The sequence below is a fragment of the Raoultella sp. T31 genome, from assembly GCF_002806725.1.
Classification (GTDB): Bacteria; Pseudomonadota; Gammaproteobacteria; order Enterobacterales; family Enterobacteriaceae; genus Klebsiella; species Klebsiella electrica.
Map to the genome: position 1 here is coordinate 1 of NZ_PIBO01000007.1, position 56894 is coordinate 56894.

At 57.1% G+C, this 56894-nt stretch carries 55 protein-coding genes, 1 other RNA gene and 1 pseudogene (1 of these 57 running past the window's edge); 21 read left to right on the forward strand and 36 right to left on the reverse strand.

Going from position 1 to position 56894, the window contains the following annotated elements; genetic code table 11:
• From CWM52_RS06675 to CWM52_RS06710, 8 genes and pseudogenes are all read right to left on the reverse strand, one after another.
• Positions 1 to 173, reverse strand: a pseudogene (locus tag CWM52_RS06675) (NAD(P)-dependent oxidoreductase); the annotation flags it as partial.
• An 83-nt stretch (positions 174 to 256) separates the two neighbouring features.
• Positions 257 to 3130, reverse strand: coding sequence for an aminomethyl-transferring glycine dehydrogenase (gene gcvP / locus CWM52_RS06680; RefSeq protein ID WP_100683390.1), 2874 nt, complete (start codon positions 3128 to 3130; stop codon positions 257 to 259).
• Positions 3131 to 3244: 114 nt separating this feature from the next.
• On the reverse strand, positions 3245 to 3634 hold the full coding sequence (gcvH, locus tag CWM52_RS06685; RefSeq protein ID WP_100683391.1) for a glycine cleavage system protein GcvH: 390 nt from the start codon (positions 3632 to 3634) through the stop codon (positions 3245 to 3247).
• A 25-nt stretch (positions 3635 to 3659) separates the two neighbouring features.
• Positions 3660 to 4754: a glycine cleavage system aminomethyltransferase GcvT gene (gcvT, locus tag CWM52_RS06690; protein WP_100683392.1), complete on the reverse strand. Its 1095-nt coding sequence runs from the start codon at positions 4752 to 4754 to the stop codon at positions 3660 to 3662.
• Positions 4755 to 5188: 434 nt separating this feature from the next.
• Positions 5189 to 6391 carry an FAD-dependent 2-octaprenylphenol hydroxylase gene (gene ubiI / locus CWM52_RS06695; RefSeq protein ID WP_100683393.1) on the reverse strand — a complete coding sequence of 401 codons (1203 nt, stop codon included), beginning with the start codon at positions 6389 to 6391 and terminating at the stop codon, positions 5189 to 5191.
• A 10-nt stretch (positions 6392 to 6401) separates the two neighbouring features.
• Complete coding sequence (ubiH, locus tag CWM52_RS06700) at positions 6402 to 7580, reverse strand: 2-octaprenyl-6-methoxyphenyl hydroxylase (RefSeq protein ID WP_100683394.1); 1179 nt, start codon at positions 7578 to 7580, stop codon at positions 6402 to 6404.
• The gene (gene pepP / locus CWM52_RS06705; protein WP_100683395.1) at positions 7577 to 8893 is read right to left on the reverse strand and encodes a Xaa-Pro aminopeptidase; all 1317 of its coding nucleotides are present in this window, start codon (positions 8891 to 8893) and stop codon (positions 7577 to 7579) included. Before pepP ends, ubiH begins: the two co-directional genes overlap by 4 nt.
• 23 nt (positions 8894 to 8916) lie before the next feature.
• The gene (locus tag CWM52_RS06710) at positions 8917 to 9495 is read right to left on the reverse strand and encodes a YecA family protein (protein WP_133121729.1); all 579 of its coding nucleotides are present in this window, start codon (positions 9493 to 9495) and stop codon (positions 8917 to 8919) included.
• Between the two features lie 166 nt (positions 9496 to 9661).
• Between CWM52_RS06710 and zapA the strand changes: the two genes are divergently transcribed.
• From zapA to CWM52_RS06730, 3 genes are all read left to right on the forward strand, one after another.
• Positions 9662 to 9991 (forward strand): cell division protein ZapA, encoded by a 330-nt coding sequence (gene zapA / locus CWM52_RS06720; RefSeq protein ID WP_100683397.1) that lies wholly within the window; start codon positions 9662 to 9664, stop codon positions 9989 to 9991.
• A gap of 41 nt (positions 9992 to 10032) precedes the next feature.
• Positions 10033 to 10216: non-coding RNA, 6S RNA (gene ssrS, locus CWM52_RS06725), on the forward strand.
• 101 nt (positions 10217 to 10317) lie between these two features.
• Positions 10318 to 10914 (forward strand): 5-formyltetrahydrofolate cyclo-ligase, encoded by a 597-nt coding sequence (locus tag CWM52_RS06730; protein WP_100683398.1) that lies wholly within the window; start codon positions 10318 to 10320, stop codon positions 10912 to 10914.
• A gap of 378 nt (positions 10915 to 11292) precedes the next feature.
• On the opposite strand, the gene serA is transcribed toward CWM52_RS06730, so the two are convergent.
• On the reverse strand, positions 11293 to 12525 hold the full coding sequence (serA, locus tag CWM52_RS06735) for a phosphoglycerate dehydrogenase (RefSeq protein ID WP_100683399.1): 1233 nt from the start codon (positions 12523 to 12525) through the stop codon (positions 11293 to 11295).
• Positions 12526 to 12792: 267 nt separating this feature from the next.
• Positions 12793 to 13452, reverse strand: coding sequence for a ribose-5-phosphate isomerase RpiA (rpiA, locus tag CWM52_RS06740; protein WP_004867416.1), 660 nt, complete (start codon positions 13450 to 13452; stop codon positions 12793 to 12795).
• 167 nt (positions 13453 to 13619) lie between these two features.
• On the opposite strand from rpiA, the gene argP reads away from it, so the two are divergent.
• Positions 13620 to 14513, forward strand: a complete 894-nt coding sequence (argP, locus tag CWM52_RS06745) for a DNA-binding transcriptional regulator ArgP (RefSeq protein ID WP_004867418.1) — start codon at positions 13620 to 13622, stop codon at positions 14511 to 14513.
• A 53-nt stretch (positions 14514 to 14566) separates the two neighbouring features.
• Here argP and CWM52_RS06750 read toward each other — a convergent pair whose 3' ends face one another.
• From CWM52_RS06750 to tkt, 7 genes are all read right to left on the reverse strand, one after another.
• Positions 14567 to 15328: an oxidative stress defense protein gene (locus CWM52_RS06750; protein ID WP_100683400.1), complete on the reverse strand. Its 762-nt coding sequence runs from the start codon at positions 15326 to 15328 to the stop codon at positions 14567 to 14569.
• Between the two features lie 85 nt (positions 15329 to 15413).
• Positions 15414 to 16055: an arginine exporter ArgO gene (gene argO, locus CWM52_RS06755; RefSeq protein ID WP_100683401.1), complete on the reverse strand. Its 642-nt coding sequence runs from the start codon at positions 16053 to 16055 to the stop codon at positions 15414 to 15416.
• Between the two features lie 131 nt (positions 16056 to 16186).
• Positions 16187 to 17044 (reverse strand): small-conductance mechanosensitive channel MscS, encoded by an 858-nt coding sequence (mscS, locus tag CWM52_RS06760; protein WP_100683402.1) that lies wholly within the window; start codon positions 17042 to 17044, stop codon positions 16187 to 16189.
• Between the two features lie 187 nt (positions 17045 to 17231).
• The gene (fbaA, locus tag CWM52_RS06765) at positions 17232 to 18311 is read right to left on the reverse strand and encodes a class II fructose-bisphosphate aldolase (protein WP_100683403.1); all 1080 of its coding nucleotides are present in this window, start codon (positions 18309 to 18311) and stop codon (positions 17232 to 17234) included.
• Positions 18312 to 18408: 97 nt separating this feature from the next.
• Positions 18409 to 19572, reverse strand: a complete 1164-nt coding sequence (pgk, locus tag CWM52_RS06770) for a phosphoglycerate kinase (protein WP_100683404.1) — start codon at positions 19570 to 19572, stop codon at positions 18409 to 18411.
• Between the two features lie 77 nt (positions 19573 to 19649).
• A complete protein-coding gene (epd, locus tag CWM52_RS06775; protein WP_100683405.1) occupies positions 19650 to 20669 on the reverse strand; it encodes an erythrose-4-phosphate dehydrogenase in 1020 nt (339 codons plus the stop codon).
• A 331-nt stretch (positions 20670 to 21000) separates the two neighbouring features.
• Complete coding sequence (tkt, locus tag CWM52_RS06780) at positions 21001 to 22992, reverse strand: transketolase (RefSeq protein ID WP_100683406.1); 1992 nt, start codon at positions 22990 to 22992, stop codon at positions 21001 to 21003.
• Positions 22993 to 23269: 277 nt separating this feature from the next.
• On the opposite strand from tkt, the gene CWM52_RS06785 reads away from it, so the two are divergent.
• Positions 23270 to 24028 (forward strand): M48 family metallopeptidase, encoded by a 759-nt coding sequence (locus CWM52_RS06785; protein WP_100683407.1) that lies wholly within the window; start codon positions 23270 to 23272, stop codon positions 24026 to 24028.
• Between the two features lie 42 nt (positions 24029 to 24070).
• On the opposite strand, the gene CWM52_RS06790 is transcribed toward CWM52_RS06785, so the two are convergent.
• The 14 genes from CWM52_RS06790 to CWM52_RS06855 all read right to left on the reverse strand — a co-directional run bounded on the left by CWM52_RS06790 (position 24071) and on the right by CWM52_RS06855 (position 36788).
• Positions 24071 to 25711 carry a thiamine pyrophosphate-binding protein gene (locus CWM52_RS06790; RefSeq protein ID WP_100683408.1) on the reverse strand — a complete coding sequence of 547 codons (1641 nt, stop codon included), beginning with the start codon at positions 25709 to 25711 and terminating at the stop codon, positions 24071 to 24073.
• A gap of 14 nt (positions 25712 to 25725) precedes the next feature.
• Entirely contained in the window at positions 25726 to 27195 is a 1470-nt protein-coding gene (locus CWM52_RS06795) for an aldehyde dehydrogenase (RefSeq protein WP_100683409.1), read from the reverse strand.
• Between the two features lie 9 nt (positions 27196 to 27204).
• Positions 27205 to 27975 (reverse strand): aspartate dehydrogenase, encoded by a 771-nt coding sequence (locus CWM52_RS06800; protein ID WP_100683410.1) that lies wholly within the window; start codon positions 27973 to 27975, stop codon positions 27205 to 27207.
• A gap of 9 nt (positions 27976 to 27984) precedes the next feature.
• Complete coding sequence (locus CWM52_RS06805; protein WP_100683411.1) at positions 27985 to 28779, reverse strand: SDR family oxidoreductase; 795 nt, start codon at positions 28777 to 28779, stop codon at positions 27985 to 27987.
• Entirely contained in the window at positions 28763 to 29533 is a 771-nt protein-coding gene (locus tag CWM52_RS06810; protein ID WP_100683412.1) for an alpha/beta fold hydrolase, read from the reverse strand. Before CWM52_RS06810 ends, CWM52_RS06805 begins: the two co-directional genes overlap by 17 nt.
• A gap of 9 nt (positions 29534 to 29542) precedes the next feature.
• Positions 29543 to 30073 (reverse strand): cupin domain-containing protein, encoded by a 531-nt coding sequence (locus CWM52_RS06815; RefSeq protein WP_100683413.1) that lies wholly within the window; start codon positions 30071 to 30073, stop codon positions 29543 to 29545.
• 10 nt (positions 30074 to 30083) lie between these two features.
• Entirely contained in the window at positions 30084 to 31340 is a 1257-nt protein-coding gene (locus CWM52_RS06820) for an MFS transporter (protein ID WP_100683414.1), read from the reverse strand.
• Between the two features lie 26 nt (positions 31341 to 31366).
• Entirely contained in the window at positions 31367 to 32563 is a 1197-nt protein-coding gene (locus CWM52_RS06825) for an NAD(P)/FAD-dependent oxidoreductase (protein ID WP_100683415.1), read from the reverse strand.
• Positions 32560 to 33486 carry a VOC family protein gene (locus tag CWM52_RS06830; protein WP_100683416.1) on the reverse strand — a complete coding sequence of 309 codons (927 nt, stop codon included), beginning with the start codon at positions 33484 to 33486 and terminating at the stop codon, positions 32560 to 32562. Before CWM52_RS06830 ends, CWM52_RS06825 begins: the two co-directional genes overlap by 4 nt.
• 88 nt (positions 33487 to 33574) lie before the next feature.
• Complete coding sequence (locus CWM52_RS06835; RefSeq protein WP_100683417.1) at positions 33575 to 34363, reverse strand: IclR family transcriptional regulator; 789 nt, start codon at positions 34361 to 34363, stop codon at positions 33575 to 33577.
• Between the two features lie 14 nt (positions 34364 to 34377).
• Complete coding sequence (locus CWM52_RS06840; protein WP_100683418.1) at positions 34378 to 35127, reverse strand: SDR family oxidoreductase; 750 nt, start codon at positions 35125 to 35127, stop codon at positions 34378 to 34380.
• The gene (locus CWM52_RS06845) at positions 35127 to 36149 is read right to left on the reverse strand and encodes an aromatic ring-hydroxylating oxygenase subunit alpha (RefSeq protein WP_100683419.1); all 1023 of its coding nucleotides are present in this window, start codon (positions 36147 to 36149) and stop codon (positions 35127 to 35129) included. Before CWM52_RS06845 ends, CWM52_RS06840 begins: the two co-directional genes overlap by 1 nt.
• Before the next feature lie 10 nt (positions 36150 to 36159).
• Positions 36160 to 36468 carry a recombinase-like helix-turn-helix domain-containing protein gene (locus tag CWM52_RS06850; protein ID WP_004867467.1) on the reverse strand — a complete coding sequence of 103 codons (309 nt, stop codon included), beginning with the start codon at positions 36466 to 36468 and terminating at the stop codon, positions 36160 to 36162.
• A complete protein-coding gene (locus CWM52_RS06855; protein WP_100683420.1) occupies positions 36465 to 36788 on the reverse strand; it encodes a Rieske (2Fe-2S) protein in 324 nt (107 codons plus the stop codon). Before CWM52_RS06855 ends, CWM52_RS06850 begins: the two co-directional genes overlap by 4 nt.
• Positions 36789 to 37217: 429 nt before the next feature.
• On the opposite strand from CWM52_RS06855, the gene CWM52_RS06860 reads away from it, so the two are divergent.
• Positions 37218 to 38429, forward strand: coding sequence for an MFS transporter (locus CWM52_RS06860; RefSeq protein ID WP_100683421.1), 1212 nt, complete (start codon positions 37218 to 37220; stop codon positions 38427 to 38429).
• Positions 38430 to 38432: 3 nt separating this feature from the next.
• Here CWM52_RS06860 and speB read toward each other — a convergent pair whose 3' ends face one another.
• From speB to yqgB, 3 genes are all read right to left on the reverse strand, one after another.
• Positions 38433 to 39353, reverse strand: a complete 921-nt coding sequence (speB, locus tag CWM52_RS06865) for an agmatinase (protein ID WP_100683422.1) — start codon at positions 39351 to 39353, stop codon at positions 38433 to 38435.
• Positions 39354 to 39583: 230 nt separating this feature from the next.
• On the reverse strand, positions 39584 to 41560 hold the full coding sequence (speA, locus tag CWM52_RS06870) for a biosynthetic arginine decarboxylase (RefSeq protein WP_100683423.1): 1977 nt from the start codon (positions 41558 to 41560) through the stop codon (positions 39584 to 39586).
• 8 nt (positions 41561 to 41568) lie between these two features.
• Positions 41569 to 41685, reverse strand: coding sequence for an acid stress response protein YqgB (yqgB, locus tag CWM52_RS26005; RefSeq protein ID WP_117433773.1), 117 nt, complete (start codon positions 41683 to 41685; stop codon positions 41569 to 41571).
• A gap of 702 nt (positions 41686 to 42387) precedes the next feature.
• On the opposite strand from yqgB, the gene metK reads away from it, so the two are divergent.
• From metK to ruvX, 8 genes are all read left to right on the forward strand, one after another.
• Positions 42388 to 43542: a methionine adenosyltransferase gene (metK, locus tag CWM52_RS06880; RefSeq protein WP_100683424.1), complete on the forward strand. Its 1155-nt coding sequence runs from the start codon at positions 42388 to 42390 to the stop codon at positions 43540 to 43542.
• Positions 43543 to 43939: 397 nt separating this feature from the next.
• On the forward strand, positions 43940 to 45334 hold the full coding sequence (locus CWM52_RS06885; protein WP_100683425.1) for a sugar porter family MFS transporter: 1395 nt from the start codon (positions 43940 to 43942) through the stop codon (positions 45332 to 45334).
• A gap of 79 nt (positions 45335 to 45413) precedes the next feature.
• Complete coding sequence (locus CWM52_RS06890) at positions 45414 to 45914, forward strand: SprT family zinc-dependent metalloprotease (RefSeq protein ID WP_100683426.1); 501 nt, start codon at positions 45414 to 45416, stop codon at positions 45912 to 45914.
• Between the two features lie 94 nt (positions 45915 to 46008).
• On the forward strand, positions 46009 to 46716 hold the full coding sequence (endA, locus tag CWM52_RS06895; RefSeq protein WP_100683427.1) for a deoxyribonuclease I: 708 nt from the start codon (positions 46009 to 46011) through the stop codon (positions 46714 to 46716).
• 88 nt (positions 46717 to 46804) lie between these two features.
• Positions 46805 to 47536 carry a 16S rRNA (uracil(1498)-N(3))-methyltransferase gene (gene rsmE / locus CWM52_RS06900; RefSeq protein WP_100683428.1) on the forward strand — a complete coding sequence of 244 codons (732 nt, stop codon included), beginning with the start codon at positions 46805 to 46807 and terminating at the stop codon, positions 47534 to 47536.
• A 20-nt stretch (positions 47537 to 47556) separates the two neighbouring features.
• Positions 47557 to 48504: a glutathione synthase gene (gshB, locus tag CWM52_RS06905; protein WP_100683429.1), complete on the forward strand. Its 948-nt coding sequence runs from the start codon at positions 47557 to 47559 to the stop codon at positions 48502 to 48504.
• A 299-nt stretch (positions 48505 to 48803) separates the two neighbouring features.
• The gene (locus CWM52_RS06910) at positions 48804 to 49367 is read left to right on the forward strand and encodes a YqgE/AlgH family protein (RefSeq protein WP_100683430.1); all 564 of its coding nucleotides are present in this window, start codon (positions 48804 to 48806) and stop codon (positions 49365 to 49367) included.
• Positions 49367 to 49783, forward strand: coding sequence for a Holliday junction resolvase RuvX (gene ruvX, locus CWM52_RS06915; RefSeq protein WP_004867490.1), 417 nt, complete (start codon positions 49367 to 49369; stop codon positions 49781 to 49783). Before CWM52_RS06910 ends, ruvX begins: the two co-directional genes overlap by 1 nt.
• Before the next feature lie 70 nt (positions 49784 to 49853).
• Here ruvX and CWM52_RS06920 read toward each other — a convergent pair whose 3' ends face one another.
• On the reverse strand, positions 49854 to 50507 hold the full coding sequence (locus tag CWM52_RS06920; RefSeq protein ID WP_100683431.1) for a LuxR C-terminal-related transcriptional regulator: 654 nt from the start codon (positions 50505 to 50507) through the stop codon (positions 49854 to 49856).
• A 335-nt stretch (positions 50508 to 50842) separates the two neighbouring features.
• Positions 50843 to 51823, reverse strand: a complete 981-nt coding sequence (locus CWM52_RS06925) for a type IV pilus twitching motility protein PilT (protein WP_100683432.1) — start codon at positions 51821 to 51823, stop codon at positions 50843 to 50845.
• A 16-nt stretch (positions 51824 to 51839) separates the two neighbouring features.
• Here CWM52_RS06925 and CWM52_RS06930 point away from each other — a divergent pair, with 16 nt between their 5' ends.
• The 7 genes from CWM52_RS06930 to CWM52_RS06960 form a co-directional block, all read left to right on the forward strand.
• Positions 51840 to 52544 carry a YggS family pyridoxal phosphate-dependent enzyme gene (locus tag CWM52_RS06930; RefSeq protein ID WP_100683433.1) on the forward strand — a complete coding sequence of 235 codons (705 nt, stop codon included), beginning with the start codon at positions 51840 to 51842 and terminating at the stop codon, positions 52542 to 52544.
• Positions 52545 to 52561: 17 nt separating this feature from the next.
• Entirely contained in the window at positions 52562 to 53128 is a 567-nt protein-coding gene (locus CWM52_RS06935) for a YggT family protein (protein WP_100683434.1), read from the forward strand.
• Positions 53125 to 53415, forward strand: coding sequence for a DUF167 family protein YggU (gene yggU / locus CWM52_RS06940; protein WP_100683435.1), 291 nt, complete (start codon positions 53125 to 53127; stop codon positions 53413 to 53415). Before CWM52_RS06935 ends, yggU begins: the two co-directional genes overlap by 4 nt.
• A 12-nt stretch (positions 53416 to 53427) precedes the next feature.
• Complete coding sequence (locus CWM52_RS06945; RefSeq protein WP_100683436.1) at positions 53428 to 54021, forward strand: XTP/dITP diphosphatase; 594 nt, start codon at positions 53428 to 53430, stop codon at positions 54019 to 54021.
• The gene (gene hemW / locus CWM52_RS06950) at positions 54014 to 55153 is read left to right on the forward strand and encodes a radical SAM family heme chaperone HemW (protein ID WP_100683437.1); all 1140 of its coding nucleotides are present in this window, start codon (positions 54014 to 54016) and stop codon (positions 55151 to 55153) included. Before CWM52_RS06945 ends, hemW begins: the two co-directional genes overlap by 8 nt.
• Before the next feature lie 312 nt (positions 55154 to 55465).
• On the forward strand, positions 55466 to 56512 hold the full coding sequence (locus tag CWM52_RS06955; RefSeq protein WP_100683438.1) for a sugar ABC transporter substrate-binding protein: 1047 nt from the start codon (positions 55466 to 55468) through the stop codon (positions 56510 to 56512).
• 61 nt (positions 56513 to 56573) lie between these two features.
• Positions 56574 to 56894, forward strand: partial view of an ATP-binding cassette domain-containing protein gene (locus CWM52_RS06960; protein WP_100683439.1) — the beginning only. The gene runs 492 nt beyond the window's last position; 321 of the gene's 813 nt are visible here — the first part of the coding sequence; its start codon is at positions 56574 to 56576; the stop codon falls past the right edge of the window.

Sequence of the window (56894 nt, forward strand, 5' to 3'; positions counted from 1 at the left end):
AGAGGCTTTGTCGCTCAGCAGCCAGGCGATGGCCTGTGCGACCTCCTCCGGCTGCCCGCCGCGAGCATCCCGCTATAGATAAAGCCGGGACGCACGCCGTTGACGCGAATCCCCTGCGCCGCCACTTCCAGCGCCAGCAGCAGCGCCGTCGCCTGACCTATTCCGCGGCTGGCGCCGGTAATCAGTGCTATAGCCATCCTCTCCCCCAAAAAATAAAGGCGCCGAAGCGCCTTTAAAAGATAGTCCAGTCAGTGGATTACTGGTATTCGCTCATCGGTACACAGGAGCAGAACAGGTTACGGTCGCCGTAGACATCGTCCAGACGCTTCACCGTCGGCCAGTATTTATTCGCCAGACCAGCCGGGAATACCGCCAGCTCGCGGGTATACGGATGATGCCATTCCGCCACCAGCTCACCCTGGGTATGCGGGGCGTTCACCAGCGGGTTATCTTCCAGCGGCCACTCGCCCGCTTTCACGCGATCGATTTCACTACGAATCGCCAGCATCGCCTCTATGAAGCGGTCCAGCTCAACTTTGCTTTCTGATTCCGTCGGCTCAACCATCAGCGTACCGGCAACCGGGAAGGACATCGTCGGCGCGTGGAAACCGAAGTCGATCAGACGCTTAGCAATATCCAGCTCGCTGATACCGGTCTCTTCTTTCAGAGGACGAATATCCAGAATACATTCGTGCGCCACGCGACCGTCGCGACCGGTATAAAGCACCGGGAACGCCTCTTTCAGGCGGGTCGCGATGTAGTTAGCATTGAGGATTGCCATCTGGCTCGCCTGCTTCAACCCTTCGGCGCCCATCATACGGATATACATCCAGCTGATTGGCAGAATGGAAGCGCTGCCGAACGGTGCAGCGGAAACCGCGCCCTGACGGGTCAGCATCCCTTCTATCTGTACCACGCTGTGGCCCGGAACAAACGGCGCCAGATGCGCTTTGACGCCAATCGGTCCCATACCCGGACCGCCGCCGCCGTGCGGAATGCAGAAGGTTTTGTGCAGGTTAAGGTGCGAGACGTCCGCGCCGATAAAGCCCGGAGAGGTAATGCCGACCTGGGCGTTCATGTTGGCGCCGTCGAGGTAAACCTGCCCGCCGGACTGATGCACTATCTCGCACACTTCGCGGATCGTCTCTTCGTAAACGCCGTGCGTTGACGGGTAGGTCACCATGATGCAGGAGAGATTTTCACCCGCCTGCTCCGCCTTGAGGCGCAGATCCGCAAGATCGATGTTGCCGTTTTTATCACAGGCGACAACCACAACCTGCATACCGGCCATCTGTGCCGATGCCGGGTTGGTGCCGTGCGCAGAACTTGGGATCAGGCAGATGTCGCGATGGCCTTCGTGGCGGCTTTCGTGATAGTGGCGAATAGCCAGCAGGCCCGCATACTCGCCCTGCGCGCCGGAGTTTGGCTGCATGCAGACGGCATCGTAGCCGGTCAGTTTTACCAGCCAGTCGGAGAGTTGGGCTATCATCTGGTGGTAGCCTTCCGCCTGCTCCGCCGGGCAGAACGGGTGCAGCTCGGCAAATTCAGGCCAGGTGATCGGGATCATTTCCGCCGCGGCGTTGAGCTTCATGGTGCAGGAGCCCAGCGGGATCATCGCCTGGTTCAGCGCCAGATCTTTACGCTCCAGCGAATGCATGTAGCGCATCATCTCGGTTTCGCTGTGGTAGCGATTGAACACCGGGTGCGTCAGGATCGCGTCGTTACGCAGCATGCTTTCCGGGATCGAGCAGCTGTCGAGCGCCACGTCTTTATCCAGCGTCTCAATATCCAGACCACGATCGTCGCCAATAATGGCGCGGAACAGGTTCAGCACATCTTCGCGGGTTGTCGCTTCATCAAGGGTGATGCCAACGGCATTATGGATGTCGCTGCGCAGGTTAATTTCCAGCGCTTCGGCGCGTGCCAGCACCGCCGCTTTGTCAACCACTTCCACGCACAGGGTGTCGAAGTAGTGGGCGTGGCGCAGCCTGAGCCCTTTTTTCTGCAGCCCGTCGGCCAGAATATCGGTCAGGCGATGGATACGGCTGGCGATGCGCTTGAGGCCCTCTGGCCCGTGGAACACCGCGTACAGGCTGGCGATATTTGCCAGCAGTACCTGGGAAGTACAAATATTGGAGTTCGCTTTCTCGCGACGGATATGCTGTTCGCGGGTCTGCATCGCCATACGCAGCGCGGTATTACCGGCGGCATCTTTTGATACGCCGATAATACGGCCCGGCATCGAGCGTTTAAATTCATCTTTTGCGGCAAAGAAAGCCGCGTGCGGGCCGCCGTAGCCCATCGGCACGCCAAAACGCTGGGCGGAGCCAAAGACGATGTCGGCCCCCTGTTTGCCCGGCGCGGTCAACAGAACCAGCGCCATGAAGTCGGCGGCGACGCTGACCACGACTTTGCGTGCTTTCAGTTCGGCGATCAGCGTGCTGTAGTCATGAACTTCGCCGGTGGTGCCTACCTGCTGCAGCAGTACGCCGAAAACGTCCTGATGGTCGAGCGCTTTTTCCGCCTCATCAACGATGACATCAAAACCAAAGGTTGCGGCGCGGGTGCGCACCACGTCCAGGGTCTGCGGATGTACGTCGGCGGCAACGAAGAAGCGATTCGCATTCTTCAGCTTGCTGACGCGTTTAGCCATCGCCATCGCTTCAGCACCGGCGGTCGCCTCATCCAGCAGCGAGGCGGAGGCGATATCCAGCCCGGTCAGATCGAGGGTCACCTGCTGGAAATTCAGCAGTGATTCCAGGCGGCCCTGGGAAACTTCCGGCTGGTAAGGGGTGTAAGCGGTATACCAGCCCGGGTTTTCCAGCATATTGCGCTGAATAACCGGCGGCAGCTGCACGGCGGTGTAGCCCATGCCGATGTAAGACTTGAAGCGCTTGTTGCGACCGGCGATCGCCTTCAGCTCCGCCAGCGCGGCGAATTCGGTAGTCGCGTCACCCACCTGTGGAGGGGTCGCCAGCTGAATATCCTGCGGCACAATCTGGCCAGTCAGAGCGTTAAGCGAATCGGCGCCGACGATATTCAGCATCTCCTGCTGTTGCTGAGCATCCGGACCGATGTGACGTTCAATAAAGGCGCCGCGGTTTTCAAGCTGACCTAAAGTCTGAGTCATGAGCGAGGGTTCCTGAAACGTGCAGTGAATCGTATGTGTCTTTACTTACCTGAACAGACAAAAATCATTCACGCTGCCGGCAGCGGATGCCCGCAGCGTGAAGGAGTAAGATATTTACTCGTTTTCCAGCAGTGCCGCATAGGCAACCGCGTCAAGCAGGGCCGCAACCTGTGTTTCATCGCTGGCCTTAATTTTGAAGATCCAGCCGTCTGCGTACGGGTCGCTGTTCACCAGTTCCGGAGAGTCGTTCAGCTCTTCGTTCACCGCCACAATCTCGCCGCTAATCGGGGCATAAATATCCGAAGCCGCTTTCACCGACTCGGCAACCGCGCAGTCGTCGCCTGCTTCAACAGTTGTGCCGACGTCCGGCAGATCGACGAAAACCATATCGCCAAGCAGTTCCTGGGCATGTTCGGTGATCCCGACGGTGTAGGTGCCATCAGCGTCTTTGCGCAACCATTCGTGTTCTTTACTGTATTTCAGTTCTGCTGGTACGTTGCTCATCAATTAATCTCCAGAAAAGGGGGAATCACACCACGGCTTTGCCGTTGCGTACAAAAACAGGTTTAGTCACTTTTACCGGCATTTCGCGGTTGCGAATCTGCACAATGGCCGTCTCGCCGATACCTGCCGGTACGCGCGCCAGCGCGATACTGTAGCCCAGCGTCGGCGAGAAGGTGCCACTGGTGATAATACCTTCTTTCTGATTACCGTCTGCATCGCTAAAGCGCACCGGCAAACCGCCGCGCAGGACGCCTTTCTCGGTCATCACCAGCCCCACCAGTTGCTCGGTACCTTTTTCACGCTGCAGTTCCAGCGCTTCGCGGCCGATGAACGCGCGATCGGCGGGTTCCCAGGCAATGGTCCAGCCCATATTCGCCGCCAGCGGAGAGATGCTTTCATCCATCTCCTGACCATACAGGTTCATCCCCGCTTCCAGACGCAAGGTATCGCGAGCGCCCAGACCGCACGGCTTCACGCCAGCGTCCAGCAGGCCACGCCAGAAATCAGCGGCCTGCTCATTCGGCATAGCGATTTCGTACCCGGCTTCACCGGTATAACCGGTGGTCGCAATAAACAGATCGCCGGCCTGCACGCCAAAAAATGGTTTCATCCCTTCTACAGCCTGACGCTGTGCGTCGGTGAACAGGGTTGCCGCTTTCGCTTTCGCCTGCGGCCCCTGTACGGCAATCAGCGAAAGATCGTCACGGACCGTCACCTCAAGACCATAGGGTTCAGCCTGCCGGGTAATCCAGGCGAGATCTTTTTCACGGGTGGCGGAGTTAACCACGAGGCGGAAATAATCTTCGCGAAGGAAATAGACAATCAGGTCATCGATGACGCCGGCGGACGCGGTAAGCATGCCGGTATACAGCGCTTTGCCAGGCACCGTCAGCTTCGCGACGTCGTTAGCCAGCAGATGGCGCAGGAACTCCCGAATGCGGCTGCCGTGGAAATCGACGATGGTCATGTGCGAAACATCGAACATTCCGGCGTCGCCCCGTACCGCATGGTGCTCATCAATCTGGGAACCATAATGTAGCGGCATCATCCAGCCATGGAAGTCCACCATGCGAGCGCCGCACAGCGTGTGTTGTTCATACAACGGAGTCTGTTGAGCCATCTTTTCCTCATCGAATAAAACGGAACCCGCTACTGGGGTGGGCGATGTCATTGGGGCGATTTCGCACCAGGAAATCCGCCGTCGGCGCGATGTCCAGGTGCCGACGCAAACGTTCTCTTTGGCCTGAACTTACCACCGAACCCGGCGCTAAACCATAAGCTAAATCAGAACATCACATTAGCTTATGACTAAAAGTCGCCAAAAAGACTACAGAGTTATTGACTGGAAAAAAGCGATTTACGCCACATAAAATTAACATATGAGACTAACAACACCGAGCATGATGGTATTTTATGCGAAAAAAGAGGCCTGATTTCTGTTTCAAAAAAAGAGAGGCATTAATAAAACTAATGCGAAAAAATGGGTGAGATTAGATTATTTCAAATGAGAGGAGAAAACCCGGCGCGGAGCCGGGAGAGAGAAGTGTGACGCGCTTAACGTAACCAGGCAGGAAGATCGTTTAGGCCCATTGCCTGGCGGATCAACTGCGGTTTGACGCCAGGTAGCGTATCCGCCAGTTTGAGGCCAATATCGCGCAGCAGTTTCTTCGCCGGGTGGCTGCCGGAGAACATTTCGCGAAAGCCCTGCATCCCCGCCAGCATCATCGCGGCGCTGTGCTTGCGGCTACGTTCATAGCGACGCAGGTACAGGTACTGACCAATATCTTTGCCCTGCGCATGCAGACGACGGAGTTCATCGATCAGTTCCGCTGCGTCCATAAAGCCCAGGTTCACCCCCTGGCCGGCCAGCGGATGGATGGTGTGCGCGGCATCGCCAACCAGCGCCAGGCGATGGGCGGCAAACTGGCGCGCGTAGCGACCGGTCAACGGGAAAGTCTGACGCTCGCTTGCCAGCTGGCACAGGCCAAGCCGGTTATCGAAGGCAATATTCAACGCCTGATTAAACGCCGCCTCGTCGGCCTGCTGCATCCGCTGCGCTTCCTGCGGCGCTAGCGACCAGACTATCGAACACAGATGCGGATCGCTCAGCGGCAGAAACGCCAGAATGCCGTCGCCGTGGAACGCCTGACGGGCAATCGCCTGGTGCGGCTCTTCGGTACGAATGGTGGCCACCAGCGCATGATGGCGATAGTCCCAGAACGTCAGCGATATATCCGCTTTGTTGCGCAACCACGAGTTCGCGCCATCGGCGCCGACCATCAGCCTGGCGGTCAACATCTTGCCATCCTGCAGGTTGAGAAATGCTTCGTTTTCTCCCCATGCCACCTGCTGCAACTGAGCCGGGGCCAGCAGCGTGACATCGGCGCAACGCTGCGCCTTTTGCCACAGCGCATGATGAACGACCGCATTTTCAATAATATGGCCAAGGTGGCTGAAACCCATACTCTGGTCATCAAAGCTGATGTGGCCAAAGCTGTCCTTATCCCACACTTCCATTCCGTGATAGCAGCTGGCGCGCCGGGCGATAATCTCCGGCCAGACATCCAGCCGGGTAAGCAGTTTTTCGCTGGCGGCGTTAATGGCGGATACCCGCAGCGCCGGCGGCGCGTCGGCGTTTAACGGCTGCGGCTCGGCTTGTTCCAGCACCGCAACCCGCAGCCCGCTGCCCTGCAAACCGCAGGCGACCGCCAGGCCCACCATGCCACCGCCAACAATGGCAACATCAACACTTTGCACGTTCAACTCCTTAACGAGGAACCCAACCGAGGGTACGCTGCGCCAGCGCGTCGCGCGCCGGGGTGAATAATTCCATCGCCATCAGACCCACGTTGCGCCCCGCCACCAGCGGTGCCCAACGATTAGCAAACAGATGCACCAGCCCATCGGTCACACCGATGGTCGCGGCCTTATCATCCGCTCGCCGCGCCTGATAGTGACAAAGAAGCGAGTAATCGCCGGGATCCTGGCCGTCAGCGCAGGCCTGCGCCAGCGTTTCCGCCAGGCTCATCACATCCCGCAGGCCGAGATTAAAGCCCTGCCCGGCGATGGGATGCAGCGTCTGCGCCGCATTACCGACCAGCGCCAGGCGATGGGAAACCGGGCGCGTAGCGGTAGTCAACGCCAATGGATAAACGCTGCGCTTCCCGGCATGCGTGATGCGCCCTAGCCGCCAGCCAAACGCCTGCTGCAGCTGCTCGCAAAATTGTGCGTCGGACCACCCCAGCAGCTCATCGCGCCGCGACTGCGGGTGGCACCAGACCAACGAACAGCGTCCGTGCGACATCGGCAGCATGGCCAACGGACCCTGTTCGGTGAAGCGTTCGAAGGCGCGCCCTTCATGGGGCAACACCGTGCTGACGTTGGCAATAACCGCCAGCTGTTCGTAGGGCTGCTGCTGCCAGTTCATGCCGCAGCGGGCGCCCAGCGTGGAGCGCGAACCGTCGGCGGCGACCAGCAGCTGGCCTGCGATCGTCTCGCCGCTATCGAGGGTCATGCTGACGCCCTCCTCCCGTCGGGTGACGTCTTCAACTTTCGCCGGGCAATGCAAGGTAATCCCCGGCGCTTCGCGCAGTTGCGCAAACAAGCGCTGGCCGATATCGTGCAGCTCCACCACCTGGCCTAGCGCCGCCAGACCGTAATCCTGCGCCTCGAGAGTCACGAATCCCGCGTGCCCACGGTCGCTGACGTGAACGCGCTGAATCGGCGTCGCGCAATCGGCAATGCCTTGCCAGATGCCGATACGCGCCAGCTGCTGGCAGGTTCCCGCCGCCAGCGCAATCGCGCGGGCATCAAACCCCGGATGCTGCGATGAATCCGGCGGCGCCGCCTCGACCAGATGCACCGGCAGCGCGCCGTCGGTTAAACGGGAAATAGCTAACGCCAGCGTCGCCCCGGTCATCCCTCCGCCAACGATCAGGACGCTCATGACCGCCGCACCGCCGCCATCAGCGCCTCGATATCGTCGGCTTTTTTCACCACGCCAGCGGTCAGGTTTTCGTTACCGTCTGCGGTAATGACAATATCGTCTTCAATACGCACGCCAATGCCACGATACTGCGGCGGCACATCGGCGTCGACGGCAATATAGAGACCCGGTTCGACGGTCAATACCATACCCGGCTCAAGGAGACGCGAACGATCGACATCGTAGCGACCGACATCATGGACATCGAGTCCCAGCCAGTGGCTCAGGCCGTGCATAAAGTACGGACGGTGGGCGTTGTTCACCATCAGCTCGTCGATATCCCCTTTGAGGATGCCGAGGCGCACCAGACCGCTAATCATGATGCGCACCACCTGCTGGTTAACCTGCTGAATCGAGGTGCCAGGACGGTAAAGCTCCAGCGCGGTTTCCAGCGATTCGAGGACAATATCGTAAATCTCGCGCTGCGCCGGGCTGAATTTACCGTTCACCGGGAAGGTGCGGGTAATATCGCCGGCATAGCCGCGGTATTCACAGCCGGCGTCAATCAGCACCAGGTCGCCATCGCGCAGCTCGGATTCGTTTTCCGTGTAATGGAGAATACAGCCGTTTTCCCCACCGCCGACGATGGTGTTATAGGAAGGAAAACGGGCGCCGTGGCGGTTGAATTCATGCAGAATTTCCCCTTCCAGCTGGTATTCGAACATGCCCGGACGGCATTTCTGCATCGCACGGGTATGCGCCAGCGCGGAAATTTCGCCAGCGCGGCGCATCACCTCCAGCTCTTCCGGCGATTTAAACAGGCGCATCTCATGCACCATCGGCCGCCAGTCAATCACTGAGCCGGGCGCCTGCAGATTCTGGCGCACGCCTTTACGCAGTTTTTCCAGCGCGGTGAAGACGATTTTGTCGGCACAGGCATATTCGCCCTGGGCAAAATAGATAGCATCAAGGCCGTTAAGCAGCTGGAATAATTGCTGATTAATTTCGCTGAACGCCAGAGCGCGGTCGACGCCCAGCTTTGACGGCGCGGCCTCCTGCCCCAGACGACGGCCGAACCAGATCTCTGCGGTCAGATCGCGAACGCGGTTAAACAGCACGCTATGGTTGTGGGTGTCGTCGCTTTTAATCAACACCAGCAGGGCTTCCGGCTCATTAAATCCCGTGAAGTACCAAAAATCGCTGTTCTGCCGGTAGGGGTATTCTGAATCGGCGCTGCGGACCGCTTCCGGTGCGGCGAAAATCAGCGCGGCGCTGCCTGGCTGCATCTGCGCCAGCAATGCCTGGCGACGAGAAAGAAATTCCTGCTGTGTCATGACGCCCCCTCAACAAATTATCGTTAGTGTAATGTTGGCTTGCGAACTTCCGGTGCGGTTGGCTGCTGGCGAGAAAAGGTTTCGTGGCACAGCAGCGCAGCGACGCGCACGTACTCGATAATCTCTTCCAACGACATCTCCAGCTCTTCCTGATCTTCGTCTTCGTCGTACCCCAGTTGCGCAATGTTACGCAGGTCGTCGATGGCTTCGCCGGTGTCGTCTTTGATTTTATCCAGTTTAGGCTGCGTGACGCCCAGTCCGAGCAGGAAATGGTTAACCCAACCGGCCAGCGCGTCGGCACGTTCAAACACGCTGACCGCGTCACCTTCCGGTAAATAGAGCTGGAACAGGAAACCGTCGTCTTCCAGCGAGTCGCTGGTCACGGAATGGATGGCGCGCAGAGACTCGGCCAGCTCATGCCCGAATGCAAGGCCTTCGTTTGTCAGGTCGTGCACCAGCGGCTGCCAGCTGCTGTCTTTATTGCCGCCGCACAGGATCCCACTGATCAAACCGTGCATTTCGGCCGGGGTTAAGCCCACGCCCTGTTGGTTCAGTAACTGGTCTACGGCGTTGTAGCCAGGCATTTCGTTCTGTATAGACATGCGCATTCGTCATCGTTGGGAGGAATATTCATGATATGCTACCACTTTGGACCCTGGTGAACCAGAATAGGGCTTGTACCTTCGCACCAGGGTAGCTATAGTGTCGCCCCTTTGCAGCCCCGGATTCGGGCGTGAAGGCCGCGCAGTCAATCAGCAGGAAGGTGGCATGTCTGCACAACCCGTCGATCTCCAAATTTTTGGCCGTTCACTGCGTGTGAATTGCCCGCCTGAACAAAGGGATGCCTTGAATCAGGCAGCTGATGACCTGAATCAGCGGTTGCAAGATTTAAAAGAACGCACTAGAGTCACAAATACTGAGCAGCTGGTCTTCATCGCCGCGTTGAACATCAGCTACGAGTTGACTCAGGAAAAAGCGAAAACCCGCGATTACGCCTCCAGCATGGAACAGCGTATTCGGATGCTTCAGCAGACCATCGAACAAGCGTTGCTTGAGCAAGGTCGCACAAGCGAAAGAACCGGGCCGAAGTTTGAATAACACTTTGCAGTTAACTGTGTTAGAGTAAGCGCAAGAACAAAATTTCTCTGAGATGTTTGCAAGCGGGCCAGTCCCCTGAGCCGATATTTCATACCACAAGAATGTGGCGCTCCATGGTTGGTGAGCATGCTCGGTCCGTCCGAGAAGCCTTAAAACTGTGACGACGCATTCACCTTGAACCAAGGGTTCAAGGGTTACAGCCTGCGGCGGCATCTCGGAGATTCCCTTCTTTTTCGTTTCCCCTTCCCTAAGTTAATTTTCGGCTTTTGCCGTCGTGTATTAAACTACGCCTGTTTGTATCGTTTGCTTACCGATGAGACTCAGGTATGACTCTACTGTCAGATCCCCCCTATACCAGGCAGCAAATTCGCCAGCAGATCCGACAACGCCGACGCGCGTTAACGCCGGAGCAGCAAACGCAGTTCGCCCTCCAGGCGGCGGACAGAATGATGGCGTATACGCCGGTTCTGCTCGCGCATACGGTCGCGGTATTTCTTTCGTTTGATGGCGAGCTGGATACGCGGGCGCTGATTGATCAGCTCTGGCGGGCGGGCAAACGGGTCTATCTCCCCGTGCTTCATCCGTTCAGCCCCGGCAATCTTCTGTTTCTGCACTACCACCCAAGCAGCGATCTGGTGGTGAATCGCCTGAAAATCCGCGAACCGAAGCTCGACGTCCGGGATGTCCTCCCTCTGAGCCAGCTGGATGTACTGGTAACGCCGCTGGTCGCGTTTGATGCCGCGGGACAGCGCCTGGGAATGGGCGGCGGATTTTACGACCGGACGCTGCAAAACTGGCGGCAGCATCGCCTGCAGCCGGTCGGCTACGCTCATGATTGCCAACAGGTCGACGCGCTGCCGACGGAGCAGTGGGATATCCCGCTGCCCGCAGTCATCACGCCGTCAAAAACCTGGCTCTGGTAAAATGCCCGAACAATTGACATTGCTGATTTTTTCACCTAAATTCCTGGGTAAAGGGTGAGGGAGGCGAACCTCCCTCCTGCATTCTCTCTGTTAATATACCGGCCAGGCAATGATTAACAGGATAAGCAGCATGATGAAGAGTCTCATCATCGTCCCTTTCCTTTTAGAGCCCCTGCCTCGGTAGGGGCTTTCCCGTATCAGCCCCACGCAGAGTCTTTATCGTAGATTCCTTTCTTTCAGGCACAACGACTTCAATCGGCTTTAATCACCGTTTGCGGCAAGACTCGCAAAGCGTTTGGTATGGCGACGGGAAATTGCAGAAGGGTCTATCAGGAGAAAAGGGGCAGGTCGATGACCTGCCCGCTGGCAAAAAAGAAGTTAGAACAGCAGACGGGCGCGAATGGTACCCGGGATTGCCTTCATGGCCTGCAGCGCTTGCTGAGCTACATCTTCTTCAGCTTCAATATCAATGACCACATAGCCCATCTGCGGCGTGGTTTGCAGATACTGCGCTGCAATGTTGATGCTCTGCGTGGCAAAGATCTGGTTGATAGCAGTCAGCACGCCCGGACGGTTTTCGTGGATATGCAGCAAACGACGACCGCCGTGCAGCGGCAGCGACACTTCCGGGAAGTTCACCGCAGAGAGCGTTGAACCGTTGTCGGAATACTTCGCCAGCTTACCGGCCACTTCCAGACCGATATTCTCCTGCGCTTCCTGAGTCGAGCCGCCGATATGCGGCGTCAGGATGACGTTGTCAAACTCGCACAGCGGCGAGGTGAACGGATCGCTGTTGGTCGCCGGTTCGGTCGGGAAGACGTCAATCGCCGCCCCCGCCAGGTGCTTACGCGCCAGCGCATCGCACAGCGCAGGGATATCCACAACCGTACCGCGCGAGGCGTTGATCAGCAGCGCGCCAGGTTTCATCAGCGCCAGTTCCTGCGCACCCATCATATTTTTGGTGGAGGCGTTTTCCGGCACATGCAGACTGACCACATCGCTCATATTCAGCAGGTCGGAGAGATGCTGGACCTGGGTGGCGTTACCCAGCGGCAGTTTGCTTTCGATATCATAGAAATAGACGTGCATCCCCAGAGATTCAGCCAGAATACCCAGCTGGGTACCAATGTGACCGTAACCGATAATCCCCAGTTTTTTACCACGCGCTTCAAAACTGCCGACCGCCAGTTTGTTCCACACGCCGCGGTGCGCTTTGGCGTTAGCTTCCGGTACGCCGCGTAGCATCAGCAGCAGTTCGCCAATGACCAGCTCAGCAACGGAGCGGGTATTTGAGAACGGCGCGTTGAAAACGGGAATCCCGCGTTTCGCTGCCGCGTCTAAATCAACCTGGTTGGTGCCGATACAGAAACAGCCGACCGCCACCAGTTTTTCCGCTGCGGCAAAGATCTCTTCAGTCAGATGCGTACGGGAACGCAGGCCAATGAAATGGGCATCACGGATCGACGCTTTCAGCGCTTCGCTGTCCAGCGCACCTTTATGAAATTCGATATTGGTGTAGCCCGCCGCGCGAAGATTCTCCAGCGCTTTTTGATGCACACCTTCAACCAGCAGAAACTTAATTTTGTCTTTTTCCAGTGATACCTTAGCCATTTCCCCGTCCTGTTTTGTCTTATCTGATGTCGTGCCGAACGAAAGTTCTTCTCAGCAACATATCAAAAAAAACTATCGCGGCAATATGAACGTTTGCGTCGACGACCTGAAGAAATATCACGCAGAGGGAAATGACGGGACAAAACACCAGAAATAAAAGAAAAGGCAGATTGTTACTAAGGCATAGCACATAAATGTGACAGAAGTCACCAAATTCAGCCTGGAGAAAAAATATTTGCGGGGGAGCCATTCGCCCCCCCAATTATATTATTTTACGATGGTTTTCACGCCATCGGCGGTTCCGATCAGTGCCACATCCGCTCCGCGGTTGGCAAACAGGCCGACGGTGACGACGCCAGGAATACCGTTAATTTTATTTTCCAGCGCGATGGCATCCAGAATTTCCAGGCCGAACACGTCAAGAATCACGTTACCGTTGTCGGTCACCACGCCCTGGCGATACTCCGGACGACCGCCCAGCTTCACCAGCTCACGCGCAACGGCGCTACGCGCCATCGGGATGACTTCTACCGGCAGTGGGAATTTGCCCAGAATATCCACCTGCTTAGAGGCATCAGCGATACAGATAAACTTGTCGGCTACCGAGGCGATAATCTTTTCGCGGGTTAACGCCGCCCCACCGCCTTTGATCATCTGCATATGGCCGTTAATCTCGTCAGCGCCATCAACATAGATCCCCAGACGGTCCACGCTGTTAAGATCGAAAACCGGAATGCCAAGGCTTTTCAGTTTTTCGGTGGAGGCATCAGAGCTGGAAACAGCGCCTTCAATCTGCCCTTTCATGGTGCCCAGCGCATCGATAAAATGCGCGGCCGTGGAGCCCGTGCCGACACCCACGATGGTGCCCGGTTGTACATACTGCAATGCCGCCCAGCCTACTGCTTTTTTCAGTTCATCTTGCGTCATGATTATGGTCCGAGATGTGAATACCTGTGGCGCATTATAGAACACCGGGGGCGGAATTGTCCCTGCGGCACGGTCACACAACTGAACAGACCATTTTTCATCTTCATCAAAAGCGAATTTATGTCATAGTGCGAGTTAATGAAAAGTGACAGGGGTACGCCAGAATAATGAAACGACCGGACTACAGAACATTACAAGCGCTGGATGCGGTGATCAGAGAACGTGGGTTTGAGCGCGCCGCGCAGAAGCTATGCATTACACAGTCCGCCGTCTCTCAGCGTATAAAACAGCTGGAAAATATGTTCGGCCAGCCGCTGCTGGTCCGTACCGTGCCGCCGCGTCCGACCGAACAAGGACAGAAACTGCTGGCTCTGCTGCGTCAGGTTGAGCTGCTGGAAGAGGAGTGGCTGGGCGATGAACAGACCGGCTCCACGCCGCTGCTGCTGTCGCTGGCAGTCAACGCCGACAGTCTGGCGACCTGGCTTTTGCCCGCGCTGTCTAACGTCCTTTCCGACTCCCCTATCCGCCTCAATCTGCAGGTGGAAGATGAAACCCGAACTCAGGAACGCTTGCGCCGCGGCGAAGTGGTCGGCGCGGTGAGTATTCAGCCGCAGGCGCTGCCAAGCTGTCTGGTGGATCAACTCGGGGCGCTGGACTACCTGTTCGTCGCCTCGAAAGAGTTTGCGCAACGCTATTTCCCTAACGGCGTCACCCGCTCAGCGCTGCTGAAAGCACCGGTTGTCGCTTTCGATCATCTGGATGATATGCATCAGGCGTTTTTACAGCAGAACTTCGATTTGCCGCCGGGCAGCGTCCCGTGCCATATCGTTAACTCTTCTGAAGCCTTTGTGCAGCTTGCGCGCCAGGGCACCACCTGCTGCATGATCCCGCATCTGCAGATTGAAAAAGAGCTCAACAGCGGCGAGCTTATCGACCTCACGCCGGGGCTGTTTCAGCGTCGGATGCTCTACTGGCACCGCTTCGCGCCGGAAAGCCGGATGATGCGCCGGGTCACCGATGCATTGATCGATTACGGCCACAAGGTGCTGCGCCAGGACTAAACGCCGGTGATAAAAAAGCCACTTCAGATGAAGTGGCTTTTTGTTTTTATAGCTTACTGTGCCGCATCAGGCTGCTTAGCCGGCGCTGCGGGGGCCGCAGCGGGCTGAGCGGGCTGCAGTTCAAAAACAACATCGACCTGATCGTCAAACTGAATGGTCGCCTGCTCGTAGGTTTCCTGCGCGGAGACCGGCGCCGCATCGGCAGCCTTCATCATGCGTACCATCGGGCTCGGCTGATAGTTCGACACATGGTAACGCACGCTATACACCGGTCCCAGCTTGCTGTGGAAGCCTGACGCCAGCTCTTGCGCCTGATGTACCGCGTCATCAATGGCCGCTTTACGCGCTTTATCTTTATAGGCATCCGGTTGCGCAACGCCCAGCGAAACAGAACGAACTTCATTCAGACCCGCTTTCAGCGCGCCATCCAACAAACCGTTCAGCTTGTCCAGTTGACGCAACGTCACTTCGACGGTGCGCACCGCGCGGTAGCCTTTCAGAATGCTTTTGCCATTCTGATAGTCGTAATCAGGCTGGGTACGCAGGTTTGCTGAGTTGATATCTTTTTTGGCGATGCCATTCTTTTCGAGGAAAGAGAGATACTGCGCCACGCGATCGTCGGCCTGCTTTTTCGCCGATGCGGCGTCTTTCGCGGCAACGTTCACTTCAATCGCCAGAGTGGCGATATCCGGTACGGCGGCGACGCTGGCGGTACCCGAGGTTACAATGTGTGGGCCATTCGGCAATTCATTTGCCTGTACTGCCACCGCACTCAATCCGATTGCTGCCGCGAGGGCTATGAGTTTTAACTTCACTGTCGTTTCTCCATCTTACATTGGGTCGCCCGTCTACGGACGCATGTCTGCAAGCTTAACGCGTCCGCAGCGAAAGTCCATCGGACTAAGCCTGGTAAAAAAGGGCCTGGACATGCTGGAGACCATCTTTCGCCAGCTGCAGCGCAATAACCCCCATCACCAGACCGACCAGCACATTAATAATCCGCTGCGCTCGCGCAGTACGTAAGCGTGGCGCCAGCCACGCCGCCAGCAGCGCCAGGCCAAAGAACCACAGGAATGACGCGCTGATGGTGCCTAACGCAAACCAGCGCTTTGGCTCCACGGCCAGCTGTCCCCCCAGGCTGCCCAACACGACGAAAGTGTCGAGATAGACATGCGGGTTAAGCCAGGTGACCGCCAGCATGGTGACGATAATTTTCCAGCGCCCCTGCTTCATGACTTCCGCGCTGGCCAGTTCCAGGTTGCTGCTCAACGCCGTTCTCAGAGCGCCAAAACCATACCATAGCAGAAAGGCCACGCCTCCCCAGGTGACCAGTGCCAGTAGCCACGGCGACTGCATCAGCAATGCGCTACCGCCAAAAATACCGGCGCAAATCAGCAACAGATCGCTCAACGCGCACAGGAGCGCGATCATCAAATGATACTGCCGACGAATCCCCTGATTCATCACAAAAGCGTTTTGCGGGCCAAGCGGCAGGATCATCGCAGCGCCCAGCATAAGCCCCTGAAAATAATAAGATAGCATAATAAAAACCCTACTCTTTCGTCATAAGCGCAGACTATACAGCGGCGTTTTTATTAGAGGAAATGGAAAATATTTATTAACTATTAGCGATGCTAATAACAGGCCCGGCAGGAGACGCCGGGCCGGGGAGATTACTCAGAAGGCTCTTTGAGACTTTTAACATTCACATCCATCTGCGGATAGGGAAAGTTGATACCGTTGGCATCAAAATCGCGCTTCACACGTTCCAGCACATCCCAGTAGACGTTTTGCAGATCGCTGCTTTTACTCCACACGCGTACCACAAAATTGATGGACGATGCGCCGAGTTCATTCAGACGGACAACCCTTTCACGATCTTTAAGGATGCGATCGTCGGATTCAATAATATCGGTGATCAGCTTCTTCACCAGCTCAATATCGGAGTCATACCCCACGCCAATGATAAGTTCATTACGGCGTGCCGGCTCGCGCGAGAAGTTAGTGATATTGCCTTCGATCACCTTCTTATTCGGGATGATGATGATTTTTCCGTCAGCCGTGCGCAGCGTAGTGGAGAAAATTTGCACGTTGAGCACCGTCCCCGCCGTGCCGCCAAGATCAACGTATTCCCCTGCGCGGAACGGACGGAAAGTCACCAGCAGCACACCGGAGGCAAGGTTCGCCAGCGAGCCTTGCAGCGCCAGGCCTACGGCTAAACCGGCGGCGCCGAGGACGGCGATCACCGATGCCGTCTGCACGCCTACGCGGCCTAATGCGGCAATCAGGGTGAACGCGACAACGGCATAGCGCACCAGGGCGGACAGAAAATCGGCAACGGTCGCATCAATCTTACGCGCCAGCATCAGTCGGTTCACCGTATTAGAGATGACCCGTGCCACAATCATACCGACGATAATAATCGCGATAGCGGCAACGATATTGACGGCATAGCTCAGCAGGACTTCCTGATTGCGCACCAGCCAGGAACTGGCGTTGTGTAGGCTATCGCCAACGTTCAACTCTTCCATTTAATCTTCCTTATGAATACCCGTAGGGGGAATAAAAAACCAAACCTGTACAGCGACAGGTTAACTAAGGGTAAACAATATGCCCGTGTTTTGCCAAGTTGATCACAGTTCACCGCGAGATATCGCGTTGTTCAACCATAAAAAAAAGCCCGCTGTTCAGCGGGCTTTCGGGCAAGAAAAAGATTTTTTACAGAACGTCTACCGCGTTCAGCTCTTTAAATGCCTGCTCCAGACGAGTCACCATGGACGTCTGTGCGGCACGCAGCCATACGCGCGGATCGTAGTATTTCTTGTTCGGCTGGTCTTCGCCTTTCGGGTTGCCCAGCTGGCCCTGCAGGTAAGCTTCGTTGGTTTTGTAGTACTGCAGGATACCGTCCCAGGTTGCCCATTGGGTGTCGGTATCGATGTTCATTTTGATAACGCCGTAGCTTACGGAGTCTTTGATTTCCTGAGCGGAAGAACCGGAACCGCCGTGGAAGACGAAGTTCAGGCTGTTGTGCGGCAGGTTGTGTTTCTTAGAAACATATTCCTGAGAATCGCGCAGGATGGTCGGGGTCAGGACGACGTTACCCGGCTTGTACACGCCGTGTACGTTACCGAAGGAAGCGGCGATGGTGAAACGCGGGCTGATTTTGCTCAGCTCAGTGTACGCGTAATCAACGTCTTCCGGCTGAGTGTACAGGGCAGAAGCGTCCATGTGGCTGTTGTCCACGCCGTCTTCTTCGCCACCGGTGCAACCCAGTTCGATTTCCAGCGTCATGTCCATTTTGGCCATACGCGCCAGATATTTAGAGCAGATTTCGATGTTTTCGTGCAGGGACTCTTCAGACAGGTCGATCATGTGAGAAGAGAACAGCGGTTTGCCGGTAGCAGCGAAGTGTTTTTCACCCGCGTCCAGCAGGCCGTCGATCCACGGCAGCAGTTTCTTCGCGCAGTGGTCGGTGTGCAGAATAACCGGCACACCGTAGTGTTCAGCCATCTGATGAACGTGATGTGCGCCAGAGATAGCACCGAGGATTGCTGCGCCCTGAGGAACGTCAGTTTTCACGCCTTTGCCAGCGATAAACGCAGCGCCGCCGTTGGAGAACTGAACGATAACCGGAGCACGAACTTTTGCAGCAGCTTCCAGAACGGCGTTGATGGAGTCAGTACCCACACAGTTAACCGCCGGCAGAGCAAAGTTATTTTCTTTAGCTACCTGGAACACTTTCTGAACGTCGTCGCCAGTGATGACGCCCGGTTTTACGAAATCAAAAATTTTAGACATGTTACTTAATCCTGTATCTGTATCTTCGACCGTTGAAGAAGGTTCGCGAGCCTTTAAGCGCGCTGAAAAACAGGCGGGTTACCCCGCCTGAACTGAATTACTTCTTAGCGCGCTCTTCGAGCATGGCTACTGCTGGCAGAACTTTGCCTTCCACGAATTCGAGGAATGCGCCGCCGCCAGTGGAGATGTAGGAAATTTTGTCCGCAATGCCGAACAGGTCAATCGCGGCCAGGGTGTCACCGCCGCCGGCGATGGAGAAACCTTCGCTGTCAGCGATGGCGTTAGCCACGATTTCAGTCCCTTTGCGGAAGTTCGGGAATTCGAATACGCCGACCGGACCATTCCACAGAATAGTTTTCGCGTTTTTCAGGATATCAGCCAGTTTCTGTGCGGAAACATCGCCGAGGTCCAGGATCTGCTCGTCATCTTTGATGTCAGTAACAGATTTCAGCGTTGCGGTCGCTGTTTCGGAGAACTCAGTTGCCACGCGAACGTCGGTCGGAACCGGGATGTCGCAGGTGGTCAGCAGACGTTTCGCTTCGTCAACCAGGTCAGCTTCGTACAGGGATTTACCGACGTTGTGGCCCTGAGCGGCAACGAAGGTGTTGGCGATGCCGCCACCGACGATCAGCTGGTCAGCGATTTTAGACAGGGAATCCAGCACGGTCAGTTTAGTGGAAACTTTAGAACCACCCACGATAGCAACCATCGGACGAGCCGGCTCTTTCAGCGCTTTACCCAGCGCGTCCAGTTCAGCCGCCAGCAGCGGGCCTGCGCACGCAACATCGGCGAATTTACCGATACCGTGAGTGGAAGCCTGAGCGCGGTGTGCGGTACCGAAAGCGTCCATCACAAACACGTCGCACAGCGCCGCGTATTTCTTAGACAGCGCTTCGTCGTCTTTCTTCTCGCCTTTGTTAAAGCGAACGTTTTCCAGCACGACCAGTTCACCGGCAGCCACTTCAACGCCATCCAGGTAGTCTTTAACCAGACGTACCGGGTTAGACAGTTTGTCTTTCAGGTAATTAACAACCGGCAGCAGAGAGAATTCTTCGTTGTACTCGCCTTCGGTCGGACGACCCAGGTGAGAAGTAACCATCACTTTAGCACCCTGTTTCAGCGCCAGCTCAATGGTCGGCAGAGAAGCACGGATACGCGCGTCGCTGGTTACTTTCCCGTCTTTGACTGGTACGTTCAGATCGGCACGGATAAAAACGCGTTTACCAGCCAGATCCAGATCGGTCATCTTAATTACAGACATGGTGAATCCTCTCAATGATTCTTAAAGTTTTGCAGACGCCATGCGCTCCATCGCGAGCAATGTTGCGCAGGGATGTCTCACCTGAAACCAATAACGGCCATCGCTAACGTCGTGTCGAGCATCCGGTTAGCAAAGCCCCATTCATTATCACACCAGACCAATGTTTTGATCAGATGGGCACCACTGACCCGGGTTTGCGTGCCATCAACGATAGCGCTGTGCGGGTCGTGGTTGAAATCTATCGAGACCAACGGCAATTCCGTATAGTCAACTATACCATGAAATGCACCTTGTGCTGCTTTTTGCAGCAACTGGTTGACTTCGTTAGCCTTTACGGGTTTTTTCACCGTCACGCTAAGGTCAATTGCCGTCACATTAATCGTCGGTACGCGGACCGCAATCGCCTCGAAACGGTCGTTAAACTGCGGGAAAATTCGCGTGATCCCCGCAGAGAGTTTGGTATCAACCGGAATAATCGACTGGCTGGCCGCGCGCGTACGGCGCAGATCCGGATGATAAGCATCGATCACCTGTTGATCGTGCATGGCGGAGTGGATTGTCGTTACCGTTCCTGACTCGATGCCGTAGGCATCATCTAACAGTTTTATGACCGGGATAATGCAGTTGGTCGTGCAGGAGGCGTTAGAGACAATACGGTGCTCCGGGCGCAACTCATCATGGTTGACGCCAAATACAACGGTCGCGTCGAGATCGCTGCTGCCGGGGTGGGAAAAGAGCACTTTCTTCGCCCCTGCCCGAATATGGGCTTCGCCGTGTTCGCGGCTGCCGTATACGCCGGTACAATCGAGAACAATATCAACCGCCAGCTCCCGCCAGGGCAGCGCCTCAATCGAAGGTTCGTGCAGCAGACGTATGGCATCATCGCCGACGTAAAGCTGCTCTCTCTCCTGGCGAACATCCCAGGCAAAGCGCCCATGACTGGTGTCATATTTCAACAAATGCGCGATGCCCGCCGCATCCGCCAGCTCGTTGATTGCCACCACGGTGATTTCCGCACGACGCCCGGATTCATATAAAGCGCGAACCACGTTGCGTCCTATGCGACCGAAGCCATTAATCGCGATGCGTATGGTCATAGGTCTCCTGCAAGGTTGTCCCTGATTTGAGATGGCTGACAGAGTAATCCAGCAACGCCCGAAGGGAAACCTTACCCGTCGCAAACTGCGACTGATTGATTAATTGTCGAACATTTAAACGACTGAAACGCTTCAGCTAGAATAAGCGAAACGAGGAATAAAAGGAATATCTGTCCAGCGGAAGAAGTGAGTTATCTGACGTAAATCACATTTTGGTTGGAATAATACGCAATCTGTCGGCGGCTATCGGGAATAACGGCGCGAAAAAAAAGCCGGGCGTTTATCCCGGCTTGTTCTGCGGTTATCGCCCGGATAACCGGGCAGATAACGACTACAGCAGCGCTTTCGCTTTAGCAACCACGTTGTCAACGGTGAAGCCGAACTCTTCGAACAGCAGCTCTGCCGGCGCAGACTCACCGAAGGTGGTCATGCCAACGATAGCGCCGTTCAGGCCGACGTATTTGAACCAGTAGTCGGCGATGCCGGCTTCGATGGCCACGCGAGCAGAGACCGCTTTCGGCAGTACGGATTCGCGGTACGCCGCATCCTGCTTGTCGAACGCATCGGTGGACGGCATGGAGACCACGCGCGCCTTCACGCCTTCGGCAGTCAGTTTATCCCACGCGGCAACCGCCAGTTCAACTTCAGAACCGGTGGCGATGAAGATAAGCTCTGGCTGACCTGCGCACTCTTTCAGCACGTAGCCACCGCGAGCGATGTCTTTCAGCTGCTGTTCGCTACGATCCTGCTGCGCCAGGTTCTGACGAGAGAGGATCAGCGCGGTCGGGCCGTCGTGACGCTCAACGCCATATTTCCACGCCACCGCCGATTCCACCTGGTCACACGGACGCCATGTGGACATGTTCGGGGTCACGCGCAGGGACGCCACCTGCTCTACCGGCTGGTGCGTCGGGCCATCTTCGCCCAGACCGATGGAGTCGTGGGTGTAGACCATCACCTGACGCTGTTTCATCAGCGCCGCCATACGCACCGCGTTACGGGCATATTCCACGAACATCAGGAAGGTGGAGGTGTACGGCAGGAAACCACCGTGCAGAGAGATCCCGTTAGCGATCGCGGTCATGCCGAATTCACGCACGCCGTAATGGATATAGTTACCGGCGGTGTCTTCGTTAATCGCTTTCGAACCAGACCAGAGAGTCAGGTTGGACGGCGCCAGGTCAGCGGAACCGCCGAGGAATTCCGGCAGCAGCGGGCCAAACGCTTCAATCGCATTCTGCGACGCTTTACGGCTGGCGATTTTCGCCGGGTTAGCCTGCAGCTTAGCGATAAATTCACTGGCTTTGGCGTCGAAGTCAGCCGGCATTTCGCCCTTCATACGACGGGTGAATTCAGCCGCTTCCTGCGGGAAGGCTTTGGCATAAGCCGCGAACTTCTCGTTCCAGGCCGCTTCTTTCGCCTGACCGGCTTCTTTGGCATCCCACTGCGCATAGATGTCAGACGGGATTTCGAAGGCCGGATGTTTCCAGCCCAGCGCTTCGCGGGTCAGAGCGATTTCTGCATCACCCAGCGGTGCGCCGTGAGAGTCGTGAGTACCGGCTTTGTTCGGCGAACCGAAACCGATGATGGTTTTGCACATCAGCAGGGACGGTTTGTCGGTAACCGCACGCGCTTCTTCTACCGCGCGTTTGATGGCGTCAGCGTCGTGACCGTCAACGCCGCGCACCACGTGCCAGCCGTAGGCTTCGAAACGCTTCGCGGTGTCATCAGTGAACCAGCCTTCTACATGACCGTCGATGGAGATACCGTTATCATCATAGAACGCCACCAGTTTACCCAGTTTCAGGGTACCGGCCAGGGAGCAGACCTCGTGAGAGATCCCTTCCATCATGCAGCCGTCGCCCATAAAGGCGTAGGTGAAGTGGTCGACGATATCGTGGCCCGGACGGTTGAACTGCGCAGCCAGCGTTTTTTCCGCGATAGCCATGCCCACGGCGTTAGCAATCCCCTGGCCCAACGGGCCGGTGGTGGTTTCAACGCCAGCGGTGTAGCCCACTTCCGGGTGGCCCGGAGTCTTAGAGTGCAGTTGACGGAAGTTTTTCAGCTCTTCGATCGGCAGATCATAACCGGTGAGGTGCAGCAGGCTATAAATCAGCATCGAGCCGTGGCCGTTGGACAGCACAAAGCGGTCGCGGTCGGCCCAGGCCGGATTCTGCGGGTTATGGTTCATGAAATCACGCCACAGGACTTCGGCAATGTCAGCCATACCCATCGGGGCACCCGGGTGGCCGGATTTGGCTTTCTGTACAGCATCCATGCTCAGCGCACGAATAGCGTTAGCAAGCTCTTTACGTGAGGACATTTTGACTCCAGTTCGGACTGTTGAAGGCCATACCCTTAACGACTTGACGAGAGCGCGTTTTGGGCTACGCCAGAAAAAAGTGTCAACAATGTAACCCAAGCGAGAAAGCATGTACATGGAGCATCCTTTTGTGGTTTAAGAAATCTCCGGAACACGTTGTGCTGCCACGGAATCCTCTCGCCCGCGTCACGCAATAGTCTTTATAATTTGTACAGGATGCGACAACCTTATTGTTGCCTTTTTCAGTCAGAAAATCGTACGAGTGTGGAAGATAAAAATGAAAATTCGCTCAACTATTCTTGCCCTTGGGATCGCAGCAACGCTCACCGGATGCCAGAACATGGACTCCAACGCCCTTCTCAGTTCGGGCGCTGAAGCTTTTCAGGCTTACTCCCTGAGCGACGCCCAGGTTAAAAGCTTAAGTGACCAGGCTTGCAAAGAGATGGACAGCAAAGCCACAATTTCGCCCGCCAGCAGCGAATACAGCAAGCGCCTGAGCAAAATCGCCGCCGCGCTGGGCGACAATATCAACGGTCAGCCGGTGAATTACAAAGTGTATGAAACCAAGGACGTCAACGCGTTCGCAATGGCTAACGGCTGCATCCGCGTCTATAGCGGCCTGATGGACATCATGAACGATAACGAAGTTGAAGCGGTGATCGGCCATGAGATGGGCCACGTCGCCCTCGGCCACGTGAAGAAAGGTATGCAGGTCGCGCTCGGTACCAACGCCGTTCGCGCCGCCGCCGCTTCGGCGGGCGGCATCGTCGGCAGCCTGTCGCAATCTCAGCTTGGCGATCTGGGCGAAAAACTGGTGAACTCGCAGTTCTCCCAGCGCCAGGAGTCCGAAGCGGACGACTACTCCTACGATCTGCTGCGTAAACGCGGGATTAACCCGGTGGGGCTGGCCACCAGCTTCGAGAAGCTGGCTAAGCTGGAAGCCGGTCGCCAAAGCTCAATGTTTGACGATCACCCGGCCTCCGAAGCGCGTGCCCAGCATATCCGCGATCGCATGAAGGCTGACGGCATTAAGTAATCTCCCCTTCCCCTCTCTGCAACGCAGAGAGGGGAAAAGAGCTTAGTACAGCGTCTTTTGCGGCGGCCCGGCAAAACGCAGCGCGCCAATACTGCCCATCCTGACCTCCACGACCGACGGCCCCGGCGTCGCCAGCGCTTCGGTCATCACCGAGGTGAAATCCTCCGCTCGCTCAACGCTCCACGCCTGCAGACCGATGGCCTGCGCCAGTAGCGTGAAATCCGGCGTGTGCAGCTCGTTGTAATACTGGCGGCCGCCGAAATATTTATCCTGAATACCGCGCATCACGCCATAGCCGCCATCGTTCATGATAATCAGCGTGACGTTGGCCTTTTCCTGCGCCAGCGTCGCCAGCTCTCCGAGGTTGAGGCTCAGACCGCCATCGCCGACCAGGCCGACAATCTTGCGCTGCGGGTTGGCAATCGCCGTGCCGATGGCCATCGGCAGCCCCATACCAATGGCCCCCGCCAGCGAATGCACGTTCATCAGCGGACCCTTTGCGCGGAACAGACGACTGCCCCACAGGCTGCCGGAGACGGTGATATCGCGGACCAGAATGCCATCATCAGGCAGCGCCTGTTCGATAGCATCATTCAGCCGGGCATAAGCGCCGCACTGTGCACGCAGCCCGTGCTCCGCCAGCGCCAGCGCCTCTTTTACCTGAACGTCCCAGTGACCATTGCCCCATTCGCGACCTTGTACCTTGTCCGCCAGCGCACCCAGCAGGACAGAACAATCGGCGATCAGCGTGTTGTCCATCAGATAGTTACGGCTGGCCGCCGCCGGGTCGATATCAATCTGTACCCGCGGCGAAGGCAGTTCCAGCGTCCAGGAACGTGTTTCGTTACTGCGCAGACGCGAGCCCGCGACCAGGGTGAAATCACATTGCGCCATCAGCGCCTCAACGGAAGGCGAATTATGGAAGGCGCGCAGGCTGGCGCGATGGCTGTCCGGCAGCACGCCGCGCCCGTGGGTACTGGAGATCACGGTGATCCCCGCATCCGCCAGTTTTTTCACCGCCGCTTCGCTGCCTATAGCTCCGCCGCCCAGCCACAGCAGCGGCTGTTTCGCCTGCCTGAGCTGTGCCCACAGTGCGTCAACCGTCGCGGGATCTACGGCTGGAACCGAAGCCGGTTTCACCGGTTTCGTCACCAGCGACAGCGGGATTTTCGCGCCCTGAATATCAATCGGGATTTCCACAGAGACCGGTCCGCATGGCGGCGTCCGCGCTTCCTGAATCGCCTTGTGCAAAATGGCGATCGCCTGGTTGGCGTTGCTGATGCGATACGCGCGTTTCGAACTGGCTTTCAGGAAGGTCAGCTGATCGCGGGTTTCGTGGATAAACCCGGTGTCGGCGTCCAGCCACGCTTTCTCAACCTGCCCGGTCAAGTGCAGCAGCGGCGTGCAGGCGTTCATCGCTTCGACCAGCGCGCCCACCGCGTTACCCGCGCCCGCGCCGGTGCTGGTCAGCGCCACGCCGAGGCCGGAAAAGCGCCCGTGGGCGTCGGCCATAGTCACCGCACCAGCCTCGCCACGCGCCGGAACAAAGCGGATGTTGCCGCGCTGACCCATAGCATCAGCAACCGGCAGGTTATGAATAGAGATGACGCCGTAAATAGCCTCAACCTTGTACTGCTCCAGCGTTCTGGCGATGGCTTCGCCGACGGTTATCATTTCGCTCATTGCTCACCCTTCTCTCAATCGCACCAGTTATTCACGCTATTACCCGTCGCCAGATAAATGCTCTTTTGTTGCATCCAGGCTTTCAGCCCCTGAATACCTTTTTCGCGGCCCAGACCGCTCTCTTTAAAACCGCCGAACGGGGTCGAAATAGAGAAAACCTTGTAGGTGTTGATCCACACCGTCCCGGCTTCCAGACGCTCACTTAAGCGCAGGGCGCGCCCGCTATCCCGCGTCCAGATCCCCGCCGCCAGACCATAGACCGAGTCATTGGCTTCGCGGATCAGCTGGGCTTCATCACGAAAGGGCATCGCCACCAGCACCGGACCGAAGATCTCTTCCTGACAGACCCGCGCCTGATTCGTCAGCCCTTCGACGATCGTCGGCTGGAAGTAGCTACCCGCCGCCAGCGCCGGATCGGCGGGGATCTCCCCTCCGCACAGCACCCGCCCGCCTTCGCGTTTCGCCAGTTCGACATACGCGAGTACCCCGGCACGATGTTGCTCATTAATCAGCGGTCCGATGTGGGTATCGCTGCTGAACGGATCGCCGATCCGCAGACCGCGCGTCAGCTCCAGCAGCCGCGCCATCAGCTGCGGGTAAACTTTTTCATGCACAAACAGCCGCGCACCGGCGATGCACGCCTGACCGCCGGAGCTGAAAATGCCGTAGCAGATCCCCCGCGCCGCCTGTTCGATATCGGCATCTTCCAGCACGATGGTCGGCGATTTGCCGCCCAGCTCCAGCGAGGCGGGAATCAGTTTTTCTGCCGCAACGTGCGCCAGATGGCGCCCGGTGCGGGTGCCGCCGGTAAATGAAATTTTGCGCACCAGCGGATGACGCGCCAGCGCGTCGCCAATCACCGATCCTTTTCCCGGCAGCACGCTCAGCAGCCCCGCAGGTAAACCGGCCTGCTCGAAGATCCGCGCCAGCTCCAGCGCCATCAGCGGCGTCGCTTCCGCGGGTTTGAGGATCACCGCATTGCCGGCGGCGATCGCCGGCGCCACTTTTTGCATTTCGCTGGCGATCGGCGAGTTCCACGGGGTGATCGCCGCCACCACGCCCAGCGGCTCGTAGCGGCTCAGGGTTAGCAGGTCTGTCTGACGCGGAGTCGGCAGTTCGCCTTCCAGCAGTTCGCAGGCGGCGGCGAAATAGCGGGCGCTTCCCGCCGCGCTCATCACCAGCCCTCGCGCTTCCGCCAGCGGTTTGCCATTGTCCCGACTTTGCATTCGCGCCAGTTCATCGAGATGGGATTCAATCAGATCCGCCACCTTATGCAGGATCTTTGCCCGCAGGTGCGGCAGCATGTTGCGCCACGTCGGTTCCTGCCAGGCGCGCTCGGCGCAGCTCACCGCTTCCTGTAGATCGTCGAGACTGGCCGCGCGCAGCGTCGCGTTCACCGATCCGTCCGCCGGAAAGTAGCTGTGCATCAACTTGCCGCCGCCGTGGCGCCAGTGGCCGCCGATAAAAATTGTTAATTCGTCCATTGCCGCCTCTCAGCCTTGTGCCAGTTCACGGCAGGCACGTACCGCGCTCAGTGCCGCCAGGGTAGATGTCTTGGGGTTATTGGCCAGCGGCAGGCCGCTCAGTTCCAGGCGAAACTCCCCGAACGCGCCTTCAACATGTAACGTGTGGGTGTTACGTCTTGTCGCCGGGTCAACCATCAGCTGCACGCGCGTGTCGTCCATACCGATACCGCCCAGCGCCACGGTCGCCGCCACGTTGGCATTCGCCGGAAACAGGCGCGCTGCTTCGCGGGCGCTGCCCTCAAAAAAGATTTTCGCTTCGCTGACCGCATTGAGGTCGATCAGCATTTCCGCGTAGCTCCCGCGCCAGCTGGCCGGGCTTTTGCGCGACTGATAGGTCACACGCTCAAGGCCGCCCTCTTTTGCCGCCGCCAGTCCGTCAATGCCGGCCACCGCGCCGCAGAGCAGCGTCAGCCTGCCGCCCGCCTGATATAAACGCTGTTCGAGCGCGCTATCGGCCAGCGCGCCGGTAGAGATCAGCGCCAGATGCCAGCCGCGCGCGAGAATCGCTTCGCCATATTGTGCGACCGCCTGTTGGCTGGCGCACTCCAGCACCAGAGCCGGGGTTGCCGTACAGGATTGCGGATCGTCAAGCACCGTCAGCGCATCGCCAAAGCGGGCGCGAATCGCCGCATGATGACCTTCCCGGGCGACAATCCAGCCTAACGTGACCTGCGGGGGCAGCCGTTCAATCACCGCCTGCGCCATGGCGCCATAACCGATAAGCATGATTTTTTTCATGATGGCTCCTTACAGGTGACGGCAAAAACCGCCGGAGACATCCAGCGCGGCACCGGTGGTAAACGATGCCAGCGGCGAAGCCAGAAACAGCAGCGCCTGCGCAGGTTCCTGCGGTTTACCGAGACGCGCCATCGGGATCCCGCGTTTGCGGGCGATATCCGCGGTCCACTCGGGCCAGCTCTGCTGCTTATCGGCACGGTTTTCAAAGCGCCGCTGCCACTGCCCCGACTCCACCATGCCCAGCAAAATCGAGTTGACGCGGATGCCTTTTCCCACCAGATCTTTTGCCAGCGTCAGCGTCATATTGAGCAGCGCCGCGCGGGCGGCGGAGGTGGCGATCATGTGTTCTTCCGGCTGCAGCGCCAGCAGCGAGTTCACGCAGGTAATCGAGGCGATATCCGAGCGCTCCAGCTGCGGCTGGAAGGCCTTTACCGGGTTGATCACGCCAAACAGTTTCAGCTCCGCCTCATGCAACCACGCTTCACGCGGGGTATCGGCAAAATGCGCCACGTAGCCCTGCCCGGCGTTGTTGATCAACATATCCACGCCGCCAAAACGCGCCGCTACCGCATCGGCAAAGGCCTGCACCTCCTCTTCTTTCAGCACGTCGCAGCGGTAAGAAAGAATCTCCGCTCCGGGATACTCGTTCTGCAACGCGGCATGCGCGCTGGCGAGCCGGTCGGGATGACGGCCGCAGAAGGCGACTTTCGCCCCTTCGCCCAGCAGCAGACGCAGCGTTTCAAAGCCGATCCCTGACGATCCTCCGGTGACCACCGTTACACGGCCTTCAATTTGTGCATTCATCGCGCACCTCTTCCCCTACCCGTAAAAGCTGTTGATTAAAAAAGGTTTCATTATCGAGATAGCTGGCGTGGCCCGCGTGCGGAATCGCGGTGTAGCGCATGCCGTAGCGTAGCGCCAGACCGCGCACCAGCTCTGGTTGCGTGATGGCGTCCTGTTCACCGCACCACACCTCAAACCGGCCGTGATAATCGCCAAGCCAGCGGTGAATATCGTCGTGCGCCAGCATCCACGCCGCGGCCAGGTAGCCCTCTCGACGCAGCTTGCGCATTCCGGCGGCCACGGTGGCGACATCGACCTCCGCCGCACACGGATGCAGCAGCTTCGCCGCCCGGGATTGCGCCATCCGTTCTACGCCTGACGCAATCAGCTGCTGGCGACTGTGCCAGACTTTTTCCCGCTGTTCCGGCTCCGCCTGGCCGTAGCCCTGTGCGACATCGGCTAACACCAGATAGCGCACGCGGCGGGGATACTTCGCCGCAAAGGCGCTGGCCACCAGCGCCCCGAGCGAGTGCCCCACCACGACCGCCCGCTCAACGCCGGCGTGGTCCAGCATGCGCGCCAGCGCATCGGCATAATCGCCCGCATTCGCCTGCCCGAGCGGCAGCATCGGGCTTTCGCCATAACCGGGCATATCCCAGGCCAGCACGCGATAGCCGGACAGCGCCATCTGTTTATGCCAGGAGGCCGCGCCGGAGCTGATGCCGTGTAACAGCACCAGCGGCGTGCCGTGCCCTTGTTCACGAAAACCCGTCATACCGCCTCCTTAATTACGTTTGACTTTCGACAGGGGGTGATCTTCCGGATAGGTCGGGATATTCGGCTTGCAGGTGCCCAGCATCACGCACATCAGCGCCTCTTCCTCACCGTGGTTAAACAGCCCGCGGTAGATACCCGCCGGGACGGAGATCAGATCGCGCTCGCGCAGCACAGTTTCGCTATAGCTGTCACCATCCTGAATCATCAGGGTTATCTGCCCCTTGAGCATGAAGAACACCTCCTCGACGTCATCATGCAGGTGCAGCGGCCCTTCGCATTTCGCTGGCAGCACCATGGTGGAGAAGGTGAAGTTTTCCGCCGCGACGGTATTGGTATCGCTCGCCACGCCGGTGGCGCCGGTGCCGATATAGCGCATCTGGGCGCGACGATATTTCGGGTCGAAATCGGCCTGGAATTTCAGCGCGTTCCAGTCATATTTCCGTCCCTCAAAGCGCGCGATACGCGACTCTACCCACTCTTCCATCGTCAGATGTTCAGGTTTGATACCCTGTTTTGCAGTTACGCTTGAATCAGTCATCGTTTTATCCTCAGTAACGTCTCAGCAGCGGCAGTAACAGGACGCAGCCCACCGCCGCCATCACCGCCAGAAAAATCAGCCCGGAATCCATGCTGTGGGTGAAGGCGATCAGCGCCCCCATCACCGCCGGCGACAGAGCGCCCGCAAAATTCCCCAGCCCGTTGAAAATCCCCCCCGCCGTGGCGCTGACCCGGGGATGGGTCGCCTTGGCCAGCAGGGCGAAAATATTGGGTGCGCCGGTGCCCCACATAAAGGTGCTAAAACTCATCGCCGCAATGACCGTCAGTGGGGTGGCGAAGTGCATCACCGCCGCCAGGCCAACCGCCGCCCCGGCCAGCGAGATAAAGCAGGCGGCGGCGCGTTTATCAAGACGATCGGAGAGCCAGGCGCCGATCACTTCGCCCAGCAGCATGGCGATAAACGGCATTGACGACAGCCAACCGGCATGCTCCAGATGGATACCTTTGCCTTTAATCAGATAGCCCGGCAGCCAACCGTTGATGCCCCACAGATAGGCCAGAAAGGCGATGTTAAACACGCAAATCATCCAGAAATGCGGGCTGACGAACAGCTCCCGCCGCGCCGCGCGGCGCGCCTCCTGGGAGACCTTTTCGCCGGACGCTTTGCTCTCCAGCTGTACCCCGCGCAGGCCGATGCGCACGAAAATCAGCACCGGCACCGTCAGCATCGCCATCACAAAGAAGGTGCTCTGCCAGCCAAAGGTATTGAGCAACCAAATCGACAGTGGAAAGCCAATCGCCGCGCCGACCGGTGTCCCGAGCAGCCACAGCATGGTGGCCCGCGCCTGAAGCCGCTGCGGAAAAGTGTGGCGGACGATGGCAAACGCCAGCGGAAACAGCGGTCCTTCGGCGATACCAAGCAGAATGCGCAAGGTGACCATCACGGTGTAGTTATGGGTGAAGCCCATCATCACCATTAAAATGCACCACACCACCATCATGCCGGTGAGCAGGCGCAGCGGCGCGATACGGTCGCCCAGCCCGCTGAGCAGCACCGAGGAAAACCCGTAGCTCAGCAGAAAGGCGCTCATCAGAATGCCCAGCCGCGTGGTGTCAAAATCCATCCCCATCGCCTGCTGGAAATGGCTATCGGAAAACAGCGCGGCAATGCTGATTTTGTCGAAGAACGCCAGCAGTACGCAGGCCAGCAGCGACAGTGGAATCGCCCAGCGGACCGCTTTTTCAGGCGTGTGGACGCCCTCACCGCCAGCCTCAAGCGGCGCGGTGTTTGTCTCTAATGTGGTCATCTCTCCCCCTTAAGGGTGCGCGGGTCTTATCGCAATGACATCAGCGAAAAGGCCGGGTCATCGAGCGGTACGGCGGAAAGATCTCTCCCCGCGGCCATCCAGCGTTTCGCCAGCTTGACGGTGCGGGCGTCGTTAAACGCCACCAGTTGAGTCAGGCGACCGTCAGCGTCAATCGAGAAAAACAGCGCGCCCTGCGGATCCCGGCGCGTCACCGTCCGGCTTCCCGGCTGCGGAATGCCGAGGATCTGAATATTGTCGGCATATTGATCCGACCACAGCCACGGCGCGTCGGCGTAGCCCGCCGCCTGCGGGTTCAGCATCGCTTGCGCCGTCGCCACCGCCTGATTCTGGGCAAAGGCCCAGGACTGGATGCACAGGCCATACTGGTGATGCTGCGCCACATCTCCGGCGGCGAAGATCGCCGGGTCGCTGGTCTGCCCCAGGGCGTTGACAACGATCCCGCGATCGACGGCCAGTCCCGCGTCCCGCGCCAGTTCGAGGTTGAGATTGACGCCGATCCCCACCACTACCGCATCAAAGGTTTCCCGCTGACCATCGCAGTGAATAACCGGCAGGCCGTCATCTTCCTCCAGCTCCAGCGCGCCACAGCCGCGACGAATATCGACGCCCCGATCGCGATGGATCCGTTCAAGTTCCTGCGACACTTCCGCGCTTACCGAACGCATGCACAGCAGCGGCTGCTGTTCAAATAGGGTGACCGCGACGCCGCTTTTTCGCGCCGAGGCGGCAATCTCCAGACCAATCCAGCCGCCGCCGACAATCGCCAGCCGTGCGGTGGTCGCCAGCCGTTGCTTCAGGCGCTGCGCATCCTGCCAGTGGCGCAGCGTGTAAACCTGCGGCTGTTTCGCCCAGGCTTCGCCGGGCAGGCGGGCACGACCGCCGGTGGCGATCAGCAGCTGGTCATAGCCGAGCTGTTCGCCGTTGCTCAGACGCACGCTTTTGCTCTGGCGATCGATGGCCTCAGCGCGCAGCGGGCGGAACCAGCGAAGGTTTAACGCCTGCTGCACCTCTTCGCTGAACAGCCGCGGCAGCGGCGCATCGGCCTCCAGCAGCGTCGCTTTGGACAGCGGCGGACGCTCGTAAAAATCCCACTCTTCTTCGGCAACGACGCAAATCTCGCCGTCGTAGCCTTCGTCACGCAGGGTTTTCGCCGCCCAGCCGCCCGCCTGGCCGCCGCCGATAATGACTATTCGCGCCGTCATACCGCCTCCGGCTTTTTCTGCTGGCGGCGGGTATCGTGGTCGATCCCCCCTTCCACCGCCCATTCGGTAAAGGAGACCAGCGAGTGTTCCAGCTCGCGCGGGCGCCAGTTCTCCGTCAGGAAATCATCGTTGGTGTAGTACTCAAAAGCGCCGCCGGTCGGGCTGTTGACGTACCAGAAATAGGCGGAAGAGACCGGATGACGACCGGGGCCAATAAAGGTGCTCCACGCGTTTTTATTCATCGCGATGCCGCCGCCAATCACTTCATGGATATCGCGGACGGTAAAGGCCACGTGATTCAGGCCGCGCTTGCGGGTGGGGAGCTGCAATAAAAAGAGGTTGTGGTGACCGCCGCGTACGCCGCAACGCAGGAAGACCGCGCGGTTGATGTAGCGATCGGAAACCTGGAAACCGAGCACGTCACGATAGAAGGCCTCGACCGCCGCCAGCTCTTCGACGAAGAACACCACGTGGCCGACGTTAATTGGCTGCGCGCCGTCATACACCGGACTTGGCGTATCAATCCGGCGCACATCGCCCCACTGGTTAATCGGCTCGACGTTCAGCGTCACCGCGACTTGTTGAGTGACCTGTACGCGCAGCGTCATGCCGTTCGGATCCTGGCACTCCAGCGCACCGTCAATCTCACGGAAGGCGGGCTGGCGGGACAGCCTGGGCCGCAGAGCGTCCAGCGCCGCCCGATCCGCCACGCCCCAGGTCATGCGGCGTAGGGTGTTACCCGCTTCAAAGGCCGGCGGCAGATCCGGGCTATGGATCGGGTTCAGTTCCACCCGCGCGCCGCTTAAGGTAGTAAAACGCTGGCCGCTGGCGTCGCCCGCCAGGCCAAAATCACGCATAAACCTGGCGCAATGAGTCAGGTCGTCGACGCCAAATTCCAGCTTTTCAATTCCGGTTACGCTCATCGTTGGTAGCCTCTTTACCGTTCTGTCGCCCTGATTTGGGCGTAAAACATCCCCGACGCACTCAAGCGCCTGATGTTAACTTATTGATTTAAATGGCTTGTGACAGGTAGCCTAAAAAGCCAGAAATTTTTTCCGCCGCCAGGCTGACGTCGCTTTGCAGCCGTTGCCGATCGCTTTGCGGGATCTCATCCGACGGCACCAGAATACTGACCACCGCCGCTACCCGACCGCTGCGATCGTAGACCGGGTAGACGATGGAAGAGATGCCGTGGCGGTAGAAAGATTCGCCAATCACATAGCCACGCGCTTTATCCTGCTGCACCATCTGCCATAGCGCTTCGCGATCGTGAAGTTGCCCCGGCGTATTGCCCGGCAGCCGCTCATCGGGAAACAGCTGCTCAAACTCGCCGCGCGAAACATCGGTCAGCAGCATGCGGCCCAGCGAAGTGCAGTGAACCGGCAGGCGGGTACCGATACTGACCTGATTGATCCGTGAGCCGGCGGCGCTGACGCGGGCGATGTAAATAATGTCCCGCCCGTCGCGGATCGCCAGATGACTGCTGCACTGACTGGTATCGCGCAGCTGCTCTATCACCGGCTGACCGACCTGCGCCACATCCAGTGAGGCAATATATTCAAAGCCCAGACGCAGAACATTCATCCCCAGCGAGAAGGTATTGGTGCGCGCGTTGCGCTCGAGAAATCCCATATACTCCAGCGTTTGCACCACGCGATAGGCGGTCGCTTTCGGCATATCCACCAGCCGATGCAGCTCGGCAAAGGTCAGATCGCGATGTTGCTCGCCAAATGCCAGCAGCAGTTGCAGTCCCCGCTCCAGCCCCGGCACCAGGTATTTCACTTCCTGAACGTTTGCCATACCGCCTCGCCTCTTTAGTTAAAAACAAATCCGCCGTTGACCGGGATCAGTTGCCCGGTGACAAACCGCGACAGGTCGCTTAACAGCCACACCACGCTGCCGGTCACGTCTTCCGGCTGCTGGGCGCCGCTCAGCGCGCGCCCGTTTTCGTACAGCTGATGGCGCTCGGCAGGGACATATTCCGTTGCCTCCACGCGGGTTAAACCCGGCGCGATGGCGTTAATACGTATACGCTTTTCACCCAGTTCGCGGGCCATAGAGCGCGTCATGGCGATCACCGCGCCTTTGCTGGCAACGTAGGCCATCAGCCGGGGTGCGCCCCACAGCGCGGTGTCGGAGGCGACGTTGACGATCCCGGCCCCTTCGCGCAACAGCGGTAGCGCCGCCCGGGTCACCAGCCAGGTGCCTTTGACGTTGACCGACATCACCCGATCCCACAGATCCGGATCGTAGTCGATCATGTCTTTACCGCCGACGCCGGTGGCCATCGCCGCGTTATTGACCAGCCCGTCGATCTTTCCTCGTTCGCCGATCGCGAGGAACGCCCCCTCAATGGAGGAAGCATCGGCCAGATCGATCGCCTGCGATTCAATGCGATAACCCTGCTCGCGCAGACGATGAGCGCTCTCCGCCAGTTCGCCCTGCAGGATGTCACACATCACGACGTCAGCGCCCTGCTCCGCGCAGGCTTTGGCAAAATGAAAGCCCAGACCGCGCGCAGCGCCGGTAATCACCATCCGTTTGCCGGTTAACAGCCCGTTCATCAGGCCGCTCCCTGCTGCTCTTCACGCGCGGCCAGCTGCTCTTTCGCCGCTTTTTGCATCATCCGGCGCAGGCGGGAAAGGCCGACGTCATGCTGATACAGGTATTCGTGCTCGCGGGCATTCGGTGCCAGGCTTTCGAGCACCACGCGATCCTGCTCCAGCACTTCCCAGTGCAGTTTTTCCAGACGATTACGATACATAAAGCGCCACAGATCGCGCTGCCAGCCCTGCACGCCGCGAATACGCCAGAAGAAGACCCGGCAGTTGTCGTTATCTTCCGGCACTACCATACCGACGATCCAGAAGTGGCCGCCCGGCCCAAAACGCTTTTTGTACGGGATCGACAGGCGCATCCAGTAAGCGCCGCTGTGGCCCAACTCCACCCAGTCGAAGTTGACGCCGCTCTGCCCTTTTTTCTCAAAGATAAAGCCGGTTTTCGTCGGTTGCAGCACCATGTCGGCTTTGCGATCGCCTTCCGCCATTGAGTGCGAAGAGGAGTGCAGGTAGGTGCCGTGCATCGGATCCATCACGTTTTCCAGCGCGTACTGATAGTTGCATTTCCACGCGGCGGTGCAGAGGAAGTTGCTGTATTTGTCGCTATCGGCCAGCTCTTCCGGGAAGGTGAGCGGCTCGGGCTGCTGGTCGGCCGTGGCCGCAAACCACAGAAATATCGCGCCATGCGCTTCCTGGACGTGGTAGCTGCGCACGCACTGCTGGCCGACCAGCGGACATTTGTCGACCGCCGGAACATCTTTAACTTGACCATTCCCGGCCACTTCCACGCCGTGATACCAGCAGGCGATACGATCGCCGAGATTCCAGCCCATCGACAGACGGGCGCCGCGGTGCGGGCAGCGGTCCTCCAGCGCCTGTAGCTCTCCGTCCTTGTTCCGCCACACCACAATTTGTTCGCCGAGACGGGTAATGCCCACCGGAGCGGACTGCACTTCCCAGCTCGCCAGCACCGGATACCACAGGCCACGTAAACCTGTATCGAGATAGTTTTGTACCGTTGTTGTCATCGCCGTGCCCTCAGTATCCGTTTACCTGCAAAAACACCCGAAAGCTCTCTTCGCTCCAGGCATCGCCTTGCCGATCGTGCATCTTCAGGGCATTCAGCCCGTCCACCAGTTGCGTCAGGCTCTCCGCCCCCTGCTCGAACAGCGTTTCGAGGGTCGCGATAAGTTCCAGCTCCCAGCTCTCTGCAACGCGACTGCGGGTTTGCCAGATAAGGTTGTGATAATCGCCAGGCTTATGGATGTTGCCGTTGCCGCCTTCCGCAGGCGGCGTAAACTGGCGGCTTTCCGGCAGCGCCGGGTTAAAATCCAGGGATTCGCTCATGCCACGTTCTCCTCGATAAAGGTAATCTGGATCTGATTGTCATATACCCGAACCGGATAACGATTAAGGTTGCGCCCGCCAGGGCCATGCAGACACTGGCCGGTTTTAACGTCGAATACCGCCTCATGCAGCGGGCATTCAACTTTGCCGTCTTCCACAAATCCCTGGCTTAACAGCGCATAGGCATGTGGACACACGTCTTCCAGCGCGTAGTACTCACCATCAATCAAGTAAATACCGATTTCTTTACCGCCAATGTTGCCGCTATAAGGGAAATCTTCCTGTACCTGCTCTGCGTCACATACGCCTATCCAGCTCATCACGATCCTCCAGGCTTTTGTTTCATATATGAAACTCTGTTTCTTATTTAATACGGTCAATATAAAAGCGTTCAATCTTTCGTCAAGCGGCAATGTGATGAATTTGTTAAGCAGTGGCTATTTAATTAGCTAAGTGTGCAATTGATCACGAAAAAAAATGGCAATATGAAATTGTGATATTTAAAGAGTGACGTGGAATTAAATTATCCGCTCACTGAAAACCCCGAAAATAGCTATTGACTTTCTTTCTCAATGATCATTAAAAATGATAAAAGCGGTGCATCATTAAGTTTCACCTGTGAAACAAAAATTAAAATTATAAATGCAAAACAATGAGTTTCACTGATGAACCATTTTACATCCGTGATTATCACTGTGATTTAAAAATAACAAAAACGATCCATCAATGAGCGAGGAAGAAGAATAACAATGAGCGCAAAATGGCAGGGAACAATCGCACTATTGTTACTTATAATTATTTCTTACGTAGATCGGGTAAATATTTCAGTAATGATTCTTAACCCCGATTTCGCCGCCCACTTTCATTTAAATGAAAACAGAATGTTACAGGGAATGCTGATGACCTGCTTTCTTCTGGGTTATGGATTTTCGGCATTATTATTAACCCCCGTTATCGAAAGTCAGTTGCATTACCGCCAGGGATTGTTAAGCAGCGTGGCGATATGGGCGCTAGTCTGCGCCATCTCGCCGCTGCTGGGCTCGCTGATGGGGATACTGGTGGCGCGGATTATCCTCGGGATCGCGGAAGGTCCGCTGTTTTCCCTTAAGACGCGCTTTATCAGCGATAACTTCTCCGCCGAAGAGATAGGCAAGCCGAATGCCGTCACCGCCCTGGGGGTCTCTTTGGGGCTGGCGGTGGGTTTTCCGCTGGTCACTTTTTTAGTCGAACACCAGGGGTGGATGGGTTCGTTTTACAGCCTGGCAGGACTCAACCTGGTCCTCGGCGGCGGAGCGATCTGGCGCTTCTTACCGGCGCCGACAGCCCCGCTGAACAGCGCTCGTCCCGGCTTGCGCCAGACTTTTCTGCTGGCCTGGCATACGCCGCTGCTCGGCTGGATCCTGCTGGTTGAGATTGCCACTCTCAGCTATCTGTGGGGCAGCAGCGCCTGGCTGCCAGCCTGGCTACGTGATGAGCACCACTTCTCGCTGCAGGCCACCGGTTGGCTGGCCGCGATCCCTTTCCTGCTCAGCCTCGGATCGAAATTTCTCGGCGGCGTGCTGCTCGATAAACTGCGCCCGGAACAGGCGCCGCTGCTGTTTATTGTCGGCGGATTGCTGACCGCCGGTTCGGTTCTGGCGCTGATGCTCAGCCAGCAGCCGGCCCTGCTGGCGCTGTTTATGCTGTCGGCCAATATCTTCTGGGGATTGCAGGGCGCGGCGATACCGGCGGTGGTACAGCATCATGCGCCGCGCCAGGCGGTGGGCAGCGCCTACGGCATAATTAACGGCGTGGGTAACATCTGTGCGGCATTTATTCCGCTGCTGATGGGAGTGGTGATGAAATCGGCGGGATCGGTGAGTTCAGGATTTTCTGTACTGGCGGCCTCGCAGGTGATAACGCTGCTGGCCGGAGGAATGCTGCTGCTGCGCATGCGTCGCGCAGCAGCAGTGAGCGTGTAAGGTTTATTCGCCTTTTTTCGCCGCCTGGATGTAGAGCATTTCCAGTGCCAGGGTCGCCGCCGCCAGCGCGGTGATCTCGGACTGATCGTAAGACGGAGCCACTTCAACCACGTCCATACCGACGATGTTCAGATCCTTCAGACCGCGTACCAGCTTAATCGCGCGATCGGAGGTCAGCCCGCCGATCACCGGCGTACCGGTCCCCGGCGCAAACGCCGGATCCAGCGCATCGATATCGAAAGTCAGGTACACCGGCATATCGCCAACGATCTGTTTCACCTGAGCGATGATGTCATCCACGGAACGATCGTTCACCTGGCAGGCATCCAGTACGGTAAAACCGTTATCTTTGTCGAACTCAGTACGAATACCGATCTGCACAGAGTGGTTCGGATCGATCAGGCCTTCATTCGGCGCGGTAAAGAACATGGTGCCGTGGTCAAATTCGCAGCCGTTGGCGTAGGTGTCGGTATGGGCATCGAAGTGCACCAGCGCCATTTTGCCAAAGTGCTTCGCATGAGCGCGCAGCAGCGGCAGGGTCACAAAGTGGTCGCCGCCGAAGGAGAGCATACGCTTCCCGGCCGCCAGCAGTCTTTCCGCATGCGCCTGCAGTTTTTCGCTCATTTCGCGCGCATCACCGAAGGCGTAAACCAGGTCGCCGCAGTCAACCACGTTCAGACGCTCGCGCATATCGAAGTTCCACGGGAAGCGATTATGTTCCCACGCGAGGTTGGTGGAGACCTGACGAATCGCCGCCGGGCCATGACGGCCACCCGCGCGCCCGGAGGTCGCCATATCAAAAGGTACGCCGGTAATCACCCAGTCCGCATCGCTGTCGTACGGCTGGAAGTTCAACGGCAGACGCAGAAAACCAAACGCGTTAGATACCAGGGAATTATCGTATTGATGACCTAAAGTGCTCATGTCCTGACCTCTTTTACAGTCGATACATTAAAAACAGATGAAAAAAAATCCCCTCCGCGTCGTTAGGCCCGACGAGGAAGGGATTGATTCGTAAATTGCTTATTGGAGCGAATTATCGCCGTTAATTCATACGGGTTCAAGTGAGTATAGCATTCTGCCGGATGGCGACTTCGCCTTATCCGGCCTACATTCGTAGGCCCGATAAGCGCAGCGCCACCGGGCAACAACGGTTACTCGTCTTCCAGATAAGTATATCCGTACAGCCCCGCTTCAAACTCTTCGAGGAACTGCTGTTGCAGCGCGTCGTCGAGACCGGAGTTTTTCACCTGATCGCGGAACTGGGTCAACAGCGTGTTCGGATCGAGCTGCACATATTGCAGCATATCCGCCACGGTATCCCCTTCGTCGGAAAGCTCAACCTCCACGCTGCCGTCAGGGAAGACGAATACGTCCACCGCTTCGGTATCGCCGAACAGGTTGTGCATGTTGCCGAGGATCTCCTGATAGGCGCCAACCATAAAGAAGCCCAGCATCGGCGGGTTTTCAGGATCGTATTCCGGCATCGGCATGGTGGTGGCAATCCCGTCGCCATCCACGTAATGGTCAATCGCGCCATCGGAGTCGCAGGTGATATCCAGCAGCACCGCGCGGCGTTCAGGCACCATGTTCAACCCTTCCAGCGGCATCACCGGGAACAGCTGATCGATACCCCATGCATCCGGCATCGACTGGAACAGCGAGAAGTTGACGTAAATCTTATCCGCCATTCGTTCCTGCAGTTCGTCGATAATCGGACGATGCGCGCGGTTGCTCGGATCGAGCTGCTTCTGGACTTCATGGCACATGTTCAGATACAGCTGTTCCGCCCAGGCGCGCTCCTGAAGATTGAAGGTACCTGACGAGTAGCCGATATGGATATCATGCAGGTCCATCTGGCTGTCGTGCAGCCATTCGCGCAACGAGCGGCGGTTGCCGGTCTCGTGCATCTCCTGCCAGGTTTCCCACATACTTTGCAGCGGACGCGCCGCGTCTTGCGCAGGCGGGGTCGCTTCGGTGTATTCGTTGCGCTCAACGCCGATGATGTTGGAGACCAGCACGGTGTGATGCGCGGTGACCGCGCGACCCGACTCGGTAATCACCGTCGGATGCGGCAGGCCATTCTCTTCACAAGCATCGCCAATCGCCCAGATAATGTTGTTGGCGTATTCGTTCAGGCCGTAGTTCACCGAACAGTCAGACTGCGAGCGCGTCCCTTCGTAGTCCACGCCCAGACCGCCGCCGACGTCAAAGCACTGAATATTGACGCCCAGTTTATGCAGCTCGACGTAGAAACGCGCCGATTCGCGCACGCCGGTGGCGATATCACGAATATTGGCCATCTGCGAGCCGAGGTGGAAATGCAGCAGTTGCAGGCTGTCCAGGTGCCCCGCCGCACGCAGAATCTCAACCAGCTGCAGAACCTGGGTTGCCGCGAGGCCGAACTTCGATTTTTCACCGCCGGAAGACTGCCATTTACCGGAACCCTGTGAGGCCAGACGCGCACGCACGCCCAGGCGCGGAACGACATTCAGGCGCTCGGCTTCTTCCAGCACAATCGCGATTTCCGACATTTTCTCGATGACCAGATAGACCTTGTGGCCCATCTTTTCGCCGACCAGCGCCAGACGGATATACTCGCGGTCTTTATAGCCGTTACAGACGATCACGCTGCGGGTCATACCGGCATGCGCCAGTACCGCCATCAGCTCCGCCTTGGAGCCGGCTTCCAGACCCAGCGGTTCACCGGAATGGATCAACGACTCAATCACGCGGCGATGCTGATTAACCTTGATCGGATAGACCAGGAAATAATCGCCGTTGTAGCCATAGGACTCACGCGCACGTTTAAACGCGGCGTTAATCGAGCGCAGGCGATGTTGCAGGATCTGCGGGAAGCAGAACAGTGCCGGCAGGCGCTGCCCCTGCGCTTCGCGTGCTTTCACCAACTCTGCAAGGTCAACGCGCGCTTCCGGGACGTCAGGATCCGGGCAAACGCTGATATGGCCCAGTTCGTTAACGTCGTAGTAGTTATTACCCCACCAGGCAATATTGTAAGTACGTAGCATTTTGCTGGCTTCCTGGGAGCTCATCGCAACCTCCTGCATGGAACGTAGTACACCGTGTTCGCCTGCTGACGAAGGCGAAACTGAAGACATGTCGTCAGACATAGCGAACCTCAAATTGTAATATTGACTACTATCGCAGTCCGAAGACGCGATAACAACCCATGAACAGTGCTAAACCCCAGCAGATAGTGCTGGCTTTGCGACTGCGCGACCGGTTTCTTATTCATATCATAGTAAAACACATACCCGAACTTAGTATGACAGTCCGGAGAAACCACGAGAAAACCCTTGCGACAGCAAGAGCGCCCTTGTTCAGTTTTCAGATAGCCTGCCGGCTCTGGAATCCTGAGAAGCGCCGAGACGGGTAGAACATCGGCTGATTTGCATGAAAGAGATGCAGATTGCGGGATAGCGACGCGCGACGGAACGACGCGACGAGTCGGATGAAAAACGTGGGTTCATTATCTGATATCACCTCCACACTGCCCCGAAACGGGCCAGCGACAAGCCAAAGCTAGACATACCGCAGTAAGGCGCTAAACACCGCTGCGGATTTCTGTAAAAACAGACTGCTTAACCCGGCTGGAAGTGGCGACACGAGATGGGCTTCGTGCGCTTTTTTTTAATGAGCCGCGCGCGGCGTTTTATACCGATAAGCCGGCTAAAATGCAAAATAAAAATGGGCGAGTTGCCGCGAATGGCAGGAAAAATTGCCACCCTCTATTTTTCAACAATGCGACCTGCATCAAAAAAGGCTGGAAATGGGATTAAGATTCGACCTAGAATAGCCATCCAGAAGTTAATCCGTCTATACTGATTAACACTCAGACTGCTCGTGTCACTACCTGAAAGCTTTGGTAGAATCATCTATCAAAGTAAATCCACACAACAGTATGAGCTACACAAATACTTAACAGGTAAAACAAAACATGGCAAAACACCTCTTTACGTCCGAGTCTGTATCAGAAGGGCATCCAGACAAAATTGCTGACCAAATCTCCGATGCCGTGCTGGATGCGATCCTCGAACAGGATCCGAAAGCGCGTGTCGCGTGTGAAACTTATGTCAAAACTGGCATGGTGCTGGTCGGCGGTGAAATCACCACCAGCGCATGGGTTGATATCGAAGAGATTACCCGTAACACGGTTCGTGAAATTGGCTACGTGCATTCCGATATGGGCTTTGACGCCAACTCCTGCGCCGTTCTGAGCGCGATTGGTAAACAATCCCCGGATATCAATCAGGGCGTTGATCGCGCCGATCCGCTGGAGCAAGGCGCGGGCGACCAGGGCCTGATGTTTGGCTATGCCACCAACGAAACCGACGTTCTGATGCCAGCGCCAGTCACCTATGCCCACCGTCTGGTGCAGCGTCAGGCTGAAGTGCGCAAAAACGGCACCCTGCCATGGCTGCGCCCGGACGCGAAAAGCCAGGTAACCTTCCAGTACGACGACGGCAAAATCGTCGGTATCGATGCCGTGGTTCTGTCTACTCAGCACGCGGAAGACATCGATCAGAAATCCCTGCAGGAAGCGGTGATGGAAGAGATAATCAAGCCGGTTCTGCCGACCGAATGGCTGAACAGCGCGACCAAATTCTTCATCAACCCGACCGGTCGTTTTGTTATCGGCGGCCCGATGGGTGACTGCGGTCTGACCGGTCGTAAAATCATCGTCGATACCTACGGCGGCATGGCTCGTCACGGCGGCGGCGCGTTCTCCGGTAAAGATCCGTCTAAAGTTGACCGTTCTGCAGCCTATGCCGCACGCTATGTGGCGAAAAACATCGTGGCGGCGGGCCTGGCCGACCGTTGTGAGATTCAGGTCTCCTACGCTATCGGCGTAGCGGAACCGACCTCCATTATGGTGGAAACGTTCGGTACCGAAAAAGTGCCGTCCGAGCAGCTGACTCTGCTGGTGCGTGAATTCTTCGACCTGCGTCCTTACGGCCTGATCCAGATGCTCGATCTGCTGCACCCGATCTACAAAGAGACCGCAGCATACGGTCACTTCGGTCGTGAACATTTCCCGTGGGAAAAAACCGACAAAGCCGCTCTGCTGCGTGAAGCTGCCGGCCTGAAATAATCCCGACGTTTTTTCCTGCCAGGGCCAGCCTCGTGCTGGCCTTTTTATTTTCCCCTTCCGTCCTCTCCGCCATCCCACATTGTCGCGGCGTGCATCCCTTTTCTGCCCCCTGAAATGAAAGCGATTACATAAGAACTGTAGCCAAAAAACAACTAAGATTACGGATTATTGAAACAATTTTTCATCATATTGCATGATGTTTCAGGGTTGTCTGAGTAGCTCTTTTTTCAGGTACAGCTATAATAATTTATCTATTTGAAATTAATGTATTTTAATAAATTACGTTTCTTTACCTTAGTGTAACCGATTACACAGCCGTGATTGCTATCACGTTTTTTTGCGATAGACTCTCCTACCCTAAGCATCGACAGAATCAATAACTCAACCGGAGGGCGTTATGCCTGACAACAAAAAACAAGGGCGCTCGAACAAAACGATGACGTTCTTTGTCTGTTTCCTCGCCGCGCTGGCGGGCCTGCTTTTCGGCCTTGATATCGGTGTTATTGCGGGTGCCTTACCCTTTATTGCCAACGAGTTCCAGATAAGCGCTCATACTCAGGAATGGGTGGTGAGCTCCATGATGTTCGGCGCCGCCGTCGGTGCCGTCGGAAGCGGCTGGCTCTCCTTCCGTCTCGGGCGGAAAAAGAGCCTGATGATCGGCGCGATCCTGTTCGTCGCCGGTTCGCTGTTCTCCGCTGCCGCCCCGAACGTTGAAGTGCTGCTCGTCTCCCGCGTGCTGCTCGGCCTGGCCGTTGGCGTCGCGTCGTACACCGCGCCGCTGTACCTGTCGGAGATTGCGCCCGAAAAAATCCGCGGCAGCATGATTTCAATGTATCAGCTGATGATCACCATCGGGATCCTCGGCGCCTATCTGTCGGACACCGCCTTCAGCTACAGCGGCGCATGGCGCTGGATGCTGGGGGTGATTATCATCCCGGCAATTCTGCTGCTGATTGGCGTTATCTTCCTGCCGGACAGCCCGCGCTGGTTTGCCGCCAAGCGCCGCTTTGTCGACGCCGAACGCGTCCTGCTGCGCCTGCGCGACACCAGCGCTGAAGCCAAACGCGAGCTGGATGAAATTCGTGAAAGCCTGAAGATCAAGCAGTCTGGCTGGGAGCTGTTTAAAGAAAACAGCAACTTCCGCCGCGCCGTGTTCCTCGGCATCCTGCTGCAGGTGATGCAACAGTTCACCGGGATGAACGTCATCATGTATTACGCGCCGAAGATTTTTGAACTGGCGGGTTATGCCAATACCACCGAACAGATGTGGGGGACCGTCATCGTCGGTCTGACCAACGTGCTGGCGACCTTCATCGCTATCGGGCTGGTTGACCGCTGGGGGCGTAAACCAACGCTGATCCTCGGCTTTATCGTCATGGCCGCCGGTATGGGCGTGCTGGGCGCCATGATGCACATGGGTATTCACTCAGCCACCGCCCAGTACTTCGCCGTACTGATGCTGCTGATGTTTATCGTTGGCTTCGCCATGAGCGCTGGCCCGCTGATCTGGGTGCTGTGTTCTGAAATTCAGCCGCTGAAAGGCCGCGATTTCGGCATCACCTGCTCTACGGCCACCAACTGGATCGCCAATATGATAGTCGGCGCCACCTTCCTGACCATGCTTAACTCGCTGGGCAGCGCGAACACCTTCTGGGTCTACGGCGGTCTGAACGTCCTGTTCATTCTGCTGACGCTGTGGCTTATCCCGGAAACCAAAAACGTTTCGCTGGAACACATCGAACGTAACCTGATGAAAGGCCGCCCGCTGCGCGAAATCGGCGCTCGCGACTGACCGTTAACGCTTCCTCCCCTGGTGGGAGGAAGCGTCTGCCTCTTGCTCTCCCCGTCACGGCGCACTATCCTCTGGCGCTATGAAAACGCCCCGAATTCCCATCGCCATTCAGCAGGCCGTTATGCGCAGCCTGCGGGAAAAGCTCGCCCAGGCCAACCTCAGGCTTGGCCGTCAATACCCGGAACCGAGCCTGGTTTACCAGCAGCGCGGCACCTCCGCCGGTACCGCCTGGCTGGAAAAGAACGAAATTCGCCTCAACCCGGTGCTGCTGCTGGAAAACCAGCAGGCCTTTATCGATGAAGTCGTCCCGCATGAACTGGCGCATCTGCTGGTCTGGAAACACTTCGGCCGCGTGGCGCCGCACGGCACAGAGTGGAAATGGATGATGGAGAGCGTGCTCGGTGTCGCCGCCCGTCGCACCCATCGTTTCGAACTCGACTCCGTTCGCCGGAACACCTTCCCCTACCGCTGCCAGTGCCAGCAGCATCAGCTCACCGTCCGTCGCCACAACCGCGTCGTTCGGGGTGAAGCGACTTACCGCTGCGTTCGCTGCGGCGATCTGCTGGTCGCCGAAGAGTAAATATCGGCTACAACTGGAAATTTTCTGATCTGACTGATTGCATCTGACAATCGCATTCGCTACGTTGCGGGCTCGTTTTGACACGGAGTTCACGATGTCCCGTATTTATGTGTTTGCCGCGGCGTTTCTGACTGCCGCCTGTAGCGGCCAGGTCGCGGCCGAAGGAATCACCAGTTTTGCCCAGGCGAAAGCCGCCGGGGTAAAGGTCAATGCCGATGCCCCCGGCGATTTCTACTGCGGCTGTAAAATCGACTGGCAGGGGAAAAAAGGCGTTATCGATCTGGAATCTTGCGGTTATAAAGTGCGTAAAAATGAAAACCGCGCCAGTCGGGTCGAGTGGGAGCACGTCGTTCCGGCCTGGCAGTTTGGCCACCAGCGCCAGTGCTGGCAGGACGGCGGGCGGAAAAACTGCGCCAAAGACCCGGTCTATCGCCAGATGGAAAGCGATATGCACAACCTGCAGCCAGCCGTAGGCGAAGTTAACGGTGACCGCGCCAACTTTATGTATGGTCAGTGGAACGGCGGAGAAGGCCAGTACGGCCAGTGCGCCATGAAGGTCGATTTTAAGGATAAGGTTGCCGAGCCGCCCGCCCGCGCCCGCGGTGCTATCGCCCGTACCTACTTCTATATGCGCGATACTTATCAGCTGACCCTCTCCCGCCAGCAAACCCAGCTTTTTACCGCCTGGGATAAGTTGTATCCGGTCACCTCCTGGGAGTGCGAACGCGACGAGCGCATCGCTAAAGTACAGGGCAACCACAATCCGTACGTCCAGCGAGCTTGCCAGGCGCAAAAGAGCTAACCTACACTAGCGGCAATTGTTAATTTGCAGGTGCCGCGTTCCCGCGAAATGGAAAAGCGGCGCCTGCGCGAAGAACGGAATACCCAGCATGCGCATCCCTCGCATCCACCACCCGGAACCTGTTACCGTAGGCAGTCAAATCGCCCTCTCTGACGATGCCGCCAATCACGTTGGCCGCGTATTGCGTATGGGCAAAGGCCAGGCCATCCAGCTTTTTGACGGCAGTAATCAGGTTTTCGAGGCCGTGATCGCCGAAGCCGGCAAAAAAAACGTGTTAGTTGACGTGATCGGCAGCGAAACAGACGATCGCGAATCCCCTCTGCATATTCACCTGGGCCAGGTGATGTCGCGCGGCGAAAAGATGGAATTCACCATCCAGAAATCGATTGAACTCGGTGTAAGCCTCATAACGCCACTGTTTTCCGAGCGCTGCGGCGTTAAACTGGACGCCGAACGTTTGCAGAAAAAGATCCAGCAGTGGCAGAAAATCGCCATCGCCGCCTGCGAGCAGAGCGGCCGCAACGTGGTGCCGGAGATTCGCCCGGCGATGCAGCTGGAGGCCTGGTGCGCTGAAGCGGATAATGGTCTGAAGCTCAATCTACACCCGCGCGCCAGCGCCAGTATCAACACGCTGCCATTGCCGGTTGAACGCGTTCGTTTGCTGATTGGCCCGGAAGGCGGCCTGTCAGCGGAAGAGATAGCGATGACCGCTCGCTACCAGTTTACTGATATTCTGTTGGGACCGCGCGTTCTGCGTACAGAGACAACTGCGCTCACTGCCATTACCGCCCTGCAGGTGCGTTTTGGCGACTTAGGTTGAAGCGTTAACGGAGAATAACAATGATCAAGCTCGGCATCGTGATGGACCCCATCGCAACCATCAACATCAAGAAAGACACCAGCTTCGCTATGTTGCTGGAAGCCCAGCGTCGCGGCTATGAACTCCATTATATGGAGATGAACGACCTGTACTTAATCAACGGCGAAGCCCGCGCCCGTACGCGTAAGCTGAGCGTGGAGCAGAATTACGATAAGTGGTACGAGTTTACCGGCGAGCAGGATCTGCCGCTGGCGGATCTCGACGTCATTCTGATGCGTAAGGATCCGCCGTTTGATACCGAGTTTATTTACGCGACCTACATTCTTGAACGTGCCGAAGATAAAGGCACGCTGATCGTCAACAAACCGCAGAGCCTGCGCGACTGTAACGAAAAGCTGTTTACTGCCTGGTTTGCCGATCTGACGCCGGAAACGCTGGTGACCCGCAATAAAGCCCAGCTGAAAGCCTTCTGGGAAAAACACGGCGACATTATTCTCAAACCGCTGGACGGTATGGGCGGCGCCTCTATTTTCCGCGTAAAAGAGGGCGATCCGAACCTGCCGGTGATTGCGGAAACGCTGACCGAGCTGGGCAGCCGTTACTGCATGGCGCAGAACTACCTGCCGGCCATTAAAGATGGCGATAAGCGCGTGCTGGTTGTCGACGGCGAGCCGGTGCCTTATTGCCTGGCGCGTATCCCGCAAGGCGGGGAAACCCGTGGAAATCTTGCGGCCGGCGGCCGCGGCGAAGCGCGTCCGCTGAGCGATAGCGACTGGGCCATTGCGCGCCGCGTCGGGCCGACGCTGAAAACCAAAGGGCTGATCTTCGTCGGTCTGGATATCATCGGCGATCGTCTGACGGAAATTAATGTCACCAGCCCAACCTGCGTACGCGAAATTGAAGCGGCGTTCCCGATCTCCATCACCGGAATGCTGATGGACGCTATCGAGAAGCGCCTCAATAAATAAATGACATCGGGCGGCAGCCGCAGAGAGCACCCGGGAACATAGTCCACTATGTGACCAGGTTGAGCGAGGAAATCAACGCCCCTGTCGCCTGAAAGATACGCCGCGAGATTCAACGAAAGATTTCAGGCTACAGGCAGGCGATGACGCAGCGAGCACCCGGGAGCATAGTCCACTATGTGACCGGGTTGAGCGAGGAAATCAACGCCCCTGTAGCCTGAAAGATAAAGTTGAATCGACAGGTCCTTGCTTTACCCGCATACTGGGTGCTGCTTTTTGAACCAGGAACAGAACCTCTGACAATGAATTTACAGCATCACTTTCTGATTGCCATGCCTGCTCTTCAGGATCCGATATTCCGCCGCTCCGTGGTCTATATCTGCGAATACAACGACGATGGCGCCATGGGCATTATCATCAATAAGCCGCTGGAAAACTTGCAGATTGACGGAATTCTGGAAAAGTTAAACATTGTCGCTGAACCGCGCAATCCGGAGATTCGTCTGGATAAGCCGGTGATGCTCGGCGGGCCGCTGGCGGAAGATCGCGGTTTTATTCTGCACTCACCGCCTTCTGATTTTTCCTCCAGCATTCGCATCTCCGATAACACGGTGATCACCACTTCCCGCGACGTACTGGAAACGCTCGGTACGGACAAGCAACCGGCTAACGTCCTGGTTGCGCTGGGTTATTCCTCCTGGGAAAAGGGTCAGCTGGAACAGGAAATCCTTGATAACGCCTGGCTGACGGCCCCGGCGGATCAGAATATTTTGTTTAAAACGCCTATTGCCGAGCGTTGGCGCGAGGCGGCGAAACTGATCGGTATTGATATTGTGACGATGCCCGGCATAGCGGGGCACGCATAATGAGCGGAACATTATTAGGTTTTGATTTCGGCACCAAAAGCATCGGCGTTGCGGTCGGCCAACGCATTACCGGTACCGCACGCCCTCTTCCCGCGCTGAAAGCGCAGGACGGTAAACCGGACTGGAACGTTATCGAAAAGCTGCTTAAAGAGTGGCAACCAGAGGCGGTCATCGTCGGCCTGCCGCTGAATATGGACGGCACTGAGCAGCCGCTCACCGCGCGCGCACGTAACTTCGCCAATAAAATTCACGGCCGCTTTGGGGTGAAAATCACGCTGCACGACGAGCGCTTGAGCACGGTAGAAGCCCGCGCCGGGCTGTTTGAGCACGGCGGATTCCGCGCCCTGAACAAAGGCAGTATAGATTCAGCCTCTGCGGTGATAATCCTGGAAAGCTACTTCGAACAGGGCTTCTGATCCCGCTCGCCATGATGATGGCGCCCGCTTCTGCAAAGTGGCGCCATCGCACTTTCGCCTGCCTTAATGCCTAGTGACGCAAATGTTCATTCGCCCAGCTGACGGCCTGGGTGCGGTTTTTTACGCTCAGCTTACGGAAAACATTGTACAGATGCGTGCGTACCGTGTTTTCACTGATAAACAGCGCACGAGCAATATCCATATTGGTTGCGCCGCAGCGTAATTCATTGAGAATTTCACATTCACGCTCGGTCAGCGGCGACCTCTCCGTCGGCAGCGATGTCTGATCCACGGCATACATCGCCGGGTGCATCACGCTCAATTCAGCCGTCTGTTCGCCATTAAGTACGGCCTTAACGCCCTCAATTAAACGCGATTCATCATCGTCATGGCGGAAAACGCCGTACAGCGCAGGCCACTGCGTCATTTCATAAAGCTCATATTTTTGTGCGCTATTGATAATCAGCAGTCGCGGATTTTCCGCATAAGACCGAATAAGATCTCGCCACAGCCCATTGAGCTTTTTATTCGATACAGCAATATCAAATAATATTACTGATTCTTTCGGCAACCGTTGAGTTAGCGGTTTGTTAATATTATGAAGCGTCACCATAACCGACAAAGTATCGGTCAGGTAAGTGGCAAACGCCTTACTCTGAATTGACGGATGAGTAATAAAAACAATCTGACAAGAATTGAATGAATCACCTGAAAAATTAATCACTTAAAACTCTCCTTAGCAAATACCCACCATCATAGTGGTTAAATGAATTAAACTTAAAATTACAAAAAATTAATAAATTTACATTTTAAAACAATATTTCATAGGAAACGTCCTATCTCCACAAACAGCATAAGTCGAACATATGAAAAGTGTCAAAAGATAATCTTATTTTTTTCTTTATTTTGCGAGAAAAATATCAACTACCATTTCATGGGGGTCATTAATTTGACGTAGTCATTTAGTCGTATGTGATATTCATCCCTAATAACCGCAAACATTCATAAAACATTACGATAACAACGCACTGGCATGACAACTGAATATTAAAACAGCGCTTATAACAGGCCCGCTGCCACACGCTGTTGAAAACTTTGCGTAAAAGTCAGCATGCCAGCTTGTTGCCCGGTTTGCATTACCCCCGGCAGTTGATGGGTTTTCCCTTCGCGGATCAAATTCGCTACCGCCAGGGTATTCAGCAAAAGCTCGTATAGCGCAACTCTTCCCCCTGACGCTGTCGGCAGTAATTTTTGTGCCAGCACCGCACATAAACTTCCCGCTAGCTGGCTACGTATGGGCTCTTTTTCCTGCGCGGGGAAGACATCCACCAGACGCTCAATCGCCTGCGCCGCACCTCGGGTATGCAGCGTGGCCATCACCAGATGTCCGGTCTCGGCAGCGGTCAGCGCCAGGCGGATCGTTTCGCTGTCGCGCAGCTCACCCAGCAGAATCACATCGGGATCCTGGCGCAGCGCCGCCCGCAGCGCCGAGGAAAAAGAGGGGCAGTCGCGCCCGATTTCACGCTGCTGAATCAGACATCGCTCGCTGTGATGGACAAACTCCACCGGATCTTCAAGGGTCAGAATATGCCCTTCACGCTGCTGGTTGAGATGATTGACCATCGCCGCCAGCGTGGTCGACTTACCGCTGCCGGTGGCACCGGTCACCAGAATCAAACCGCTTTCTTCATTCAGCAGTTCCGTCAGCGCCGCGGGCACATGCAGCGCCTCAATCCGGGGGCAGTTTTCCGGCAACAGGCGCAGCGCTAACGAAATCCCCTGAGCGTGAGAAAATGCGTTGGCACGAAGGCGCGGTACGCCGACGGGAGCTAAGGCAAAATCGACCTGTCCGTTGGCCAGCCAGTGCGCGCGCTGATGCTCATTGAGCCACGTATCAAGCCATTTCACGATATCCGGCGTGTGAAATGGCGCTGGCTCAAGCTTTCCCTGCCGACGCCAGCGCGCTGCCGAGGTATTGCACAGGTGTAGATCGGAGACATTATGCTTTACACTAAGGGCCACGATTTCTTCCAGCTCCATAACACATCCTCGGAATATGAACGATATTGCGCATAACCTGGCACAGGTCCGGGACAAAATCTCAAACGCTGCCGCACGCTGCGGCCGCGCTCCAGAAGAAATTACGTTGCTTGCAGTGAGTAAAACTAAGCCTGCGAGTGCGATTGAAGAAGCGATAGCCGCAGGCCAGGTGGCTTTTGGCGAAAACTACGTCCAGGAAGGGGTGGAAAAAATCCGCTACTTCCAGGAAGCGGGCACCTGTTCGCTGCAGTGGCACTTTATCGGGCCGCTGCAGTCCAACAAAAGTCGTCTGGTGGCGGAACATTTTGACTGGTGCCACACCGTCGATCGTCTGAAAATCGCCATGCGGCTTAGCGAGCAGCGCCCTTCGCATCTTCCGCCGCTTAATGTCTTGATTCAAATAAACATTAGTGACGAACAGAGCAAGTCGGGCCTTCCGCTGTCAGCGCTGGATGCGCTGGCAGCGGAGATTGCCGCTCTGCCCAACCTGCAGCTACGCGGGTTAATGGCTATTCCGGCGCCTGAGTCAGAATATGTAAGGCAGTTTGCCGTGGCCCAACAAATGGCGGTAGCATTTGCGCGCTTGAAAACGCAATACCCTACGGTCGATACGTTGTCTTTGGGCATGTCGGATGATATGGAAGCCGCAATCGCGGCGGGAAGCACGATGGTGCGCATCGGTACCGCAATTTTCGGTGCGCGCGACTACAGCAAAAATTAAGGAATCTGAGGAACGCCATGAAGACGTTGACTTTCCTGCTGGCAACGGTCATTGAACTCTACACGATGATCATGTTGCTACGCGTCTGGATGCAGTGGGCACGCTGCGATTTTTACAACCCGTTTTCGCAGTTTATCGTTAAGGTCACCCAGCCTGTCGTGGGGCCGCTGCGACGCATTATCCCGGCCATGGGCCCCATCGACAGCTCCTCGCTGCTGGTCGCCTTTATTCTCTGCGTCGTGAAAGCCATCGTGCTGTTTATGGTGGTCACCTTCCAGCCGATTATCTGGATCTCCGCGCTGCTGATTCTGATAAAGACCGTCGGCCTGCTGATATTCTGGGTGCTGCTGCTGATGGCTATCATGAGCTGGGTAAGCCAGGGTCGTAGTCCGGTGGAGTTTGTTCTGATGCAGTTGGCCGATCCGCTGCTGCGCCCGATCCGCAAAATGCTGCCGTCGATGGGGGGTATCGACTTCTCGCCGATGGTGCTGGTGCTGCTGCTGTATGTGGTCAATATGGGTATCGCCGAACTGCTGCAGGCGACGGGTAACGTCCTGCTTCCGGGGCTGTGGATGGCGCTATGAGTGCCGTCGAAGCCTGCGCCGACGGGCTGGTGTTGCGGCTGTATATTCAGCCCAAGGCCAGCCGTGACAGCATCGTTGGTTTACATGGCGACGAACTAAAAGTCGCCATTACCGCTCCCCCCGTAGATGGCCAGGCGAATGCCCACCTGGTTAAATTCCTCGCCAAACAGTTTCGTGTCGCGAAAAGCCAGATTCTGCTTGAAAAAGGGGAGCTTGGCCGCCACAAACAGATAAAAATCATCAACCCGCAACAGATCCCGACTGCGGTCGCGGCACTGACAAAATAGACAGGATTAATGATGCAAAAAGTTGTTCTCGCCACCGGTAACGCCGGGAAAGTTCGCGAGCTGGCCTCGCTGCTGGAAGATTTTGGACTGGATATCGTTGCGCAAACCGATCTGGGCGTGGATTCCGCCGAGGAAACCGGACTGACCTTTATCGAAAATGCAATTCTGAAAGCCCGTCATGCCGCGCAGATAACCGGTTTACCGGCAATTGCCGACGACTCCGGGATTGCGGTAGATGCGCTGGGCGGCGCGCCGGGGATCTATTCTGCTCGCTACTCCGGGGAAGACGCCAGCGACCAGCAGAACCTGGAAAAGCTGCTCGATGCCCTGAAGGAGGTCCCGGACGACCAGCGTCAGGCGCAGTTCCACTGCGTGCTGGTCTATCTGCGCCATGCTGCCGACCCGACGCCGGTTGTTTGTCACGGCAGCTGGCCCGGGGTCATTACCCGTCAGGCGGCGGGCAACGGTGGTTTCGGCTACGATCCGATTTTCTTTGTTCCGTCCGAGGGCAAGACCGCGGCGGAGCTGAGCCGTGAAGAAAAAAGCGCGATTTCCCATCGCGGACGCGCGTTAAAACTGTTACTGGAAGCATTACGTAATGGCTAATTTGCCGCCTCTGAGCCTGTATATTCATATTCCCTGGTGCGTGCAGAAATGCCCGTACTGCGACTTTAACTCGCATGCGCTAAAAGGCGAGGTGCCGCACGACGATTATGTGCAGCATCTGCTGACCGACCTGCGGGCCGATGCCGCCTACGCCCAGGGACGTGAGATCGGCACGATTTTTATCGGCGGAGGAACGCCGAGCCTGCTCTCCGGGCCGGCGATGCAAACCCTGCTCGACGGCGTGCGCGACTGCCTGCCGCTGGCCGCGGGTGCGGAGATCACCATGGAGGCCAACCCAGGCACCGTGGAGGCCGATCGCTTCGTGGAGTACCAGCGGGCGGGCGTCAACCGCATCTCCATCGGCGTGCAAAGCTTTAGCGAACCGAAACTACAACGCCTGGGCCGCATTCACGGCCCCGCAGAGGCGAAACGGGCGGCGCAACTGGCCTGTGGTCTCGGGCTGCGCAGCTTCAATCTCGACCTGATGCACGGCCTGCCGGACCAGTCGCTGGAAGAGGCGCTGGACGATCTACGTCAGGCCATCGAGCTGAATCCGCCGCATCTCTCCTGGTATCAGCTGACCATTGAGCCGAATACCCTGTTTGGCTCCCGTCCGCCGGTGCTGCCGGATGACGACGCCCTGTGGGATATCTTTGAGCAGGGACATCGTCTGCTGACGGCGGCAGGTTATCAGCAGTATGAGACCTCGGCCTACGCGAAGCCGGGCTACCAGTGCCAGCACAACCTCAACTACTGGCGTTTTGGCGACTACCTTGGTATCGGCTGCGGCGCGCACGGGAAAATCACCTTCCCGGACGGGCGCATTCTGCGTACGGCAAAAACGCGCCATCCGCGGGGCTACATGGAAGGTCGTTACCTCGAGCGCCAGCATGACGTGGCAGCCGCCGACAAACCCTTCGAGTTCTTTATGAACCGCTTCCGTCTGCTGGAAGCGGCGCCACGCAGTGAATTCAGCCGCTATACCGGTCTGGAAGAATGCGTGATCCGGCCGCAAATTGATGCCGCCATCGCCCAGGGCTACCTGGCGGAAGATGAGCACAACTGGCAGATAACCGAGCACGGCAAGCTGTTTTTAAACTCGCTGCTGGAACTGTTTCTCAGCGAAGAGTAATCCCTACGGGCGGTCCTCGACCGCCCGTGGTTGTTCTTTGCTCCCCCACTTCTCCGTCCGTTTTTTGTCCGCGAACCGGTCAAATTTCCCGATCGTTTTTTATGCAATTCTTTGCAGCCAATCACAAATCCACATCGACTTTTTTCCATTTCTTGACTCCGTTTTAGCGCGGTGGTAATCCTGCTTCATCGGTTGAGCAAATGTAAAACCGAAGTATCCTACATGTGAATTATTAGTAACTCTTATTAAAAAAGTCTTTATGACGTCGGCTCCGGCCGGCGGGCTCAAGCATATAAAAAAGAGGGTAATATAATGAATTACCGTAATATTTTTATCGCACTCGCCACCATATCCGGTGGTATCGCCGCCTCGGCGCAAGCCGCCGAATCCGCTACCGTGGCATTTCTCATGCCCGACCAGGCCTCCACGCGTTATGAGCAGCATGATTTCCCCGGTTTCAAAGCGGAAATGAGCAAACTGTGTGCAGAGTGTAAGGTCATTTATCAAAACGCTAACGCCAGCGCGACGCTGCAACAGCAGCAGTTCAATTCGGTCATTGCCCAGGGGGCGAAAATTATCGTCCTCGATCCGGTGGACTCCTCCGCGGCGGCGGCGCTGGTCGAAAATGCCCAGGCTCAGGATGTTAAAGTGATCGCTTACGATCGCCCGATCCCCGGCAAGCCTGCCGATTTTTACGTCTCGTTTGATAACGAAGGCATCGGCTATGCGATTGCTAAATCGTTGGTCGACCATCTAAAAGCGAGCGGCGTGGCGAAAGATGCCGGCGTTCTGCAAATTAACGGCTCGCCGACCGATGCCGCCGCCGGGTTGATTCGCGACGGTATCCATCGCGGCCTGAAAGAGTCGGGGTATAAAACGCTGGCGGAGTTTGATACGCCGGAATGGGCGCCGCCAAAAGCGCAGGAGTGGGCCGCCGGGCAAATAACCCGCTTCGGGGACAAAATTAAAGGCGTCGTCGCGGCCAATGACGGCACCGGCGGCGGCGCCATTGCCGCCTTTAAAGCCGCCGGCGTACAGCCGGTTCCGCCGGTCACCGGTAACGATGCGACGATTGCCGCGCTGCAGCTCATCATCGCTGGCGACCAGTACAACACCATCTCCAAACCGTCAGAAATCGTTGCCGCCGCGGCGGCGAAAGTGGCCGTGGAACTCATGCAGGGTAAGAAACCGCAGGCGAGCACCACGCTGTACAACACGCCTTCTCAGCTGTTTACCCCGGCGGTCATCACCGCCAAAAATATCAAAGCGGAAATTTTCGATAAAAAGATCCAGACCTACGCTCAGGTGTGTACCGGTGAATACACCGCGGCCTGCCAGAAATTAGGTATTGAGAAGTAATGCTGCCCCTGCGTCCGTCGTCGCCGACGGGCGTAGTTTCGCCATCATTGAGGTCTTTTTTATGTCGCAACAACAAGACATCGTCGCCAACACCAGGCAACCAATTTTAAAACTGAGTCATGTCTCCAAACACTTCGGCGCGGTTTCCGCCCTGACGGATATCGAGCTGGAGGTTCATGCCGGCGAAGTGGTCGCCCTGGTGGGCGATAACGGCGCGGGAAAATCCACGCTGGTGAAAATTCTCGCCGGCGTACACCAGCCCACGACCGGCACTATTGAGTTTGACGGCGAGGTCATCACTCTCGACAGTCCGGGCAAGGCGCTGGAGTACGGTATCGCCACGGTCTTTCAGGATTTAGCGCTGTGCGAAAATCTCGACGTC

Excerpts from the sequence above, each read along its gene's own strand:
- gcvP (WP_100683390.1), bottom strand. The coding sequence starts at position 3,130 with ATGACTCAGACTTTAGGTCAGCTTGAAAACCGCGGCGCCTTTATTGAA.
- gcvH (WP_100683391.1), bottom strand. The coding sequence starts at position 3,634 with ATGAGCAACGTACCAGCAGAACTGAAATACAGTAAAGAACACGAATGG.
- gcvT (WP_100683392.1), bottom strand. The coding sequence starts at position 4,754 with ATGGCTCAACAGACTCCGTTGTATGAACAACACACGCTGTGCGGCGCT.
- ubiH (WP_100683394.1), bottom strand. The coding sequence starts at position 7,580 with ATGAGCGTCCTGATCGTTGGCGGAGGGATGACCGGGGCGACGCTGGCG.
- pepP (WP_100683395.1), bottom strand. The coding sequence starts at position 8,893 with ATGACACAGCAGGAATTTCTTTCTCGTCGCCAGGCATTGCTGGCGCAG.
- CWM52_RS06710 (WP_133121729.1), bottom strand. The coding sequence starts at position 9,495 with ATGTCTATACAGAACGAAATGCCTGGCTACAACGCCGTAGACCAGTTA.
- zapA (WP_100683397.1), top strand. The coding sequence starts at position 9,662 with ATGTCTGCACAACCCGTCGATCTCCAAATTTTTGGCCGTTCACTGCGT.
- CWM52_RS06730 (WP_100683398.1), top strand. The coding sequence starts at position 10,318 with ATGACTCTACTGTCAGATCCCCCCTATACCAGGCAGCAAATTCGCCAG.
- serA (WP_100683399.1), bottom strand. The coding sequence starts at position 12,525 with ATGGCTAAGGTATCACTGGAAAAAGACAAAATTAAGTTTCTGCTGGTT.
- rpiA (WP_004867416.1), bottom strand. The coding sequence starts at position 13,452 with ATGACGCAAGATGAACTGAAAAAAGCAGTAGGCTGGGCGGCATTGCAG.
- argP (WP_004867418.1), top strand. The coding sequence starts at position 13,620 with ATGAAACGACCGGACTACAGAACATTACAAGCGCTGGATGCGGTGATC.
- argO (WP_100683401.1), bottom strand. The coding sequence starts at position 16,055 with ATGCTATCTTATTATTTTCAGGGGCTTATGCTGGGCGCTGCGATGATC.
- mscS (WP_100683402.1), bottom strand. The coding sequence starts at position 17,044 with ATGGAAGAGTTGAACGTTGGCGATAGCCTACACAACGCCAGTTCCTGG.
- fbaA (WP_100683403.1), bottom strand. The coding sequence starts at position 18,311 with ATGTCTAAAATTTTTGATTTCGTAAAACCGGGCGTCATCACTGGCGAC.
- pgk (WP_100683404.1), bottom strand. The coding sequence starts at position 19,572 with ATGTCTGTAATTAAGATGACCGATCTGGATCTGGCTGGTAAACGCGTT.
- epd (WP_100683405.1), bottom strand. The coding sequence starts at position 20,669 with ATGACCATACGCATCGCGATTAATGGCTTCGGTCGCATAGGACGCAAC.
- tkt (WP_100683406.1), bottom strand. The coding sequence starts at position 22,992 with ATGTCCTCACGTAAAGAGCTTGCTAACGCTATTCGTGCGCTGAGCATG.
- CWM52_RS06785 (WP_100683407.1), top strand. The coding sequence starts at position 23,270 with ATGAAAATTCGCTCAACTATTCTTGCCCTTGGGATCGCAGCAACGCTC.
- CWM52_RS06790 (WP_100683408.1), bottom strand. The coding sequence starts at position 25,711 with ATGAGCGAAATGATAACCGTCGGCGAAGCCATCGCCAGAACGCTGGAG.
- CWM52_RS06795 (WP_100683409.1), bottom strand. The coding sequence starts at position 27,195 with ATGGACGAATTAACAATTTTTATCGGCGGCCACTGGCGCCACGGCGGC.
- CWM52_RS06800 (WP_100683410.1), bottom strand. The coding sequence starts at position 27,975 with ATGAAAAAAATCATGCTTATCGGTTATGGCGCCATGGCGCAGGCGGTG.
- CWM52_RS06805 (WP_100683411.1), bottom strand. The coding sequence starts at position 28,779 with ATGAATGCACAAATTGAAGGCCGTGTAACGGTGGTCACCGGAGGATCG.
- CWM52_RS06810 (WP_100683412.1), bottom strand. The coding sequence starts at position 29,533 with ATGACGGGTTTTCGTGAACAAGGGCACGGCACGCCGCTGGTGCTGTTA.
- CWM52_RS06815 (WP_100683413.1), bottom strand. The coding sequence starts at position 30,073 with ATGACTGATTCAAGCGTAACTGCAAAACAGGGTATCAAACCTGAACAT.
- CWM52_RS06820 (WP_100683414.1), bottom strand. The coding sequence starts at position 31,340 with ATGACCACATTAGAGACAAACACCGCGCCGCTTGAGGCTGGCGGTGAG.
- CWM52_RS06825 (WP_100683415.1), bottom strand. The coding sequence starts at position 32,563 with ATGACGGCGCGAATAGTCATTATCGGCGGCGGCCAGGCGGGCGGCTGG.
- CWM52_RS06830 (WP_100683416.1), bottom strand. The coding sequence starts at position 33,486 with ATGAGCGTAACCGGAATTGAAAAGCTGGAATTTGGCGTCGACGACCTG.
- CWM52_RS06835 (WP_100683417.1), bottom strand. The coding sequence starts at position 34,363 with ATGGCAAACGTTCAGGAAGTGAAATACCTGGTGCCGGGGCTGGAGCGG.
- CWM52_RS06840 (WP_100683418.1), bottom strand. The coding sequence starts at position 35,127 with ATGAACGGGCTGTTAACCGGCAAACGGATGGTGATTACCGGCGCTGCG.
- CWM52_RS06845 (WP_100683419.1), bottom strand. The coding sequence starts at position 36,149 with ATGACAACAACGGTACAAAACTATCTCGATACAGGTTTACGTGGCCTG.
- CWM52_RS06850 (WP_004867467.1), bottom strand. The coding sequence starts at position 36,468 with ATGAGCGAATCCCTGGATTTTAACCCGGCGCTGCCGGAAAGCCGCCAG.
- CWM52_RS06855 (WP_100683420.1), bottom strand. The coding sequence starts at position 36,788 with ATGAGCTGGATAGGCGTATGTGACGCAGAGCAGGTACAGGAAGATTTC.
- CWM52_RS06860 (WP_100683421.1), top strand. The coding sequence starts at position 37,218 with ATGAGCGCAAAATGGCAGGGAACAATCGCACTATTGTTACTTATAATT.
- speB (WP_100683422.1), bottom strand. The coding sequence starts at position 39,353 with ATGAGCACTTTAGGTCATCAATACGATAATTCCCTGGTATCTAACGCG.
- speA (WP_100683423.1), bottom strand. The coding sequence starts at position 41,560 with ATGTCTGACGACATGTCTTCAGTTTCGCCTTCGTCAGCAGGCGAACAC.
- yqgB (WP_117433773.1), bottom strand. The coding sequence starts at position 41,685 with ATGAATAAGAAACCGGTCGCGCAGTCGCAAAGCCAGCACTATCTGCTG.
- metK (WP_100683424.1), top strand. The coding sequence starts at position 42,388 with ATGGCAAAACACCTCTTTACGTCCGAGTCTGTATCAGAAGGGCATCCA.
- CWM52_RS06885 (WP_100683425.1), top strand. The coding sequence starts at position 43,940 with ATGCCTGACAACAAAAAACAAGGGCGCTCGAACAAAACGATGACGTTC.
- CWM52_RS06890 (WP_100683426.1), top strand. The coding sequence starts at position 45,414 with ATGAAAACGCCCCGAATTCCCATCGCCATTCAGCAGGCCGTTATGCGC.
- endA (WP_100683427.1), top strand. The coding sequence starts at position 46,009 with ATGTCCCGTATTTATGTGTTTGCCGCGGCGTTTCTGACTGCCGCCTGT.
- rsmE (WP_100683428.1), top strand. The coding sequence starts at position 46,805 with ATGCGCATCCCTCGCATCCACCACCCGGAACCTGTTACCGTAGGCAGT.
- gshB (WP_100683429.1), top strand. The coding sequence starts at position 47,557 with ATGATCAAGCTCGGCATCGTGATGGACCCCATCGCAACCATCAACATC.
- CWM52_RS06910 (WP_100683430.1), top strand. The coding sequence starts at position 48,804 with ATGAATTTACAGCATCACTTTCTGATTGCCATGCCTGCTCTTCAGGAT.
- ruvX (WP_004867490.1), top strand. The coding sequence starts at position 49,367 with ATGAGCGGAACATTATTAGGTTTTGATTTCGGCACCAAAAGCATCGGC.
- CWM52_RS06925 (WP_100683432.1), bottom strand. The coding sequence starts at position 51,823 with ATGGAGCTGGAAGAAATCGTGGCCCTTAGTGTAAAGCATAATGTCTCC.
- CWM52_RS06930 (WP_100683433.1), top strand. The coding sequence starts at position 51,840 with ATGAACGATATTGCGCATAACCTGGCACAGGTCCGGGACAAAATCTCA.
- CWM52_RS06935 (WP_100683434.1), top strand. The coding sequence starts at position 52,562 with ATGAAGACGTTGACTTTCCTGCTGGCAACGGTCATTGAACTCTACACG.
- yggU (WP_100683435.1), top strand. The coding sequence starts at position 53,125 with ATGAGTGCCGTCGAAGCCTGCGCCGACGGGCTGGTGTTGCGGCTGTAT.
- CWM52_RS06945 (WP_100683436.1), top strand. The coding sequence starts at position 53,428 with ATGCAAAAAGTTGTTCTCGCCACCGGTAACGCCGGGAAAGTTCGCGAG.
- hemW (WP_100683437.1), top strand. The coding sequence starts at position 54,014 with ATGGCTAATTTGCCGCCTCTGAGCCTGTATATTCATATTCCCTGGTGC.
- CWM52_RS06955 (WP_100683438.1), top strand. The coding sequence starts at position 55,466 with ATGAATTACCGTAATATTTTTATCGCACTCGCCACCATATCCGGTGGT.